General features: G+C 48.8%; 57 protein-coding genes and 2 riboswitches (2 of these 59 cut by a window edge). Of the genes, 19 read left to right on the top strand and 38 right to left on the bottom strand.

All coding sequences use genetic code 11. The features are described 5' to 3' along the window. On the top strand, window positions 1–105 hold the final stretch of the coding sequence (gene ggt / locus SB752_RS12330) for a gamma-glutamyltransferase (RefSeq protein ID WP_410715931.1). Its footprint begins 1,614 nt before the window's first position; only the last 105 of its 1,719 coding nucleotides appear in the window; its start codon lies off the left edge, out of view; the stop codon is at window positions 103–105. A 100-nt stretch (window positions 106–205) separates the two neighbouring features. After that, window positions 206–2,194 (top strand): methyl-accepting chemotaxis protein, encoded by a 1,989-nt coding sequence (locus SB752_RS12325; protein ID WP_410715930.1) that lies wholly within the window; start codon window positions 206–208, stop codon window positions 2,192–2,194. Between the two features lie 71 nt (window positions 2,195–2,265). Here SB752_RS12325 and SB752_RS12320 read toward each other — a convergent pair whose 3' ends face one another. The 14 genes from SB752_RS12320 to SB752_RS12255 form a co-directional block, all read right to left on the bottom strand. After that, entirely contained in the window at window positions 2,266–2,985 is a 720-nt protein-coding gene (locus tag SB752_RS12320) for a glycerophosphodiester phosphodiesterase (protein ID WP_410715929.1), read from the bottom strand. A gap of 31 nt (window positions 2,986–3,016) precedes the next feature. Further along, window positions 3,017–4,345, bottom strand: coding sequence for an ABC transporter substrate-binding protein (locus tag SB752_RS12315; RefSeq protein ID WP_410715928.1), 1,329 nt, complete (start codon window positions 4,343–4,345; stop codon window positions 3,017–3,019). 28 nt (window positions 4,346–4,373) lie between these two features. Next, entirely contained in the window at window positions 4,374–5,201 is an 828-nt protein-coding gene (locus SB752_RS12310; protein ID WP_103104721.1) for a carbohydrate ABC transporter permease, read from the bottom strand. 28 nt (window positions 5,202–5,229) lie between these two features. Next, complete coding sequence (locus tag SB752_RS12305; protein WP_410715927.1) at window positions 5,230–6,186, bottom strand: carbohydrate ABC transporter permease; 957 nt, start codon at window positions 6,184–6,186, stop codon at window positions 5,230–5,232. After that, window positions 6,186–7,253: an ABC transporter ATP-binding protein gene (locus SB752_RS12300; protein ID WP_410715926.1), complete on the bottom strand. Its 1,068-nt coding sequence runs from the start codon at window positions 7,251–7,253 to the stop codon at window positions 6,186–6,188. Before SB752_RS12300 ends, SB752_RS12305 begins: the two co-directional genes overlap by 1 nt. 4 nt (window positions 7,254–7,257) lie before the next feature. Continuing rightward, window positions 7,258–7,920 (bottom strand): HAD family hydrolase, encoded by a 663-nt coding sequence (locus SB752_RS12295; protein ID WP_410715925.1) that lies wholly within the window; start codon window positions 7,918–7,920, stop codon window positions 7,258–7,260. Next, entirely contained in the window at window positions 7,898–8,497 is a 600-nt protein-coding gene (locus SB752_RS12290) for a glycerol-3-phosphate responsive antiterminator (protein ID WP_410715924.1), read from the bottom strand. The genes SB752_RS12295 and SB752_RS12290 overlap by 23 nt, the downstream gene beginning before the upstream one ends. 536 nt (window positions 8,498–9,033) lie before the next feature. Then, window positions 9,034–9,756 (bottom strand): nucleoside phosphorylase, encoded by a 723-nt coding sequence (locus SB752_RS12285; protein WP_410715923.1) that lies wholly within the window; start codon window positions 9,754–9,756, stop codon window positions 9,034–9,036. 1 nt (window position 9,757) lies between these two features. After that, the gene (locus tag SB752_RS12280; protein ID WP_312109325.1) at window positions 9,758–10,420 is read right to left on the bottom strand and encodes a sulfite oxidase-like oxidoreductase; all 663 of its coding nucleotides are present in this window, start codon (window positions 10,418–10,420) and stop codon (window positions 9,758–9,760) included. Between the two features lie 43 nt (window positions 10,421–10,463). Beyond that, on the bottom strand, window positions 10,464–11,378 hold the full coding sequence (locus tag SB752_RS12275; RefSeq protein ID WP_410715922.1) for an ABC transporter permease: 915 nt from the start codon (window positions 11,376–11,378) through the stop codon (window positions 10,464–10,466). Further along, a complete protein-coding gene (locus SB752_RS12270) occupies window positions 11,365–12,435 on the bottom strand; it encodes an ABC transporter permease (RefSeq protein ID WP_410715921.1) in 1,071 nt (356 codons plus the stop codon). Before SB752_RS12270 ends, SB752_RS12275 begins: the two co-directional genes overlap by 14 nt. Then, window positions 12,410–13,939 carry an ABC transporter ATP-binding protein gene (locus tag SB752_RS12265; protein ID WP_410715920.1) on the bottom strand — a complete coding sequence of 510 codons (1,530 nt, stop codon included), beginning with the start codon at window positions 13,937–13,939 and terminating at the stop codon, window positions 12,410–12,412. Before SB752_RS12265 ends, SB752_RS12270 begins: the two co-directional genes overlap by 26 nt. A gap of 107 nt (window positions 13,940–14,046) precedes the next feature. Further along, on the bottom strand, window positions 14,047–15,075 hold the full coding sequence (locus SB752_RS12260) for a BMP family protein (protein ID WP_410715919.1): 1,029 nt from the start codon (window positions 15,073–15,075) through the stop codon (window positions 14,047–14,049). 204 nt (window positions 15,076–15,279) lie between these two features. Further along, window positions 15,280–15,395, bottom strand: a riboswitch (SAM riboswitch). 85 nt (window positions 15,396–15,480) lie between these two features. Then, entirely contained in the window at window positions 15,481–16,956 is a 1,476-nt protein-coding gene (locus SB752_RS12255; RefSeq protein WP_410715918.1) for a methyl-accepting chemotaxis protein, read from the bottom strand. A 166-nt stretch (window positions 16,957–17,122) separates the two neighbouring features. Between SB752_RS12255 and SB752_RS12250 the strand changes: the two genes are divergently transcribed. Together SB752_RS12250 and SB752_RS12245 are read left to right on the top strand one after the other, a co-directional pair. After that, window positions 17,123–17,740, top strand: coding sequence for a DUF3298 and DUF4163 domain-containing protein (locus SB752_RS12250; RefSeq protein WP_410715917.1), 618 nt, complete (start codon window positions 17,123–17,125; stop codon window positions 17,738–17,740). 249 nt (window positions 17,741–17,989) lie between these two features. Next, window positions 17,990–18,403, top strand: coding sequence for a MarR family winged helix-turn-helix transcriptional regulator (locus SB752_RS12245; RefSeq protein WP_410715916.1), 414 nt, complete (start codon window positions 17,990–17,992; stop codon window positions 18,401–18,403). An 84-nt stretch (window positions 18,404–18,487) separates the two neighbouring features. Here SB752_RS12245 and SB752_RS12240 read toward each other — a convergent pair whose 3' ends face one another. Beyond that, window positions 18,488–19,921 carry an NAD(P)/FAD-dependent oxidoreductase gene (locus SB752_RS12240; protein ID WP_410715915.1) on the bottom strand — a complete coding sequence of 478 codons (1,434 nt, stop codon included), beginning with the start codon at window positions 19,919–19,921 and terminating at the stop codon, window positions 18,488–18,490. A 56-nt stretch (window positions 19,922–19,977) separates the two neighbouring features. Beyond that, window positions 19,978–20,077, bottom strand: a riboswitch (purine riboswitch). A 277-nt stretch (window positions 20,078–20,354) separates the two neighbouring features. Here SB752_RS12240 and SB752_RS12235 point away from each other — a divergent pair. Together SB752_RS12235 and SB752_RS12230 are read left to right on the top strand one after the other, a co-directional pair. Next, window positions 20,355–21,542, top strand: coding sequence for an amino acid deaminase/aldolase (locus tag SB752_RS12235; RefSeq protein WP_410715914.1), 1,188 nt, complete (start codon window positions 20,355–20,357; stop codon window positions 21,540–21,542). Then, window positions 21,530–22,852 (top strand): D-arabinono-1,4-lactone oxidase, encoded by a 1,323-nt coding sequence (locus SB752_RS12230; RefSeq protein WP_410715913.1) that lies wholly within the window; start codon window positions 21,530–21,532, stop codon window positions 22,850–22,852. The genes SB752_RS12235 and SB752_RS12230 overlap by 13 nt, the downstream gene beginning before the upstream one ends. A gap of 61 nt (window positions 22,853–22,913) precedes the next feature. Here the strand turns inward: SB752_RS12230 and SB752_RS12225 are convergent, their stop codons facing one another. Next, window positions 22,914–24,323 carry an amino acid permease gene (locus SB752_RS12225; RefSeq protein ID WP_410715912.1) on the bottom strand — a complete coding sequence of 470 codons (1,410 nt, stop codon included), beginning with the start codon at window positions 24,321–24,323 and terminating at the stop codon, window positions 22,914–22,916. Window positions 24,324–24,514: 191 nt separating this feature from the next. Next, complete coding sequence (locus tag SB752_RS12220; RefSeq protein WP_410715911.1) at window positions 24,515–25,279, bottom strand: dimethylarginine dimethylaminohydrolase family protein; 765 nt, start codon at window positions 25,277–25,279, stop codon at window positions 24,515–24,517. 264 nt (window positions 25,280–25,543) lie between these two features. Here SB752_RS12220 and SB752_RS12215 point away from each other — a divergent pair, with 264 nt between their 5' ends. The 3 genes from SB752_RS12215 to SB752_RS12205 all read left to right on the top strand — a co-directional run bounded on the left by SB752_RS12215 (window position 25,544) and on the right by SB752_RS12205 (window position 28,508). Further along, a complete protein-coding gene (locus tag SB752_RS12215) occupies window positions 25,544–26,284 on the top strand; it encodes an IclR family transcriptional regulator (protein ID WP_410715910.1) in 741 nt (246 codons plus the stop codon). Window positions 26,285–26,343: 59 nt separating this feature from the next. Further along, on the top strand, window positions 26,344–27,978 hold the full coding sequence (locus tag SB752_RS12210; protein WP_410715909.1) for a M20/M25/M40 family metallo-hydrolase: 1,635 nt from the start codon (window positions 26,344–26,346) through the stop codon (window positions 27,976–27,978). 146 nt (window positions 27,979–28,124) lie between these two features. Next, window positions 28,125–28,508, top strand: coding sequence for an OsmC family protein (locus tag SB752_RS12205; RefSeq protein WP_410716060.1), 384 nt, complete (start codon window positions 28,125–28,127; stop codon window positions 28,506–28,508). A 67-nt stretch (window positions 28,509–28,575) separates the two neighbouring features. Here the strand turns inward: SB752_RS12205 and SB752_RS12200 are convergent, their stop codons facing one another. Continuing rightward, complete coding sequence (locus SB752_RS12200; RefSeq protein ID WP_410715908.1) at window positions 28,576–29,925, bottom strand: uracil-xanthine permease family protein; 1,350 nt, start codon at window positions 29,923–29,925, stop codon at window positions 28,576–28,578. 219 nt (window positions 29,926–30,144) lie between these two features. Here SB752_RS12200 and SB752_RS12195 point away from each other — a divergent pair, with 219 nt between their 5' ends. Further along, window positions 30,145–31,125 carry an aromatic ring-hydroxylating dioxygenase subunit alpha gene (locus tag SB752_RS12195; protein WP_410715907.1) on the top strand — a complete coding sequence of 327 codons (981 nt, stop codon included), beginning with the start codon at window positions 30,145–30,147 and terminating at the stop codon, window positions 31,123–31,125. A gap of 91 nt (window positions 31,126–31,216) precedes the next feature. On the opposite strand, the gene cls is transcribed toward SB752_RS12195, so the two are convergent. Further along, window positions 31,217–32,665 (bottom strand): cardiolipin synthase, encoded by a 1,449-nt coding sequence (gene cls, locus SB752_RS12190; protein ID WP_410716059.1) that lies wholly within the window; start codon window positions 32,663–32,665, stop codon window positions 31,217–31,219. Window positions 32,666–32,746: 81 nt separating this feature from the next. Next, complete coding sequence (locus tag SB752_RS12185) at window positions 32,747–33,691, bottom strand: aminopeptidase (protein ID WP_410715906.1); 945 nt, start codon at window positions 33,689–33,691, stop codon at window positions 32,747–32,749. A gap of 342 nt (window positions 33,692–34,033) precedes the next feature. Between SB752_RS12185 and SB752_RS12180 the strand changes: the two genes are divergently transcribed. Together SB752_RS12180 and SB752_RS12175 are read left to right on the top strand one after the other, a co-directional pair. Then, window positions 34,034–35,323, top strand: a complete 1,290-nt coding sequence (locus tag SB752_RS12180; RefSeq protein WP_410715905.1) for a haloacid dehalogenase-like hydrolase — start codon at window positions 34,034–34,036, stop codon at window positions 35,321–35,323. A gap of 138 nt (window positions 35,324–35,461) precedes the next feature. Then, window positions 35,462–36,031, top strand: coding sequence for a pyridoxamine 5'-phosphate oxidase family protein (locus SB752_RS12175; RefSeq protein ID WP_410715904.1), 570 nt, complete (start codon window positions 35,462–35,464; stop codon window positions 36,029–36,031). A gap of 50 nt (window positions 36,032–36,081) precedes the next feature. On the opposite strand, the gene mdh is transcribed toward SB752_RS12175, so the two are convergent. The 15 genes from mdh to eutL form a co-directional block, all read right to left on the bottom strand. Next, window positions 36,082–37,023 (bottom strand): malate dehydrogenase, encoded by a 942-nt coding sequence (gene mdh / locus SB752_RS12170; protein ID WP_410715903.1) that lies wholly within the window; start codon window positions 37,021–37,023, stop codon window positions 36,082–36,084. A 28-nt stretch (window positions 37,024–37,051) separates the two neighbouring features. After that, window positions 37,052–37,969 carry an ethanolamine ammonia-lyase subunit EutC gene (gene eutC / locus SB752_RS12165; protein WP_410715902.1) on the bottom strand — a complete coding sequence of 306 codons (918 nt, stop codon included), beginning with the start codon at window positions 37,967–37,969 and terminating at the stop codon, window positions 37,052–37,054. 20 nt (window positions 37,970–37,989) lie between these two features. After that, the gene (locus SB752_RS12160) at window positions 37,990–39,351 is read right to left on the bottom strand and encodes an ethanolamine ammonia-lyase subunit EutB (RefSeq protein WP_410715901.1); all 1,362 of its coding nucleotides are present in this window, start codon (window positions 39,349–39,351) and stop codon (window positions 37,990–37,992) included. Between the two features lie 20 nt (window positions 39,352–39,371). Beyond that, window positions 39,372–40,832: an ethanolamine ammonia-lyase reactivating factor EutA gene (locus SB752_RS12155; protein ID WP_410715900.1), complete on the bottom strand. Its 1,461-nt coding sequence runs from the start codon at window positions 40,830–40,832 to the stop codon at window positions 39,372–39,374. 173 nt (window positions 40,833–41,005) lie between these two features. Continuing rightward, complete coding sequence (locus SB752_RS12150; RefSeq protein WP_441299876.1) at window positions 41,006–41,596, bottom strand: ANTAR domain-containing response regulator; 591 nt, start codon at window positions 41,594–41,596, stop codon at window positions 41,006–41,008. Then, window positions 41,562–43,022 carry a sensor histidine kinase gene (locus SB752_RS12145; RefSeq protein ID WP_410715899.1) on the bottom strand — a complete coding sequence of 487 codons (1,461 nt, stop codon included), beginning with the start codon at window positions 43,020–43,022 and terminating at the stop codon, window positions 41,562–41,564. Before SB752_RS12145 ends, SB752_RS12150 begins: the two co-directional genes overlap by 35 nt. A gap of 78 nt (window positions 43,023–43,100) precedes the next feature. Next, the gene (locus SB752_RS12140; RefSeq protein ID WP_410715898.1) at window positions 43,101–43,544 is read right to left on the bottom strand and encodes a EutP/PduV family microcompartment system protein; all 444 of its coding nucleotides are present in this window, start codon (window positions 43,542–43,544) and stop codon (window positions 43,101–43,103) included. Continuing rightward, the gene (gene eutS / locus SB752_RS12135; RefSeq protein ID WP_049740732.1) at window positions 43,541–43,882 is read right to left on the bottom strand and encodes an ethanolamine utilization microcompartment protein EutS; all 342 of its coding nucleotides are present in this window, start codon (window positions 43,880–43,882) and stop codon (window positions 43,541–43,543) included. Before eutS ends, SB752_RS12140 begins: the two co-directional genes overlap by 4 nt. Before the next feature lie 2 nt (window positions 43,883–43,884). Beyond that, the gene (locus SB752_RS12130) at window positions 43,885–44,172 is read right to left on the bottom strand and encodes a EutN/CcmL family microcompartment protein (RefSeq protein WP_049740731.1); all 288 of its coding nucleotides are present in this window, start codon (window positions 44,170–44,172) and stop codon (window positions 43,885–43,887) included. 4 nt (window positions 44,173–44,176) lie between these two features. Further along, window positions 44,177–44,995, bottom strand: a complete 819-nt coding sequence (locus tag SB752_RS12125) for a hypothetical protein (protein WP_103104758.1) — start codon at window positions 44,993–44,995, stop codon at window positions 44,177–44,179. Window positions 44,996–45,010: 15 nt separating this feature from the next. Beyond that, entirely contained in the window at window positions 45,011–45,787 is a 777-nt protein-coding gene (gene pduL / locus SB752_RS12120; protein ID WP_049740729.1) for a phosphate propanoyltransferase, read from the bottom strand. Between the two features lie 6 nt (window positions 45,788–45,793). Next, window positions 45,794–46,081, bottom strand: coding sequence for an ethanolamine utilization microcompartment protein EutM (gene eutM, locus SB752_RS12115; protein ID WP_005827515.1), 288 nt, complete (start codon window positions 46,079–46,081; stop codon window positions 45,794–45,796). Between the two features lie 204 nt (window positions 46,082–46,285). Then, on the bottom strand, window positions 46,286–47,779 hold the full coding sequence (locus SB752_RS12110) for an acetaldehyde dehydrogenase (acetylating) (RefSeq protein ID WP_410715897.1): 1,494 nt from the start codon (window positions 47,777–47,779) through the stop codon (window positions 46,286–46,288). After that, the gene (locus tag SB752_RS12105) at window positions 47,779–48,264 is read right to left on the bottom strand and encodes a BMC domain-containing protein (protein WP_410715896.1); all 486 of its coding nucleotides are present in this window, start codon (window positions 48,262–48,264) and stop codon (window positions 47,779–47,781) included. The genes SB752_RS12110 and SB752_RS12105 overlap by 1 nt, the downstream gene beginning before the upstream one ends. 35 nt (window positions 48,265–48,299) lie before the next feature. Continuing rightward, window positions 48,300–48,950: an ethanolamine utilization microcompartment protein EutL gene (gene eutL, locus SB752_RS12100; protein ID WP_410715895.1), complete on the bottom strand. Its 651-nt coding sequence runs from the start codon at window positions 48,948–48,950 to the stop codon at window positions 48,300–48,302. 305 nt (window positions 48,951–49,255) lie between these two features. Between eutL and SB752_RS12095 the strand changes: the two genes are divergently transcribed. Both SB752_RS12095 and SB752_RS12090 read left to right on the top strand, forming a co-directional pair. Then, window positions 49,256–49,972, top strand: a complete 717-nt coding sequence (locus tag SB752_RS12095) for a sulfite exporter TauE/SafE family protein (protein ID WP_410715894.1) — start codon at window positions 49,256–49,258, stop codon at window positions 49,970–49,972. 150 nt (window positions 49,973–50,122) lie between these two features. Beyond that, the gene (locus SB752_RS12090; protein WP_410715893.1) at window positions 50,123–50,596 is read left to right on the top strand and encodes a hypothetical protein; all 474 of its coding nucleotides are present in this window, start codon (window positions 50,123–50,125) and stop codon (window positions 50,594–50,596) included. Between the two features lie 96 nt (window positions 50,597–50,692). Here SB752_RS12090 and SB752_RS12085 read toward each other — a convergent pair whose 3' ends face one another. Further along, window positions 50,693–51,451, bottom strand: coding sequence for an SDR family NAD(P)-dependent oxidoreductase (locus SB752_RS12085; RefSeq protein ID WP_410715892.1), 759 nt, complete (start codon window positions 51,449–51,451; stop codon window positions 50,693–50,695). Window positions 51,452–51,457: 6 nt separating this feature from the next. Further along, entirely contained in the window at window positions 51,458–51,895 is a 438-nt protein-coding gene (locus SB752_RS12080) for a MarR family winged helix-turn-helix transcriptional regulator (RefSeq protein WP_410715891.1), read from the bottom strand. Window positions 51,896–52,181: 286 nt separating this feature from the next. On the opposite strand from SB752_RS12080, the gene SB752_RS12075 reads away from it, so the two are divergent. The 5 genes from SB752_RS12075 (at window position 52,182) to SB752_RS12055 (ending at window position 56,967) form a co-directional block, all read left to right on the top strand. Then, complete coding sequence (locus tag SB752_RS12075) at window positions 52,182–52,859, top strand: response regulator transcription factor (RefSeq protein WP_410715890.1); 678 nt, start codon at window positions 52,182–52,184, stop codon at window positions 52,857–52,859. Beyond that, window positions 52,849–54,351 (top strand): sensor histidine kinase, encoded by a 1,503-nt coding sequence (locus SB752_RS12070; RefSeq protein WP_410715889.1) that lies wholly within the window; start codon window positions 52,849–52,851, stop codon window positions 54,349–54,351. Before SB752_RS12075 ends, SB752_RS12070 begins: the two co-directional genes overlap by 11 nt. Window positions 54,352–54,434: 83 nt before the next feature. Beyond that, window positions 54,435–55,001, top strand: a complete 567-nt coding sequence (locus SB752_RS12065; RefSeq protein WP_410715888.1) for an RNA polymerase sigma factor — start codon at window positions 54,435–54,437, stop codon at window positions 54,999–55,001. A gap of 3 nt (window positions 55,002–55,004) precedes the next feature. Further along, window positions 55,005–55,757: an anti-sigma factor gene (locus tag SB752_RS12060; protein ID WP_410715887.1), complete on the top strand. Its 753-nt coding sequence runs from the start codon at window positions 55,005–55,007 to the stop codon at window positions 55,755–55,757. A gap of 76 nt (window positions 55,758–55,833) precedes the next feature. Further along, entirely contained in the window at window positions 55,834–56,967 is a 1,134-nt protein-coding gene (locus SB752_RS12055) for a stalk domain-containing protein (protein ID WP_410715886.1), read from the top strand. 64 nt (window positions 56,968–57,031) lie between these two features. On the opposite strand, the gene SB752_RS12050 is transcribed toward SB752_RS12055, so the two are convergent. Beyond that, window positions 57,032–57,671, bottom strand: the 3' portion of a protein-coding gene (locus SB752_RS12050; protein ID WP_410715885.1) for a LysR family transcriptional regulator. The gene runs 257 nt beyond the window's last position; the window shows 640 of its 897 coding nt (coding positions 258–897); its start codon lies beyond the right edge, outside the window; its stop codon occupies window positions 57,032–57,034.

Raw genomic sequence — 57,671 nt, 5'->3', positions numbered from 1 at the left:
ACCGATGCGATGGGACAATCCGGCGCTATTCTCATCGACCCACAAACAAACGTGAAGTTTGGCGGTGCCGACCCACGCGGTGAAGGCGCAGCGATGGGCTATTAATTGCTAGTCAGACTGCTGAGCTGTCCTCAGCAGTCTACCTTTGTATCTTTCATACTCTTAGCAACACATACCAACTGGGGATAGAAGAGAGGAAAAACCGATGTTTTTGTTCAGCAAACTCAAAAGAAAAATGAGCTTTTGGTTTCTCCTGGTATCCATCATTCCACTCGTCGGCACGACATTTTTTATCAGCAGCAGCTTTTCAACGATCCTAATTGAAAAACAAGAGAATTCCTTTGTTGATCTGACCTCCAGTACAGCGATCGCCATGAATCAATATCTGGACCGACGTATGACGGAGATGCAAATTCTTGCACGCACCTCAGATATTGGCTCCGATGATGAGGAAGCGAAAAACACATTCATTCGCAAATTCACCCAGGAAATGAAGCTGTACGACGGAAATACTTTTATATCCAAAGATGGAAAGGTAACAGCTGACACCTTTCCTAACAGCATCGGAATCGATCTTAGTGAGCGCCAGTTTTTCAAGGACGGCATGCAGGACAAGTCCAGCTTCTCTGATGTCTTGATCGCCAAAACAACTGGAAACCGCTCGATCATCGTCGCTTCACCCGTTACGGGGCCAAATAAAGAAAAGCTCGGTGTATTGACCGGCCTCGTCAACGTCGATGAGTTTACCTCTACCTTTTTGCAAAGCCTGAGTGTGGGCGATGGTGGATACCCCATTCTTGTCGACAACAAAAATCAAATCCAGTACCACCCCAATCAGGAGTTGATCGGAAAGCCGCTTGCAGAATCCACTCTTCCCCAAGGCTTAACCGATATTTTGACAGCAGAAAAAACAGAGAAGGCCTCCTATCATTACACGGATGCCGGGATGGAATACGTAGTAACCTACTCCCCAATTCCAACTACAAACTTTGGCTTGTATTTGCACATCCCGATCGCGTCCATCACAGAAGCGGTTTCAGGTGTCAACACGCTGGCAATGGTCATCGTACTCGCAGTCGTTGTCGCCGTGAGTGCTATCGCTTACATCATCGCCCAGCAAATCACCCGTCCGATTGTAGAAGTAGCCCAGGTTGCTAACCGTATATCAGAAGGCGAATTGACTGTTCAGCCCCTGCAAATCCGAACCAAGGATGAGGTCGGCGCGCTCTCTCAATCCGTTAATACAATGGTCGAAAACCTCCGAACGATTATTCAACAAGTAAATGCTACGGCTTCGGATCTCGCTTCCTCTGCTGAACAGCTGTCTGTAAATGCAGAGCATACGAGCAAGGCTACGGAGCAAATCGCCACAACCATTCAGGAAGTGGCTTATGGTGCCGAAAAACAAGTGAAGAGCGTAGAAAATAGCGTAGCAGCCATGCAAGAAGTGTCCGGTGGTGCCAAGCAGGTATCAACGAATGCCCAGTATGCTACTGAATCTGCCGTTGAGGCGTCGCAGATTGCCATCGAAGGCAACCAGGCACTCCAGGTCGTCGTCAGTCAAATGCACTCCATCGATGATACGGTTACCAATATTGCGGAAATCGTCAAGCGCTTAGGCAACAGCTCGCAAGAAATTGGTCAAATTGTCCAAGTCATTACAGCGATCGCCGAACAAACGAATCTGTTGGCTCTCAACGCTGCGATCGAGGCGGCAAGAGCTGGAGAACAAGGGCGCGGGTTTGCCGTTGTCGCAGATGAAGTGCGTAAATTGGCTGAGCAATCAGCACAATCTGCCCAGCAAATCGAAAAGCTCATCAGTGCCATTCAGCTCGAATCGAATCAGGCCGTCCTTTCCATGGAAAAGGGCACAAAAGAAGTGGCTTTGGGCTTGGAGGTTGTAAACAACGCTGGCAAATCATTCGAGCAAATTCAGGATGCCGTTTCACAGGTAGCCAGCCAGATTCAAGAGGTAAAAACGTACTCCGTCCAAATGTCGGCTGGTACGGAGCAGGTCGTAGAACTAGTCAGCATTATCGAGGAAGTAGCGGAAAACTCGGCTGACGGCACACAAAACGTGTCAGCCGCCACTGAAGAGCAGCTCGCCGCAATGGAAGAGGTCACTTCCTCGGCAGGCAACTTGGCGAGAATCGCCGAAGAACTGCAGTCTCATGTAAGCAGGTTTAAGCTGTAAACAAAGCATTGGAAATTTGGGAAAGCCGCCGGGTTGCTCTTCCCGACGGCTTTCTTCGTGGCTTCCTACGTCTACATCAATCCCAGCATCCGATCAGGATGGTTGGTGCAAATCTGCATGTCTGCATGCCATGACATCACGGTACGTATCTCGCGTGAGTCATCCAGCGTCCAGGCAATAACCTTGTATCCTTTTTCCATAGCAGCAAGAGCCAGCTCACGAGTCAAATACGGATAGCCCATGGAGAGAATCGTAGCTCCTGCCTCTTCCATCTGTTCCAGCATCAGTACAGGACGGCCAAGTACAATCAATCCGGTCACGACCTCTTGATCCAGCTGTCTCACCTGACGAATCAAATCGTGGTCAAACGAGGTAATATACACCTCTTGCTTCATGTCGTACTTTGCTAAAAGCTCCAGCACCTTTTCTGCAATCCCGGGATACATATCGCTCGTAGCCTTCAATTCAATATTTAAGGTGAGGCGACCTTTTACCGCAAGCAGCGCTTCCTCCAGAGTGGGAATCCGCTCGCTTGAAAACTCCTCCCCAAACCAGCTCCCTGCATCCAGCCCACGCAGCTCCTCCAATGTATGGTCCATAACCAGCCCGCTGCCTGTCGTTGTGCGCTCCAGCGTGAAATCATGAATCAGCACAGGAACACCGTCACGTGAAAGCTGTACATCAATTTCCATTGCTGTAATACCGGGCTCAGATAGTGCAAGTCGAATTGCTGCGAGTGTGTTCTCTGGGGCCTTGCCTGACCAACCGCGGTGTGCCATGCAAATGTTCATGTCTAATGCTCCTCTCTTGCTCACGATTACCTTATTTTTTCAGCAGCTTGCTGCCTTTGTCCGTCGCTGTTTGCAACGCTTCATCTACGCTAGCTTGACCGAGCATCGCACGTTGCAGTTCTTTTTGGATGACATCCTGAAGTTCCTTGTAGCCAGGTGCCATTGGACGAGGGTAGCCGTATTGCAGCTGGTCAACTGCTACCTTGAAGTTTGGTTCTTTTTCATAGAATGCTTTCATTTCAGCCGAGTCTACTGCTGCTGTCGTCACAGGCATATAACCGGAAGCAATGGACCAAGGAACCGTTTGCTCTGTATCGGTCATCCATTTCATGAATTCCCACGCTGCCTTTTTCTCGGCATCAGAGGACTTGGAAAGCATCACGAGATTCGCTCCTCCTGTTGGTGTACCAAAGTTTTTGTTTGCTGGCAGGAAGGCCGCGCCCATGTCAAATTTGGCATTTTTCTTCAATTCCGTCAAGGAACCGGTTGAGGTGAAAATCATGCCTACTTTTTGGTTCAGGAAATCTTGCTCTGCTACATCCCATGCATTGTAGTTTTCGCCTGGAGGGTTTTTCATAATGCCTTCCTTCACCATTTTAGACCACAATTCCAGCGGCGCCTTGCCCGCTTCGTTGTTGATCGTCAGCTCTTTGCCATCCTCGCTCAGGATGTTGCCGCCGCCCTGAAATACAAGAGCTTCGTAGAACCAAATATCAACAGGCGTGGAGAATCCGTACCGGGTAATTTTATCCCCTTCCTTCTTGCTCAGCTTTTGCGAGAAGCTGACCAGCTCATCCCACGATTTCGGTCCGTTCGGATCAAGGCCAGCTTCCTTCAGCATGTCGCGGTTGATGTACAGAAGCGGTGTGGATCGGTTAAAAGGCACTGCGTACAACTTGTCTTTCCAGTAGGAGTTTTTCATCAGACCAGGAATGTATTTCTTTTCATCGCCTTGCGAATAAGGAGTCAGGTCTTCCAATACCTTCGCATCAGCGAATGCAGCGATAGAGGCGATCTCCACCATTGTTACATCCGGATTGTTTCCTGCTGCGACAGATGCCAAGACTTTAGAGTGGTTTTCCTGATAAGCCCCCTGATAAGCTGGCTTTACGATAATATCCTTATGAGTGTCATTGAACTTTTTGACCATGTCCTCAATTGTTTTGCCGCGAACGCCACCGAGTGCATACCAGAAGTCAATCTCAACGGGTCCGCTGCTGGCAGTTGCTGCCGCTGGCTGAGAAGTGCTGCCTGTACCAGTCGATTGTTCTTTTCCTGTTGATCCGCAGCCTGCAAGCACTCCTGACAAGCTGAGAGCCAATGCACATAGAATGGTTCCGGTCTTTTTCATAGATTTCATGATTTGGTTTCCTCCCAAAAGGTATGGTTTATTTGGATTGGTAGACAAACGCTTTGATAATATGGCGCTGGGCCACAAAGAAAATCACAAGAATCGGCAGAATGAGGATCATATTCCCAGCCATCATGACGTTCCACAAGGTTCCCCCGTCTGACATATGCAAGCTGGAGATCCCGATGGGCAGCGTGCGGACTTCGTCGCTGTTGGTCATGATCAGTGGCCAGAAGTAATCATTCCAGTGATAAATGAAGCTGAACAATCCGAATGTAACGAGCACCGGCTTTGCCATCGGCACCATGATGGTCCACATGATTTTCCACTCTGAGGCATTGTCCAGACGCGCCGCTTCGATGACTTCGTCAGGTACCTGCATGAACGCCTGACGGAGCAGGAAAATCCCGAAAGCGCTAGCTGCATAAGGCAGGATAAGCGACCATAGCGTATTCACCAGCCCCCAGCCGCTCAATTGAACATAGATCGGCAAAAAGATCACCTGTCCAGGAATCATGAGCACAATCAGAACCAGTCCGAATAACAGGTTTCGCCCGGGAAACTTGTAGCGGGCAAAGGCGTAGGCAGCAGGCACTGCGGTCAAAAATTGCAACACCAAGATTCCAACGGCAACTAGTATGCTGTTCCACGTATAGGTAAGAAACGGACCTGACTGCCACGCATGGGCAAAATTGCCCCACTCCCACGTCTCAGGCAAGAGAGTCGGCGGAAACTGCCTGACCTCTGGCATTGTTTTGAAGGCAGTCGTCGCCATCCACAAAAACGGAAATACAAACAGGATGGCCACTACCAAAAGCCCGATCCATTCCACTGTTTTGAGTGAAGCTGTACTCACTCGTTTCATGCTGCTCCTCCTTTCTTTTTTCCTGTCATCAACGGTAGTGAACACGTTTGGACATCACCAGGAAATGCACTGCCGTCAAAATGCCTACCAGAATCAAAAGAATGACAGAGGCAGCAGAAGCGAGCCCGCCGTTATAGAAATCCATCCCTTGCTGGTAAATGTAGTAGACAAGCATATTCGTACTGTTGATCGGTCCGCCCTGTGTCATGATGGCAATGGTGTCAAATGCCTGAAACGATGAGATCGTATTGATAATGAGCAAAAAGAATATGGTCGGAGACAGCATCGGCACAGTGATACGGGTGAGTGTCCGCCACCACGGCGAGCGATCGAGTGCTGCTGCTTCGTAAATGTCACCGGGAATGCTTTGCAGCCCTGCTATGAAAATCAGTGTGTTGTAGCCTACGCCTTTCCAAATACTGACAATGATAAGTGACAAGAGTGAGCTTTTCGGGTCAGTCAACCAGGTATAAGCGGGAAGTCCTACAGCTTCCAGCGCTGCGTTCAGGAGACCGAACTGCGGGTCCATGAGCCACATCCACAGCATCGAGACCGAAACCAGCGAAATGATGTGCGGGCTGAATACTGTCGCCTGAATGATGCCGTACACTGTGGCTTTGCGATTGAGCCACAACGCGAGCAAAAAGGAAATCGTCAAGCCCAGTCCTACAGTCGCGACGGTAAATATCGCGGTGTTCCCCAGCACCTGGCGGAAATCTGCGTCCACCACCAGATCACTGTAATTTTGAAAGCCTACCCACTCCATTTCTTCCAGGTTAATTAGCGACCAGTCCTGAAAGCTCAAATAGATAATGGACCCAATCGGGTAAAAAAAGAACAGAATGAAACATATCATGGCAGGTGCAAGGTAAAGATACGGGCGGAGACGCGATGCGAGATCCTGCCAAGCCAGGGGCGCCCTACGCACTTCTGCTTTCACTTGGCTGGCACCCGGCAGCTCATGGGCGGTTGCCGCTTTTCGCATCAGCTCACCCCTCCTGCACGAGTCGAAACGAACTCTCTTCCATTCAGACGCCCTAGGCGCTTGCCGCTTACCCGGTCAAAGACATACATGTGTGGCCAAGCGACAGTTACGGTTACAGACGCGCCAAGCTGTCCGGAAACTTCGGTATCCGCTTTGACAATGATCCTTCCTTTTTCCGTCTCCACATGGAACAGCGTGTCCGAGCCAAGTATTTCCCGGGAGACGATTTGGCCTCGCGCTACCCACATATCGTCTTCTGAAACAGGAGAGACTGTCTCTGGCAGTAACACTGCTTTTTCAGGGCGGAACCCCCACAAATGCTCGCTTTTGGCTTCTGCCGATACAATATTCATCGCTGGCGAACCGATAAATTGAGCAACAAAGAGATTATCCGGCTCCTGATACAAATCCATGGGAGCATCCACCTGCATGATGTTGCCGTCACTCATAACGACGATCTGATCGCCCATTGTCATGGCTTCCACCTGATCGTGCGTCACGTAGATAAAGGTACTTCCCAGCTGTTTATGTAGACTAGTCAGCTCTACTCGCATCTGGTTTCTCAGCTTGGCGTCCAGATTGGACAATGGCTCATCCATCAGAAACACCTTTGGCTTTTTCACCATAGCCCGGGCGAGTGCGACGCGCTGTCTTTGACCGCCTGAGAGCTGCGACGGCTTTCTTTTCAAATAAGAAGACAAGCCCACGATTTCTGCTATTTCTTCTACCAATACCTGACACTCTTTTTTGGATACTCCACGATTCCTGAGCCCGTAGGCGATATTGTCGTAAACGTTCATCGTCGGGTAGAGTGCGTAATTTTGAAAAACCATGGCTATGTCCCGCTTACCTGGCGGCAGTTGATTTACGGTTTGGTCACCGATCTGGATTTGCCCGCTAGATACGGTCTCCAGACCTGCGATCATGCGAAGTGTAGTTGATTTTCCACAACCTGAAGGCCCAACCAGAACGGTAAAGGAGCCGTCAGGAATGACCAGATCCAGACCTTTGACCACGCTTTGATTCTGAAACGTTTTTGTTACTTGCGTAAGCACCACTCGTGCCATCGATTCATCTCCCTCCCTCTGTTTTTACCACGAGCATTTCAGTGACGAACGCCTGAAAGTTGGGGTACGTAAAATCCGGCACCGCGTACGACCATTCTTCTTTTCCGTACCATTCCAAAACAACCGCTTGAACCCCGGCACCTACAGCAGCCAGCACATCATATCGGCTGTCACCGATCATCATGGCTTCCGTCGGCTGTTTGCCTAGCTCTGCCAATGCCTTTTGAACCGGCTCTGCAGATGGTTTTCCTCTGGACACATCATCCACAGACACAATCACATCAAACAAATGGTCAAGCTCCGCCATTTCCAATCCGGCGACAGCAAATTCACGTTGCTTGTTGGTTACAATCGCCAGTACGTATCCCGCGTCTCTCAGCTTTTCCAATCCCTCCCGAACGAATGGGAAAAGACGTACATGCTGGGCATGATTTTGGCGAACAAAAGCGAAGTATTTTTGCAGCACTTCACTTTTGTCAGGAAGACCAGCCGCCGCTGCTACCGCTGCGAGGAAATCATCAAAAGACTCGCCAAAACGCGCTACCAGCTCTTCTCTGCTGAAAAGTCCCGGTGCATATTCGTTAGCCGTAAACGCTACCGCATCAATGACAGCATCCCGGCTGTCCAGCAAGGTACCATCCAGATCAAATAACAACGCTGTAATCATTTATGAAACTCTCCTTCCACAATGAGGGACTTCCGACCGATACTGCGGTCGCTCCATGCTGTAGCACTACCTCCATCTGTTCCCGCTTGCGAAGTAAGCCTCCGGCGATAATGGGAGTGTCAATCATGCTTCTGAATTCTTCGATATACTCTGGCAACAAAGCAGGCATCAGCTCTACTGCATCCGGCTGCGTATCCTGTATGGATTGAAGCCCCGACTTCAGTGAATCGCTATCTACCAAAAACAAGCGCTGAATGGTTAATAGGCCCTGCTTTTTCGCCAGCTTCACCAGTGTGTTGCGCGTGGTCACGATGCCATCTGGCTTCACATAATGTGCGAGAAAAGCAATCCCTTCCCGGTCATAGCTGATACCGCCAATTCTTTCAAGATGTAGAAAAACAGGAATCTCTCTGCTTTTGAAAAAGTCCACGTAGCCTTTGATGACGCCAATGTTTCCGATGGAAAGCACAGCCGCGCTCAAATTGGCTTCAGCGGCTTTTTCCAGATGCTTCGCCTCCTTCACGGAAGCGATAAGCTTTGTCTGTGCTAGTCTGGCATGGAATTCTGCCTGATTCATTCGCATTCGCCTCCTTATGTCCACAACAAAAAACCCAGCGACATGGCAATGCCAAAGAACTTTCGAGGAAAGTATTTGGAAAGGCTGTCGGGGGTTTCTCCATGGCTCCAACCGAAGGATTTTTTCACTTGTTAATTAGAATGGTACTGTAGAAGCGTTAAGGGAACATAAAGCGATTGTTAAAAAAGGGCAAAGATCGTGTAAGGGGGGCGCGGGGGCGGGCTATTGTGGAGGGGAGGAAAAAGGAGAAAAAGCTCCGGCTTCTTGGGACACCTGCATGGGGTCATTCCTGTCCGGCTCCATGTAAAAAGCGAAACCGCGTCCAAAGTAGCTGTTTCGAGAGGCGTTTTCAGAGGTGGACGCTTAAAAGCGTGTTTCGCTTTTTACATTACGCCTCAGCTGGCGTCCCAAAGAGCCTCGCTTTTTCTCCTTTTTCCTCTGGCCAGCTATTTCCCTTTTGAAGGTTTATCTTAATCAAAAAGCAAAAACACCGAAGACTATGAGAGTCCTCGGTGCGGGATGATCGATTTATATAATTAGGAAACAGACACTACTGCATCCAGTGCTATCAATGCTTCGGCTTCGATCGCTTTTGCCATCGCATCTGTATGAGGGTTGTACGACTCCAACAGATCCGCGTCCGCATAGCCGTCGATTGCGAGAATCGAGCCTGCCTTCATTCCGCGTAAAGCCGCGATGACAAACAGTGCGGAGTTTTCCATTTCTACTGCCAGCACGCCTGCTTTTTGGTACAGCTTATGCGGGAATTCCACTACGCCGCTGTAGAAGACATCCAGTGTCAGGGTAATCCCCTCGGCTACTTTCAAGCCAGAAGCATCAGCTTTGGCAGCTTGGACGAGAGCATCGGCGACGCGGCGGTTGGCAACGGCCGGGAAGCCTGCGGGAACGAGCTGACTGGTCAGCCCATCCTGACGAACAGCCGCAGAGCTGATCACGAGGCTGCCTGGCTCAACCTCGCGTTGATACGATCCTGCTGTGCCTACGCGAATGATATATTCTACTCCGCCCTTAGCCAGCTCCTCGAAGCACACAGCTGCACCTGGCGAACCGACACCATGGCTAACAACTGCTACCTCTACGCCCTTCCATGTTCCTGCGTAGCTGTGGTACTCGCGATTTTCCCCAATTTGTCGCTGATTTTCCAGCTTCGAGGAAATCAGTGCCGCCCGCTTCGGATCTCCACATACGATCACACGCTTTGGCAATTCTGCCGGGTCTACCTTTAGGTTCGTCAACATGTTAATCAAACTCCTTTTTCTCCCATTCATCCTCAGGGATAGGCAAGGCTTCACCAGAGAACCGCTCTTCCCGGAACGGGTCTGCGATCAGATGAAAGCCGTTTTGCTCCCAGAAGCCGGGCTTGTTTTCTGTCATAAACTCGATGCCTCGCAGCCACTTTACGCTTTTCCAAAAGTAAAGATGGGGCACGACCAGTCTGAGCGGCCAGCCATGCTTGTCTGTCAAAGGCTCCCCGTCAAAGGAATGTGCCAGAAGCACATCATCTCGCTCCAGATCAGCCAGCGGTACATTCGCTGTATAGTCGTTGTCACCGTGCAGCATGACGTAGGAGGCTTGCGGGGTAACCCCGATGGCTTGCAGAAAATCGCGGAACCGAACTCCAGTGAATGCATTGTCAAAACGGGACCAGCGTGTGACGCAGTGAATGTCTCTCGTGACTGTCACCTGCGGCATGTCCATGATCTGTTCATAGGTGAGTGTGACTTCCTTGTCCACTTCTCCGAAAACACGCAAGGTCCATGTCTTCATGTCGTAAACCGGTACGTCTCCCTCGTGCAAAATAGGAAAGCGCTCGGTCAAAATCTGTCCTGGCGGCAGCCTTTTGGCAAGTGCCGGGTCGACAGCCGGAATCTTCATTTTTTTAATTCGATCTGCCTTGTTCATATCGCATTTCCCCCTGTCCCTGCTGTCCGTTATCGCATGCGAATTAGCGGGTGCTTTGCTGATTGTTGCTGCTGCCCTGACCTTTGTCCTTTAGGAAGAACATCGCCAAAATCGTCAGTACATAAGGCAGCATCGAAGTAATTTGAGTTGGCAACGAAAAGCCTTGAAGCCGAATACTGAGAGCATCCATCAAGCCAAACAAGAAGCTGGACGCGAGTATTCCCAGTGGATGGGATTGACCCATCATCATAGCAACGAGTGCAATAAAGCCACGGCCAGCCGTCATTCCTTCTGTAAACATGGTCACCTGTCCGAGCGAAAGCTGTGCGCCCGCTACGCCGCACAAGGCTCCACACATCACGATAGCCAGTATCTGCAAGCTCGTCACTTTCAAACCTAGGCTACGCGCTGCTACCGGGTTTAGCCCCACGGCAAGCACGCGAAAGCCTGTCACGGTACGATAAAAGAACAAGTAAAGCAAAATAGCTGCGATAAACGCCAAATATACCAGTGGTGAATGTCCTGACAAAATGTCGCCCAGGACAGGAATATCCTTGATCACAGGAATGTCCAGACGTGGCAATCCAGCCATGTCCTTGTCATAAAAAGCTCCCTTTACGCCAAAAACTGCTCGCAAGGCAAACGTCGTCAGACCGAGCGCCAAAAAGTTAATCGCCACCCCGACAACAATTTCATTGGCCCTCATGCGAATCGTCATATACGCAAACAAAAGCGAGAAGACAATACTGGCAAGAGCCGCAATCAAGATCGCGAGGAAGAGATTCCCGGTAAAATGGTTCCCGACAATCGCCGAAAATGCACCAACGAGCACCAGCCCTTCCAAGCCTACATTAAAAACACCTACGCGCGCGCATAGCGCCCCGCCCAAAGCAGCCAGCAAAATCGGTGTTACCATCCGAATGGTAGAACTGACGAGGGTCCAATCAAGCAGCTCCATGCGATTCTCCCCCTTTTGTCTTCCGCTTTTTCCACCAGTCGTAGCTGAATTTTGCCGAGATGAATAGAATAAGCACGGCTTGAATCACGCTAGCCAGCTCCAATGGCACATCTGTGTTGCGTTCTACGCCCATTGCCCCTGTTTGGAAGGCCGCAAGCAAAATCGAGGTAATAATGATCCCGATCGGATTGGAGTTCGCGAGCAAGGTAGCCATCAAGCCAGTCCAGGCAAAGTTGGGAACCGTTAAGGCACCATCGACAAAGCGGTAATGAGCGCCCAAAACTTCAACAGTTCCTGCCAGACCCGCCAAGCCACCGCTAGCAAACATGCCTGTCAGCATAACCTTGATCCGATTAATCCCCCCGTATTGAGCAAACAGCGGATTTTGACCGAGCATCTTTACTTCGTAGCCAAATGGCGTGAAACGAATAACCCAAAACAGGACGAGTGCAGCGACGATGGCAAAGATAAAGCCTGTGTGTACACTCATGCCCGCAAACAGCTTGGGCAGCCAAACACTTTTATCCAGCATCACTGTCTGTGACAAAGCTGCAGAGCCAGTCCGATCCCGAAACGGCTCGGTCACAAGATAGCTCGCGAACAATACTGCAATATAGTTGAACAAGAGCGTAGAAATGAGAAGTGGAATGCGAAATCTTGCTTCCATAAAGCCTGGGATCAGCGCCCAAAATCCGCCTACAGCCATACCTGTGAGGATAGCTGCTACGAGCTTGATCATTGCTGGTGCCGGCAAATAAACGGCAACCAGCGTGGCACTGATCGCTCCGAGCACCATCTGACCTTCTGCCCCCAGGTTGAATACCCCTGCGCGAAAGGCCAGTGAAAGACCAAGCGCAATTAACATGATTGGTGTAGCCCTTGCCAAGGTAGACGTGAAGAAGTAAAAGCTACCAAAAGCTCCTTTCCACATCTCCTGGTAGGTGCCGACAATCGATTCTCCCACTGCAGCGATAACGAGCGCCCCGGTCAACAGGCCGATCACTACCGCCAAAATAGGCTGAACCAGCGACTTACCTAGCTCTTTGACTGCTGCCATGAACGCTTCCTCCTGCCATCAACACGCTGATTTTTTCTTCCGTTGCCTCCGAACGCGCCAGCTCACCAGCAATCTTACCTTTGTACATCACTAGAATACGATCAGATAAAGCGAGAATCTCAGACAGTTCGGAGGACACGAGCAAAATCCCGTCTCCCTGATTACGTTTTTCGATCAGGGCTTGATGAATATACTCCATCGCTCCGATATCAACGCCCCGAGTAGGTTCTGCTGCAATCAAAAATGGCGTTTCCTGCCCCAGCTCCCGAGCTACAATCAATTTTTGCAGGTTCCCCCCGGACAAGTTCCCCGCGAGCTCCTGCAATTGTCTGGAGCCTGTTTTAATGGCAAACCGCTCAACCCAGTCTCGGACCACCTGACGAAATGCCTCGCGCTTCACGATTCCGCGATGGTAGTATTCCGGCTTTCGCTGATAGCCCATCAAGGCATTTTCTTCTACGCTTTCGAGCTTTGCCGTGCCCCACATGTAGCGGTCTTCGGGAATATGAGCCAAGCCTGCGCTGCGAATCGTCGCAACCGATTGATTGGTCACATCCTTGCCACCGAGCCTTATGCTTCCTTCCCCTGCCGTCCGCAGCCCGCTCAATGCTTGCAGCAGCTCCGACTGACCATTCCCGGAAACACCAGCAATTCCGACAATTTCTCCGTGATGAACGGTAAAGCTGACTTGATCCAGCAAGGTTTGCCTTTCCCGTACAGTCAGATTTTCTACCTGAAGCAATGGGCCACGCTCCAGAGCAACACGCTGGCTCAGCTCCTGTAATTCCCGCCCTACCATGAGTCGCGCCAAGTCATCTACATTCGTATCATCACGCGAGACTGTTCCCGTTACCTTGCCGCCTCGCAGTACAGTGATGCGATCGGCTACCTCCATCACTTCCTGAAGCTTGTGCGTAATCAAAATCACGCTTTTCCCGCTCTGCGCCAAATTGCGAATGGTTTGCAGCAGCTCGCGAACCTCTAGCGGTGTTAATACTGCGGTAGGCTCGTCCAAAACAATGATGTCCGCTCCCTGATACAAGACTTTCAGAATTTCTACCCGTTGCTGCTCACCGATCGAGCAGCTGGACACCTGTGCCTGTGCATCAATCGGGATACGGTATTGCTCACTTAGTGCACGAACTTTATCCACAGCTTCTTTTCTTTTGAAAAAGCCAGCCTGCTTCGGTTCATATCCGATCACGATGTTTTCAGTCACAGTGAACTCACCAAACAACATAAAGTGCTGGTGAACCATTCCGATTCCGCTCCGAATAGCATCTTCTGGGCCACGGAACGTGACTTTTTTGTCGCCTATCACGATATCTCCTGAAGTTGGCTGCTCCATGCCGTACAGCATCCGCATCAACGTCGTTTTGCCTGCTCCATTTTCACCAACGATTGCGTGTACTTCGCCAGCAGCCAGTGAGAAAGACACCTTGTCGTTGGCAATAAAATCTCCGTATTTCTTGGTCATGTCCCTCATTTCCAGACGATAGGCCATTCCCACTCCTCCTTTATCCTGTGCTGCCGCCTATAAACTTCCTCTAACACAATCGTGACCGACTACACAGCTGTAGTCGGTCACATCAATGCACTGTGTGTATTCTTTTAGAACGTGTCTGGAACTTTGCGCGTTCCAGCTACAATCTCATCGTTGATCGCTTTTACTTTGTCGATAACTTCTTGACCGATAAACGCATTCAGTGGCGTTTGGCTCTCATGTGTTACGTACGTCACGCCCACACCTTTTTCTTTCAAACCATACGTTACTACGCCTGGCTTCAGGGAGCCTTCTACAAACGCCTTCACTGTTTCATACGCTGCTGCATCCGTACCTTTCAGCTGAGACAACACGATGTGCTCAGGGTCGATTGTCGTGCGGTCAACGTCTTGTCCTGCTGTATAGAAGCCTTTTTCCTTCGCTGCTTCAAAAACGCCCAGGTCCCCTACTGCAGCTGCACCATTGATGAAGTCAGCGCCTTTGGATGCTTGCAATAGCGCCATTTCTTTTGCTTTTGCCGGGTCAGAGAAGCTGCCTACGTAGTTCACGAGGAATTCTGCGTTAGGATTTGTTGCTTTCATCCCTTCCTGGAAGCCGCCTGTCCATTTTTTCAACAGCGGAATATCCATCGCTACGACCATACCAACTTTGTTCGTCTTGGTAGCCAGACCTGCTGCCGCACCCATCAGGTATGCAGCTTCCTGCTCACGGAACGTTACGCTGCGAACGTTTGGCAAATCTACTACCGTATCGATTATCGCAAAGCTCTGATCAGGATTTTCTGCTGCTACTTTTTTCAATGCATCCTCAGCTTCAAAAGAAGAAGTGATGATCAAATCATACTTTTCTGCTACAGCTACACGCAGGTTTTCTTCAATCGCGCCATGGTCAGTGGACTCGATACTCTTCACTTCTGCGCCGAACTCTTGTCCAGCTTTTTTCGCACCCTCATCCATTTGCTGGAAGAACGGATTTACCCCGATTTTTTCTGGCAGGATCAATGCAATGCGCTTTTTCGCTGCGCCCTCTTGTCCTGTTGCTTGTCCTTCTGATTTATCTGCAGGTGCATTGCCGCCTGCCGAGCAACCTGCTGCCAATACTGCAAATGTGGTTAATGCCAATAACAACTTTTTCATGGTGTCGTCTCCTTCTCCTGTTCGTCCGTTTCGATCGTTTTTCTCTATTCCAATACGTAATGTACGTCTTTTGGACGTAAATTTCAATAGTAATTACGAATATTTCACTTCATATACACTTTATCGTTCGCAAATTCCCCCTCTTTAGCATAAAAACAAAAAAACTCTTCCCTGAGGAAGAGTTTGCGTCCGAGGCAGTCCTCTTCCTCATCTGTCAAAACCCCGGTCAGGTTTTGCAGGAATTGGCACCTTACTGTACACGTACGTACAGTGGTTGCCGGGCTTCATCGGGCCAGTCCCTCCGCCTCTCTAGATAAGGTAGGTGAATCTATCAAGTTATAATGATGATTATTCTAGCAGAACGCCTCAAAAATGCAATTGTTTTTTGGTTCCAAACTTTCGTTACTATTCTTTGTGAAACGTTTGCTGCAAACGATGGGACAGCGTATTTAACTCGCCTAGCTCTTCGGTAATTTCTCGCACCTTTTGATGCTGATTTTCTGCTGTCGCAAAAAGCTCTTCCAGATTGGCAACCGATTGCTCCGTTACAGCAGTAATGGTTGACATCTCTACTGCCACTTCACCGGAGCGCATTTTTACCCGGTCCATACTGGAGCGCACTTGATCGGCTGCCTCCAGGAATGCAACCATTCCCGTCCGCACCGCTTCAATAGAAGCAACTGTTTTTACTGCCAGCTCCTGTCCTTTGGCAACAGACGTTTCTCCACTGCTAATTTGCTGTACTGCATTTTCACTTTCCTGATGGAGCACCTTCAGAATCTCACTAATTTCCTGGGTAGCTGTGGCGCTTTGTTCAGCCAGCTTCCGAACCTCATCCGCAACGACTGCGAAGCCGCGTCCATGCTCACCCGCACGTGCCGATTCGATAGCAGCATTCAATGCCAACAGGTTGGTCTGTGTTGCAATTTGATTAATAGCACCTACAATTTCCTCCACGCGGTTCGCCTGACGATTGAGCTGATGGATCGTTGAAGCCGCTACATTTACCGACTGTACGATTTGGTCCATTTGCATAGACAGCTCATTCATCATCGTCACACTGTCAGTCAGACGACGGTTATTGTGATCCGATTCACTCTTCATCGCATTTGCCTGATTGGTTACGGCTACGATCTCGGAATCAATCGACTGCACCTCTTCTTCAATCTTCACGGTAGAGTTAGCTTGCGACTCCATACCTGTCGCTACTTCCTTGAAGGCGATCATCATCTCGTCCGTATTGCGCTTCGTACCTTCTGCGTGCTCATGCACATGCTCGGACGTACGATCCAATTGGTCCGTCATCAACTGGATTTGGCCCAGCATTTCTTCCAGACGTTTCTCTTTCTCCTCCGCTTCCTGACGAGCCGCATTCGCTTTGTTCAGAGAAGCTTGTCCAGCCAGACAGAGATAGGTCATCGCCCCCATCATCATGAGGATCGCAGAAATGCGCAGAACCATGTTCACTTCATCAAAATCACCACTGAAAATCTCATATGTACCTGTATAAAAGCCAACAACCGACAAAATAATCTGGACAACCCCTGTAAATACGACCAGCTTCCAATCCAAATACGCTGCTAAAAAACCAATTACTATAAATGCAAGAAAAGGTACTTCTTCATAGGTCGTAAAATGGTCAAAGGTTATCGCATAATACATGAAGCCCACAGCCACTAAATAACGAATGATATGGCTGTTTTTTCGAATGAAGTAAAGCGGTGACACGATCAAGGTAATCAGCAGTCCCACTGATGTAAGCTTCCAAAATTCCACGCCAGTCGAATAGGTAATAAGACCTGCCATCCAAAGATGATTCCATAAGATAAAAATCATAAAGCCTTCTTTATTTGTCAACGTATTGCGTACCAATTGAACCATAATCGCCCTCCTTTATTTCCGTTTTTATTTATATCGGCATCTTTCTCCATTATAAGCCGAACTTTATAACCAAATATGTGAAAAAAGTAAGAACAGCAAAAATAATTTGGAATAGGCTGATGTAACCAAACATTTTTTTCAATCAAGAACGAAAGGAACAACCAAAGTGGAACTCAACCAACTGCCAGCCACTGTGCTGACACGTACCATCTCCCGCCAAAACACGACCATTTACTATCCACAGCTCGCTGGACTCGCGAATCAGCAGGCAGAAAAGGATATTAACAAAGCTATTCTCCAAACCGTTCAGGGGCTGATCCATGAGCAGCAGCGTGTGCAGGTACCCGGAAATACACAGATGCAAGGTAGCTACGAGATCAAAAGCAATGAGAGAGGCATCTTCAGTGTGACATTGACTAACTATGCCTATACTCCGCAAATGGCCCATGGCATGACATTTATGGGTTCGGTTACGGCAGATATTCAGACAGGCAAGCTATTCACGCTGCGTGATCTGTTCAAGCCCGGAAGTGACTATGTCAAAGTAATCTCGGATAACATCAAGCTGCAAATCAAAGAGCGCAATATCCCTACCCTGAACGGATTTACTTCGATTAAGCCTGACCAGGATTTCTATCTCGCTGACAAAGCTCTTGTCATCTATTTTCAGTTGTACGAAATTACGCCTTACTATGTTGGTTTCCCCATGTTCCCCATCTCCGTCTACGATCTCGAGCCAATCATGAACGAAACCGGGCCACTCAGCATTATGGCTGCTGACTGATTTCAAGGTCGTTTTTCATACCATCCAGGCTGGTGCGATGATACAACGGGCATCAGCGTTTTTTTGTGCCCATTGCTGACAAGTCTTCAGTCCGTGCGTTTCCCATTTGTAAGAAAATACAATCTTGCTCCAATCGAATAAACATTTACTTATATCCTCCAAGCTGTTAGTATGATATTTGTACATATTTACTTAAGCAATCAAGCCTATCATATATATCTGACCAGCTCCCCCGGAGGTATGATATCTATGCATCATTACGGACATAAGATTAGTCAAACGGCTAGAGTTTTTAGTAAAACATTAAATGGAATTATGTCCCCGATGGGCCTTTACAGCTCACAATGGGGTATTATTTTGTGCCTGCACTATCGCAATGCACTCACACAGGTGCAACTCAGCAATTATTTAAATGTCGAAGCTCCGACAATTACACGGACATTGACCCGTTTGGAAGAAATGGGCTGGATTATTCGTTCGGAAGGCGACGATAAGCGCGAGCGCTACGTTTCGTTGTCTCCGCAAGCGATTGAGCGCTTCCCGGAATGGCTGCAGGCTGCCAGTGAGCTGGAGGCAGTCGCGCTTCGTGATTTGGATGAAGAGGAATTGGCGACTTTCAATCGCGTCCTGAAAAAGATGAATGATAATTTGAGTTCGGTTTAAAAGCATATGGAAAAGGCTTTTTCCCGGAACATTTGTGCCCCGAGAAAAAGCCTTCTTCTCTATCATGAATGCTTCCGTTGCATTCTAACCCAAGCGCTTAACTACATTTCTTGCCATCCAGACGCCTGCTGCCCCTGCTTGAGCCAATCCTCTAGTGATTCCTGCTCCGTCTCCGCCACAGAACAAGCCTTTGATTTCTGTCTCGAATTCTTCTGTCAGCTTCGGACGAGCGGAGTAGAATTTTGCTTCTACCCCATAGAATAAGGTGTGCTCGGAGGCGATTCCCGGTGTTACTTTATCCAGCGCTTCGACCATTTCGATCAAGCTTTTCATCGTATTGTACGGAAGCACAAGTCCTAGATCGCCAGGTACCGCTTCTTTCAGGGTCGGCTCCAGGAAGCCTTCCTTGATCCGAGATACGGTGGAACGACGTCCACGGAGAATATCGCCGTATTTTTGCACGATGACGCCTCCGTTGGACAAATCATTTGCCCGCTTGCAAATTTCTCTGGCGTATTCATTCGGCTTGTCGAAAGGCTCTGTAAACGTATGGGAAACCAACAATGCAAAGTTGGTGTTCGGGGAACCGAGCGCCGGGTCCTTATAGGAGTGACCATTTGCCGCCATGACACCACTATGGTTCTCTACCACAACGTGACCGGATGGATTACTGCAGAATGTGCGTACCCGCGTCCCTACCGACGTATTGAAAATAAATTTTCCTTCGTACAAGTGCTCGTTAATCTCGCGCATGACCACATCGGACGTCTCTACCCGCACACCAACATCGACCTGATTGTTGTACATCTTCAAGCGACGTTTTTTCAAAATATTCGTCAGCCATGCGGAACCGTCACGTCCAGGCCCAATCACTACATGCTCACTGTGAAATTCTTCCCCGTTCTTCAGCAAAATTCCCGTCACTTTATGACCAGTCTCTTCTTTAACCGTGATAATGTCCTCTACTTCTGTCTTGAACATCATGTCGATTCGCTCTTTTAAATGCTCAAAAATAGATTGTAAAATCTCCAGGTTTTGCTCCGTTCCCAGGTGACGCACCTGTGCGCGCAGCAATTTTAGCCCGGCTGCATATCCGCGCTGCTCAATGCTTTTGATCGTCTCGGTCGTCGGGTCGGTAATCGATTCTGTTGCTCCGTGCGCCAAGTTAATTTCATCCACATATTGAATCAGATTGAGGACAGTAGATGGGCTCAAATAATCGGTCATCCACCCGCCAAACTCAGTCGTAATGTTAAATTTTCCATCACTATATGCGCCTGCGCCCCCAAATCCACTGGTGATCGAACAGGCCGGCAGACAGCCCGCAAAATCCTTTTTCCCTGCTGCAGGTGGACAGAGCTTGATTTTCTCTTCCAAAATCGGACAGCGACGGCTATAAATATCGTGCCCTTTGTCAATGAGCAGCACCTTGGCATCCGGTGCTTTTCGCGTTACCTCATAGCATGTAAAAATCCCTGCTGGTCCAGCTCCCACAACGATCACATCATACTTTTTCATGGTCAGTTTCCCCCTTGTAAGCATGCAAAAATTCCCGGCCGACGAATAGGGTATGTCAATACACAAACCCCATTCGTAGCCGGGAATTTACGGTTCCCTGTAGAGACCCTCAAACCATATTTCTGAGGATATACGAATCGTATCATTCATCTAGCCAGTTACGTACTGCACAACAAAAATTATTGTAGCGCACAAGCTGAATCAGGTCAATATAATTTATCGATTTCGTTCGTGTTATGAGCAACAATAGACATAAATGCATCCTGAACGGGATATATTTATCGCAAAACACGAACATTATTTCCGAACGTTCGGGTTTGCAGCTTCTTCCCTTCCATTCTTTTGGCAGGAAACAAAAACAAAAGATTGAATAAATACAATTTTACAAAAATTTTTCGCTGGCGATGACTTAAAAAAAGGATGAGGCGTGTACATGCGGGATTATCGTTATTATCAGTCTGTTTTTGCTGGTATTCCAAAGCCGTTTGCCTTCGTTGATCTTGATCTGCTGGAGGAAAATGCTGAGCAAATCGTGCTGCAAAGCAATGAAAAAAAGATTCGAATCGCCAGCAAATCCCTGCGAAGCGTATCCATTCTCAAACGACTTTTGCAATTGGACGACAGCTTTTCCGGGATTATGTGCTACTCGGCGCAAGAAGCTCTGCATCTGTGCGCCGCTGGCTTCGATGACCTGCTGTTGGGCTATCCGATCTGGGAAAAGAGCTGGATTGAAGCGCTTGGCTCTGAGATAGCAAACGGCCGCTCTATCACACTGATGATCGATTCTCCCGCTCATGTACAGCATCTGGAACAAATCGCACGGGGGCACCAGGTCCGGCTTCCCGTTTGCCTGGACATCGATATGTCCTCTGATTGGCTAGGATTTCATTTTGGCGTGTGGCGCTCATCCATCCGATCCTTGGACGCTGCCCTTGCTGTCGCCGGTCAAATTGCTGCCTCCGACTATTTGTATCTGGACGGAATCATGGGCTACGAAGCGCAAATCGCTGGGGTGGGCGACCGTTACCCTCGGCAATTTTGGAAAAATACCGTGATTCGATTGCTCAAGCAACAATCGGTCCGCCAAATTGCCGAGCGACGGGCTATGATCGTGCAAGCCGTTCGCGAGCTTGGCCTCACCCCCCGTTTTGTCAACGGCGGTGGCACAGGCAGCTTGCACCTGACAGGCAAAGAGAATGCAGTAACCGAGGTGACTGCTGGATCTGGATTTTACTCGCCGGGTCTGTTCGACTATTTTCAGGATTTTCGCTTTCATCCCGCCGCCGGATTTGCCCTAGAGATCGTGCGCAAGCCAGCTTCGCACATCTACACCTGCGCTGGTGGCGGCTACATCGCTTCAGGCTCTGCCGGGAAAGATCGGCTACCCAAGCCTTATTTACCCAAAGAAGCACGCCTGCTCGTGAACGAAGGAGCTGGAGAAGTGCAGACACCGCTTTTGTACCGCGGCCAAGAGACGCTAGAGCTTGGCGATCCCGTCTTTTTTCGGCATGCAAAGGCAGGAGAGCTTTGCGAGCATTTTACACGTCTGTATTGTGTTTCAGGAGGAAAAATTGTCGAGGAAGCAACCACATATCGGGGGGATGGCCTATGCTCACTGTGAAAAAAGGAACACAGCGTTGGTCGAATTGTACAGGAAATGTATCCAGCTACCCGCAGCAGTTTGTCATGCCAAAAAGCCTGGAAAACCTCATCTCCGTCGTCAAACAGTGCCACCAGAACAATACTCGTATACGTGTCGTTGGCTCAGGCCACTCCTTTTCCCCATTAGTCCAGACAAATGACTGCCTGCTTTCTTTGGATCTTCTTCAAGGTCTTCACCATGTCGATTCCGAGCAGCATACGATTGAGGTATGGGCGGGCACCAAGCTGAAAGCACTCGGGGAGCTATTGCACCAACAAGGTTTTTCTCAGGAAAATCTGGGTGATATCAACTCCCAATCCATCGCAGGAGCCATCAGCACAGGAACTCACGGAACAGGAATCCAGTTCGGCAGCATCTCTACGCAGGTGATCGCGTTGACGGTCGTTACCGCAGCTGGTGAAGTCGTAGAATGCTCCGCAGATACCCAGCCTGAGCTTTTTAAAGCGATGCGCGTCTCACTTGGACTGCTCGGGATCATCGTACGAGTCAGACTACGTGTCCTCCCTGCCTACCGATTACGCTACCAGAGCTACCGCATGCCCCTAGATGATTGCCTGTCTTCTCTTGATACGTTCAAAACCGAGCATCGTCATTTTGAATTTTTCACCTTTCCTTACTCTCCTACCGTTCAAGTGAAATTCATGGACGAGACGAATGACCCTCCAAGTGGCAATCACCGATGGACCTATTGGAAGACGATGGTGATCGAAAACGGTCTATTTTGGTGCTTGTCGGAGAGCTGTCGCCTGATACCCTCCCTCTCCAAGCGTATTAGCCGATTATCTGCCCAAAGCGTCCCTTCTGTTACAGAAAGCGGCTTTAGTCATCAGCTTTTTGCTACCCCGCGCTTGGTCCGCTTTTATGAAATGGAGTACTCTGTCCCTGCTGCCCACATGAAGGACATCATCGCAGAGCTGCACCAAGCGATTGAGCAGGAGCAATTTGCCGTTCATTTTCCGCTTGAATGTCGGTACGTAAATAAAGACGACATCTGGCTCAGCCCCGCTTATGAACGAGAAAGCGCCTTTATCGCGGTTCATATGTACAAAGGAATGCCTTATCAAGCCTATTTCGCTCGCATGGAGGAGATTTTCGCCCGCTATGAAGGACGTCCTCACTGGGGAAAAATGCACAATATGACGACGGAAAGACTGCACCAGATTTATCCGCGATTACAGGATTTCTTGGATTTGCGTGCCCAGCTCGATCCACAAGGACTGTTCGCAAATGATTATTTAGCCCGCCTGTTTGGGATTTCCCGGCGATAACAGCAAAAAGCCTCCACCAGCTTTGACAGTGGGTAGGAGGCTTTTTGGGTTCGTGTTCCTTTTATCCTTGGGTCGGTATATTCGGGTGCTTCGAATTCTTGCGACCGTAGCGCAAGTAATAGTAGAGATAAAATACGCCCAGAGCGGCAATTCCATAGTACAGTCCAAACCGCTGCGTCGCATCAAAAATCGGGAAGAGCAAGATAAACGTACACAAAGCCAGGCACAAGATTGGCATTACGGGGTAAAACGGGGCAACAAACTGCAAGTCTTCTACTTTACCGCCTTCTCGTAAATATTGACGGCGGAAGTTGAATTGCGAGAGAGCAATCCCCATCCACGTAAAGGTAACGGCAATACCTGAGACGGACATGAGCAATACGTATACGGTATCTGCCGCAAGCACGCTAGTCAGAAGCGATAACAGCGAGAATGCCAGCGTAGCCAGCAGGGCGTTAAGCGGAACGCTGCGCTTGGTCAATTTGCCGAAAACCGGATGTGCCATCCCGCTGTGAGAGAGTGCCCACAACAAGCGTGTAGCCGCATACAAGCAAGAGTTTCCTACAGATAAAAGCGCCGTCAAAATGACGAAATTCATGATATCCGCTGCAAACGGAATTCCTACAGCATCAAAAACCGTAACAAACGGGCTTTCCAGAAGTCCAAGCTCACTGGAAGGAAAGAGAGCAGACAGAATCATGACAGAAGCAACATAAAACATGAGAATTCGGAAAACGACGTTGCGAATGGCACGGGGAATGTTTTTCTGTGGGTTTTCTGTTTCACCCGCAGCAATCCCGATCAATTCAGAGCCTTGATAAGAGAACACGACGTTCATCATCGTGACAAAAACAATCGTGATTCCAAACGGAAAGAGTCCCCCGTCCGCCGTAAAGTTCGACAAAAATGGCGTTGGCCTACCCTCCATGCTGACAAATCCAAAAATAGCCCCTATTCCGACAACGATGAAGATAAGCACGGCCAATACCTTGATTCCCGCGAACCAGTATTCAGTTTCCGCAAAGCCTTTGGTTGTCAGTGCATTAAAGACAAAGAGCAAAATAATAAACACGGCGCACCAGATCCATACCGGTGTATCCGGGAACCACCTTTGCATGACCATCCCTGCAGCGGTAAACTCTACACCCGCAGTGGTCGCTGATCCAAGCCAATACATCCAACCGAGCGTAAAGCCGCTTGCCGGGCCAATGTATTTGGTAGCGTAGGTTTGAAAGGAGCCGGTTACAGGCATTTTTACAGAAAGCTCTCCCAGACATGTCATGACGAGGTACAAGAGAATACCCCCGACAATATAGGCAACAATAGCCCCACCTGGTCCAGCTTGATTAATGGTAAATCCGGCATTCAAAAACAGTCCCGTTCCGATAACACCACCCAGCGACAACATAAATAAGTGGCGGCTTTTCATTGAACGTTGCAGCTCTTTATCTTTTTCATTTCCCGTATTCATAGGAACCCTCTCTTTCCATGGCAGGTTGACGGAAAAATGTAAGCGCAATCTTTTTTTACGTATAAGAATTCATAAACGATCACGCGCTTATGAATTCTTATACGCAGGGAAACTCACCACGAAAACGCGGCCGCTCCTCCTTGAGGTAGCCTCGATTGAAGTTTGTTTATAGAGGGGGGAACTGCCCGGCACTAGAAGCGCAGGGACAGGCAGCTCAATCCACCATCTTGTTTACGGAACTCGGACATTTCCAGCTCAATCACATTGTAGCCAGCATCCGTGATTTGTTTTTTCGTGCTCTCAAAGCCTTTTGGAATAATGACATAATCGTTGATGTGGATGCAGTTTGCGGAGTACTCGACTTCTTTTTCAACAACGATGTGCTTGTAGTTTTTGAAGGTGTCGGAATTTACAAATTCGCCAGCGAGAACCACTGTGTTATTGCCCAAATAAGCAATACCCGTTTTCAAATGGAAGAACTCTTCCAGCTGAACGATCGTAACTTCATAGCCGTACTTGGCCAAGATTTCACGGAACTGAATCGCACCCGCTTCGTTCGTACGCGTAGAAAGACCTACGTAAAAATGGTTTTCTACTTGCATAACATCGCCACCATCGAGGAAGCCAGGTGACTGGATGTATTCGATTGTATCGTAGAAACGCGGGATAACCGTTTTCATATCCTCGATCTCACCGTTGCGGCTGTCTGCTCCAGGATTAGTAATAACCGCGCATTTTTCTGTCAGAACAGCGGTGTCCTCAACAAATGTGGAATCAGGGAAACGCTCATCTGCTTCCAAAACAGTTACTTCCAAGCCTGCCTGCTTCAAAGCCTCTACATAAGCAGCATGCTGCTCAAGCGCAAGTGCAAAATCTGGCGTGCCCAGATCTGATGTAGTAAGACCGTTAACGTAGCTGGCTGCTGGTTTCTTTACGATCGCGCGTGAAAATTTCATGATAGGTAGCTCCCTTCTTCTTAGCACAAATTTGTAGTTTGAAGCGCATACATTTTTCATTTTTTCCACAATACGAAATTTATTCTGTTATTCAAAATTACACACTCCTAATGTAAAATAGTTTTAAATTTTTTGTCAACGAAATTTTATCCGCATTAAATTATGTTGATTCTGTGAAAGTATTCTGATAGATTGTTACTTGAAAAGGCCAGCGAGGCATCTCCAAGCCGTACTCTTGCAAAAGAAAGCCAGGGGGGAAATACGTTGGTACAATCTATTGACCGAGCGATGAGCATCATACAAGTGCTGGTTTCTGACGAAAGTAAGCCGCATTGGTCAATCTCAGAAATTGCTGAAGAAACGACACTGCCTCTAAGCACGGTGCATCGATTAATCAGCAGCTTGATGAAATATGGACTGATTATGCAAAACCCGGAAACCAAGCATTACAAAGTAGGCTATACGTGGATGGAAATCGGGTTGCGTCTTTTGGATAAAATTGACACCCGCGCCGTTGCACGCTCCGTCATGGAACGATTGGCGGCAGATGTAAAAGAAACCGTCTACCTCAACATTCCAAACGGCTCTGACTCGATCATCGTCGAGCGCGTGGAAAGCTCCATGACAGTTCGAATCATCGATAACCTGGGTGAGCGAATTCCTCTGCACATCGGGGCTGCAAACAAGACCATCCTTGCCAATATGGCATCAAAGGAAGCGGAGAAAATCGTTTCCGCTCTGATATCAGATCCAGACAAGCGTCGAGAACTATTGGACCGCCTGCCTGAGATCAAGCGCAATGGGTACGCCACCAGCTACGGTGAAAAAACAGAAGGAACCGCTTCTGTAGCCGCACCAATTCTCGGTTATAACCAGAAAGTGGTTGGCGCATTGAGTATCGGAGTACCTAGCTATCGAATTACCGATGAGGTTTTAGCTACGCTGATTGAGAAAGCTCAGCAAAGCGCCATGGAAATCTCACACAAAATCGGAGCGTTATCCTAAATTTTTTTACCCACGAAGCGGAAAGAGTTTTCACTATACGGAAAACGGAGGCTAACATCATGCAAAAATGGCAGACAAAAGAACAGTTAGTTGATCTTCTGTGCAATTTGGTTAACATTCCGAGCGTTACCGGGTCATCCGCAGAGAAGGATTTACCTCACTACGTAATGGAGCAGCTGCGCACCCTGCCCTACTATCAAGCAAACCCGGATCATGTTCGCGCGAACCCAACCGGAGATGATCGTCATTTTGTTACCGCCTTGGTTAAAAAAGAAGGCGTTCGTGACACAATCATTCTCGTCAGCCATTTCGATGTTGTGGATGTAGAAGACTACGGTGCTTGGCAAAAGCATTCGTTTGATCCTAAAACCTTGACTCCTCTTTTCCACCAAAACCAGGCCGATATGCCTGCCGAAGTACAACAAGACATGCGTACCGGCAACTGGATGTTTGGCCGCGGTACGATGGATATGAAATGCGGTCTGACTCTGCACATGTCGATGATCGAGCGAGCCATTGCCGGAGAATTTGACGGAAACATTCTGTTATTGACCGTTCCGGATGAGGAAGTCAACTCCGTTGGAATGCGTGCAGCTGTGCCAGCGCTGTTGAAGATCGCCGAGGAATTCGACCTGGAGTACAAGACCGTCCTCAATTCCGAGCCAATGTTTACGCGCTACCCAGGCGACCAAAATAAATACTTGTACACAGGCTCTATCGGAAAAGTATTGCCTGGTTTTCTTTGCTACGGAAAAGAAACGCACGTAGGGGAGCCGTTTGCTGGCTTGAACGGAAACTATATGGCCTCCCAAATGACTTGTGAGCTAGAGCTGAATACCTCTTTTTGCGAGGTGGTAGAGGGAGAAGCTTCTCCGCCGCCAACGAACCTCATCCAGAAGGACTTGAAAAAAGAGTATTCCGTGCAGATTCCTCATCGCGCAGTGACTCTGTTCAACCTGTTCCTGTTGGAAAAACGCATGGATGAAGTCGTAGAGCCACTTCTTGACGCAGCCAGAAATGTAGCAGATCGGATCAAGGAAAACTACACCAAGCATGCGAGCCAATTCGCGAATTTTGCACCGTTCAACCCTCGTGATCTGTCTATCTCCGTGATGACCTATGAACAGCTCTACGCCTATGCACTCAAAACTCACGGGGAAGAAAAGCTGAAGCAACTGGAAGCTGACGTCATCGCCAACCGCAATGACAAGGATGATCGTGATACCACCATTGAGCTGGTTGATCAATTGGCGATTCTCTGCAAAGAGCTGTCCCCGATGATGATTCTATTCTTTGCTCCACCGTTTTACCCGGCCGTCAGCTCCCGCAATCATCCATTGATCAAGCGGATTTCTGCGGAAATGGAAAGCTATGCACGCGACCAGCACCAAGTCACGTTGGTTAAACAAAACTACTTCGGCGGGATCTCTGATCTCAGCTACGTCGGCCTTCAATACCCGGCAGCATCCATGCAGCCACTCGTTGCAAATATGCCGCTTTGGGACAATGGATACTCCATTCCCCTGCAGGAGCTTGAAGCATTCGATGTGCCGGTGTTGAATCTGGGACCTGTCGGACGTGATGCCCATCAGTGGACAGAGCGCCTTGATGTCGATTATGCGTTTGAAACATTGATGGACATGCTGCCACGTTGTATTCAATCGCTCTTGAGCAACGAGCATGTAACGAAATAAAAGATAGCTTTCCTTCCATTAAAAAGGCTCTTACGTCGCAGCATTGCATCGTAAGAGCCTTTTTACTTCTATAAACCCGTTATTCATCCTCTTCTTCTTTTTCTATATAATGAAGAAAAGATTCAGGGAGGGATTTTTTCATGTCTATGCAGTTCGAGGCAAAGGAAAAAGGCTTTGTCACCCATCTATCCTACGGAGACTTGCATGTATCCGGAGATGAAGAATATGGTTTTCGTCCATTTCAGCTGCTCGTTTCTTCCATCGCGGTTTGCAGTGGAGGCGTTCTGCGCAAGGTTTTGGATAAAATGAGAATGCCATGCACCGATATGAAAGTAACCGCAGAAGTGGAACGCAATGAAGCGGAAGCGAACCGCGTCGAAAAAATTCACCTTCACTTCATTATTACAGGTGAAAATCTAAAAGAAGAAAAAGTACAAAAAGCGATCGAAGCAGCTAGTAAAAACTGCCCGATGGTTCAATCCGTTAAAGGAAGTATTGTCGTAACGGAATCTTTCGAGCTGGTCCCTTGAGATTGTTTCACGTTAAAAACCACAGCCTGGCAAAATACCGGACTGTGGTTTTTCTTGTCTTCTTGGATTAGTTACTAATCGGCTGATGAGAAGCGATCTGCCCCTTCTTCTTTTTACTTTCTGGAATCAACACATTCAAAAGAACAGTAGCCAGCGCGCCAACCGTAATGCCGGACGAAAGGATGTAGTTTACGAAATCAGGTACATTTGCCAATGCATCCTTTGGCAAAACAGTAACAGCCATCGTCATCAGGATCGGCAGACCAATGACCATCATTGTGCGATCATCGATGGAAATGTTTTGAATGACTTTAATTCCGTTTGCTACAATCGCCACACAAACAATCCCGAAAATACCGTTGATGACTGGCTCCGGAATACAGGTAATTGCTGCAGACAGCTTCGGAACCAAGCCCAGTGCAATCAAAATAATGCCTCCTGCCATGATCGCCATCCGGCTGCCAACACCTGTTACTGCAATCAGACCCGCATTGGAGGAATACCCGGTCGTCGGTGTACCACCGAACAAAGCCCCTACGAAGCATCCCAAGCCCTCGCCCATCGCACCACGATTCAGGCGCTTCTCTGTCAACTCACTATCTGTCACCGTCGAAACGACAAACCACGTTCCTGTTGTTTCAATCATGATGATCATGTACACAAACAGCATCGTCAAAACAGCACTGAGATCAAATACCGGAGCACCATATGGAAAGAGCTTCGGCAAAGAAAGCCACGGTGCTTGTGCTACCGCACTGAAATCTACCGTTCCGAAATAGGCAGCGGTGAGCGTCCCTACCAAAATCGCAATCAGAACGGAAACGAGTCTAAAAAATGCACCCGCTACTCTGGCTCTAGTGCCAAGCAGCATACAGATCACGAGGACACCCGCCGAAACCGCTGCGATAAAAATATTCGTCCAAATATCGCCTGGCGCACGATAAATGTTGCCCATTCCTGTAGGCATCAACGAAATTCCTACAATAATAATGACTGTACCCCCTACAAGCGGAGGTATGAACTTGCGAACGCCCTTTGCAAACCATTTGAGTGGATATCCCAAAAGCGCCATGATCAGAGCACCTGGAATCAAGCTACCCATCATCGCAGCCATACCCAACTTGCTCCCGATAGCCGCAAGAGCACCGATAGGTACGTAAGAAGGACCTTGTACGACAGGCAGGCGCAAGCCGAATCCAGTCTGGATCAACGTACCGATACCAGTCGCGAGAAAACACATTTGAATAAAAAAGGAAGTACTAGAAGAGTCCATGGTAAGTAATCCAGCAATAATAATAGGAGCAATATACAAGTCCATAGCCAGCACATGCTGCAATCCGAGCAAAAACGCCTTACCCACGCCAATTTTGTCATCGACGCCCACTACAAGCCCCGTGCTTTCGCGATGTTGTTCCACTTTCTGATGGCCTCCCAGGATTCATAATTACGAATAACGAACATTATATCGCAGATTATAAGTCATATTTCCTAAATAACGCAACTATTATCAAACAAAAACGGTAAACAATTTGTGAATGTTCGTGTTTTAGATTGACTTGTCTTCCTTCAACCCGCTACAATGAGGGTATAATCGAATGTAGAGAAACCAACATCCTCTTAAAGGAGTGTCCTATAGATGATCGTGCAAGATGCCGTACTGCGTAATGAGTGGATTGTCGCCTGTCGTTCGACGGATGTCCTAGACCGTCCGACCCAGGTCACCATTATGGGGGAGAGGATCGTACTATTCCGCAACGAAGAAGGAATTCATGCGTTTAAAGACCTCTGTATTCATAGAGGCGCCGCCCTGTCACTGGGCTGCGTCAGAGATGGCAAGCTAGTTTGTCCTTATCATGGCTGGGAATACGAATCCTCTGGTGTCTGTGTCAAAATTCCGCAGCTGCCTGAAGATCAATCGATTCCTGGTAAAGCCCGCGCGATTCCGTATGCATGCGTAGAGCGTTACGGCTTCATCTGGGTCAATCTCAGCAACCAGTCACCTGAGTTTTTTGCCTTGCCTGAGTTTGATGATGAGGGCTACCGCAATGTCATCTGGGGTCCGCAAACGGTGAACGCCAAGCCGCCGCGTGTCGTGGAAAACTTCCTGGATGTCGGTCATCTGGCCGTCGTTCACGAGGGTTACCTCGGTGTTTCTACTCACACAGAGATTGGTGATTATCGCGTTCATCGCGATGCAGACGGTGTCATTCGTACGGATGAAATCGAGGTCTTCCAGCCTGACCCAGACGGTACCGGACAAGCCAAGCATGTATATTACACCTATGAAATCATCCGTCCGCTGACAGTAAAATTCACCAAGCGTGACCAGGAAAATGGCAACAAAATGTCGATCCTGTTAACCGTAATGCCGCTAAACGAGCAAGAAACGGTTGCTTACGGTGTCCTCTCTTTCAACTATGAAACAAATCTGGCAGACGAGGAGATTACTAAATTTCAAGACCTGATTTTCGCCCAAGACAAACCGATCGTGGAAAATCAAAAGCCAGAAGATCTCCCTCTCGATCTGCAAATCGAGCTTTCACTCAAATGCGACCGCGCCAGCATCGCGTATCGCCAATACTTGACCGAGATGGGTGTCAAGCTAGGTACAGCCTAAGCACTCCTTTTCGCCCATAAAGTATAGAGGTAAGCAAAAGGACCCACGAGCCATTTTCAGGCCAGTGGGTCCCACTTCGTTTCCATAGACGTTATAAAATTGGCGACAGCAATCTCGTCAACGACTCCTGCATACGCGAGCGCATCGGTCTGTTCAAATATTCATCGGTCGTGATTTCCCTGCAATCGGCCAAATCCGCGATGAACAACTCCTCCAGTTCCTGCGCCATCTTCGTATCATACAGAAACGCATTCGTTTCAAAGTTGAGCTTGAAGCTGCGAATGTCCACATTAGCAGTACCTACAGATGATAGCTGCGTATCCACAACCAGTGTCTTGGCATGCATAAAGCCTTTTTCATACAAAAAACATCGCACCCCGCTCTTCAGCAGCTCTCCCAGATAAGAATGAGTGGCCCAGAACACCATCAAATGATCCGGACGTCCCGGAACCATCACACGCACGTCGACTCCAGACATTGCTGCCATTTTGATTGCGGTCAGCATACTGTCATCGGGGATGAAGTATGGCGTCTGCATGTAAATTTTCTTGCGTGCCTTGTAGATCATCTTTAAATAGGCGTGCTTGATTTGCTGCTTTTCCGAATTGGGACCACTCGATACGATTTGCACACCAATTTTCCCTTCCAGATCATTCATTTCCGGGAAATAAGCGAACGACTCGTGCATTCTTTTCGGCGCGGAGAGGTTCCAATCCAAAAAGAAACGAGCCTGGAGCATGTACACTGCTTTTCCTTCGAGCTGGAGGTGAGTGTCTCTCCAATAACCGAGCTTCTTGTCCTTGCCCAAGTATTCATCGCCGATGTTAAAGCCGCCGATGAAGCCTACTTTTCCATCCACGATCGTCAGTTTACGATGGTTGCGAAAGTTGACCCGGAAATTCAGAAACGGAATCGATGACGGGAAAAAGGAGACAACTTCTCCCCCTGCCTCTACTAATGGTCGGAAAAAACGGGAAGGGATGCCTGCGGAGCCAACTGCATCATAGAGCAGCCTGACTTCCACGCCTTGTTCCGCCTTTTTCACCAACAAGTCGATCAGCTTCTTGCCCAGCTCGTCATTTCGAATAATGTAATACAGCAGATGAATGTGCTCTCGCGCGCCTTCAATCTGCTTGAACATAGCATCGAAAAACCCGTGTCCCTCATAAAATACTTGAAGCGTATTATCCTGCGTATAGTAAGCACCATCGCTCACCACATTCATGTAAATCATGTCCCGATGCCTCTCCATCGCAGGATCATTTACGCTGAATTCACCTTGCTCCAGTAAATGCTTTTGTTTATCAACAGCTGCCCGGAAATGGGAGAACTCCCCCTTATTCAACCGATACAGCTTCTTTTTCGTTAAGCGCTGGCCAAATACCAGGTACAGTATAAATCCAACCCCCGGCAAAAATAGCAAAACCATCAGCCAAGCCCAGGTCGCCGCAATGTTTCGTCGCTCCATAAAAATGAGGACAGCGGCCAAAATCAGATTCCCTATGGATATGACCGCAAATATTTTCTCCAGCAACAACATCACACCACATCCGCCCTTAGGATATCCCCCATTTTACACCATCTGTTTACTGGATTCATCCTTGGCCGCCGAAGAGATGAATTACTTGTTCAAAAGCTGTCCGCTTTTCATAATCATATGGTCATCGAGATAAACATCCGGTTCCTTCACAACGAGGTCAATATGAACCCCTGCCACGATCGTGCCACCGAATGTATTATTGCTACCAAACGCCACGTGAATCGTCCCGTATACCTTTTCGTCTTCAAGCACGACTCCTGTAATGCGGGCCTTGTCGTTGGTACCGATTCCGAACTCACCGAGCATGCGTCCATCCTGGTCACCTAAAATTTGCAGAAGACGCTCACCAGAGGCTCCCTCTGCGTTTGTAATACGTCCGTTTTGCAGCGTTAACAAAAGAGGCGTATCAATTTTGCCGATGCCAGAGATCGAGCCATCTACGAGAATTTGGCCTTCAGCTGATCCCTCTACAGGTGCAATATACGCTTCTCCTGACGGCAGGTTGCCCGACTCTCCCGGGGTTACATACATCCCAGTGCTTGGTACGCCATTGCGGCTCGCAATCGAAAAGCTGAGTGATTTTCCTGCTTTTTCGATACGTACAGTGCTCGCCTTTGTCAGCATCTCGGTTACTTTCTCCGTCAAGATTTTGACCTGTGCGTAATCGGCAGAGATCGCACCCTCCAGGAACATATCCGCAGTAATTCCGGGCATCGTAGCCAGTCTTGCTCCATTAGCCGCCGCTTCCTTACGTGCCTTTGTATGGGTCAAGGAGTGCTCCGTCGCACAGATAACTACATCAGATTGCTTCATAGCCTCTGCAACAGCCACTGGAGGCTCTTGTCCCGACTTTTCACGCTCCTGCATGATCATGAGCACTGCCTCAGCACCGAGCTGCTTGCCAGCCTCCCAAAGAGCTTCGCCAAGCTCACGTTTTGGCTCGTCAGCTACAACCAGAAAAGTTTCTCCCGCTTTCAAAGCCATACAATTGGTCAAGATCCCTTTGCTTGTTTCTATCAATTTCACGATTCATCATCCTTTTTTCTTTCTGTAGAACACTAGCTGTCTATCCTTGATTATGTCCACCTTTGCTTACTCACATTTCTCTTTCTTTCGTTATTTTGCGCAACTACTCCTGCCAAAGAACTATTTAACGAAATTTTCTTGATTTTCGCTACAAAACAAGTATGATGGATATAACAAATACATACGAAGAAGACGATGGGGTCTTTTTCTGCGCAGGGGTGATTTTTTGCGTGGAATGAGCCCTTTTTTGTATTGCCGGGCTTATTTCCAAACAAAATGATAGCGTTTACAAAAAGAGAGAATCTGACAACTGATTTAAGTAGAGACGAGGGGATGACACGAATGTTACACGTTCAAGCAAAACGTCACTTTTGGTGGGTAAGCCTGCTGCTTATCGTTGCCTTGTTTGCCACACAGGCAGCAATTCCAGCAAATGCGGCTACCACTTCTGCACAGGTGCTCGACAAGGGGAAATGGGCACCGGCAACCTATCAAGCTGTACAAGAGCTCATCGATAAAAACGGGATAAACAGCCCTTCCTACAATGCTGCAAAAAAACCGTATGCCGTTTTTGACTGGGACAATACAAGCATTATGCACGACACCCAGGAAGCACTTTTTGTTTATCAAATACATCATCTCGCCTACAAGCTGACTCCAGAGGAATTCGGCAAGGCAATTCGCACGAATGTACCAGAGGGACCTTTTTCTGAAGGCTATAAAAACGCGGACGGCAAGCCCGTCACTCTGGATGCGATTGCATCTGATCTGGTAGCAGATTACACCTACCTGTATCAAAACTATAAAGGCCTTAAAGGGACAAAATCGCTGGAGGAAGTAACTGCAACGGAGCAGTTTGCCGATTTCCGCGCGAAGCTGTATTTCCTCTACGAGGCGATCAATGATACCCACAGCAACGCAGTTGGCTATCCATGGGTACTCTACCTGTTTACGAACATGACAATTGATGAAGTGCATAAGCTCGCAGAAGTCTCCAATGATGCAAGTCTTGGCAAGGCGATCCAAAAGGTAACCTGGACAAGCCCGAAAGCGCTGGCAGGAAAAGCAGGTGTCATTACGGCTTCCCATACAACCGGGCTGCGCCTGACCTCTGAGGTAGCCAACCTGATGAATACCCTTCGCGCAAATGGAATTGACGTGTATGTTGTATCTGCGTCCCTAGAGGATGTCGTACGTGTCTTTGCTACGTTGCCGAAATACGGCTACAACCTGCCTACTGAAAACATTATTGGCATGCACTTGGAAACGAAGGATGGCGTGATCCAAAACAAGTACCAGCCGAACTACCCAATCACTGTTGGTCATGGCAAAACAGAAGTGATCCAGTCTGTTCTGGAGAAAAAATATGGACATGGCCCTATCCTCATCGCTGGCGATAGCAACGGCGACTTCGAAATGATGACGGAGCTGAAAAGTGTTAAGCTCGCCCTGGTTATCAACCGTGTCAAAGGCGGCAAAATTGGACAGCAGGCGATAAAAGCTGCTGAGCAATTAGGAAAAACCAATCCTTCTGTCGTACTGCAAGGTCGCGATGAAAACACAGGAATGTGGATTCCTAACGAAACGACGATCAAGCTCGGCAAAACGGAGCCTGAGCTTTTGGCAAAATAACCTACACGACCCTAACGAAAGAACCGTCCAACTGCAATTGGGCGGTTTTCTTGTTTTCTTCCATCTGAGCACTGTGATACCATCAATGAAAAGTGTCCGATTCTTCAACCACTCCGTAAAAATTGAGAGGTGTTTGGTATGGGAAAATTATTTTCATCCATACTTCCCGAGCATGAAGCCTTTATTAAGCAGCAACACATTTTTTTCGTCGGCTCCTCCCCTTTGCAGGAAGACGGACATGTGAACATCTCACCAAAAGGCTATGATGTACTGCGTATTTTTTCTCCTACGCAAGTCGCTTATCTGGATCTCACAGGCAGCGGCAATGAGACAAGTGCGCATCTGGAAGAAAATGGACGCATCACACTTATGTTTATGGCTTTCGAAGGACCTCCGATGATTATGCGGCTCTATGGAACAGGGCGTGTGATCCTTCCGAGCATGCCTGAATGGGAAGAGCTGTTTCAACATTTCGAACCTTTGCCTGGCACCAGACAGATCATTACCGTCGATGTGCATGCTGTGAAAACGTCCTGTGGCTACAGCGTACCCTTCTATTCGTATTCAGGAGAACGGATGACCCTGCAAAAATGGGCGGCTCAAAAAGATGAGCAGCAGCTTGCCGCCTACCATCAGGAAAAGAACACCACCACTATGGATGGACTGGTAACGCCATTGGGCAAACAACTGCTGGAATCCGATAATTAATTAAAAGCCTCGCCATATATTCCTGGCGAGGCTTTCCTCTTGCTTTTAAATTATTGCATAGCCACTTTCATAACAGCGCGTACGGAATCAGCCGATTTGTCCAAAGCCGCTTTTTCCGCTGCTGTCAGATCCAGCTCAATGACCTTCTCGATTCCGTTTGCACCAAGCAGGGTAGGTACACCCAGGTAGAGGTCGTTGTAGCCGTATTCACCTTGGAGATAGGCAATAGACGGCAGGATGCGTTTCTTGTCCTTCAGAATCGCTTCTGCCATCTGTACCAGAGCAGCTGCCGGAGCGTAGTAGGCAGAGCCGTTGCCAAGCAGGCTGACGATCTCTCCCCCGCCCTTGCGTGTTCTCTCTACGATGGCATCCAGACGTTCCTGTGGGATCAGCTTATCCAGCGGGATGCCACCTGCGTAGGAATAGCGCAGAAGCGGTACCATGTCGTCACCGTGTCCGCCAAGTACAAATCCGGTTACGTCCTCAACCGATACGTTCAGCTCCATCGCCACGAAGGTACGGAAACGAGCTGTATCGAGCACACCGGACTGACCAATTACACGGTTTTTCGGGAAGCCAGATGTTTTGTAGAACGTGTACGTCATCGCATCAACCGGGTTGGAGAGAATCAGCACCGTAGACTGTGGTGCATATGTTTTTACCTGCTCCGCTACCGAACGCATGATGGCCGCGTTGGTCGCAACGAGATCGTCGCGGGACATGCCAGGCTTGCGTGCAATACCAGCCGTGATGATGACAATATCAGAGCCTTCGATATCTTTGTAATCGGAAGTTCCCGTGATAGTAGAATCAAAGCCGAGTACAGGGGCAGACTCCATCATGTCGAGAGCCTTCCCTTTGGTTGGGTTCTCCAGCTGTGGAATGTCTACGAGTACGATGTCAGCCAGTTCTTTTTCTGCCAGGATAAAAGCAGTTGTTGCTCCTGTAAAACCACTACCAATAACCGCTACTTTTTTTCTACGAAAGGTCATGATGATTCCTCCTCACGATTTTCCTATCTTACAAGACCAGCTTCACTCCACTTGCCTTTTGCTCCAGCATTTTGGAGAGAATGGTGCCGATATGGGCTCCTGCCTCAATCGGTGATGTTCCTTGGCGGTGAATATTGGAGATTACAGTACGCTCTGACTCCACCATCCCTTTACGTGGGCGATAGCACATATACGCACTCATGGAATGTGCCGTTACCAAGCCTGGTCGTTCCCCAATCAAAAGCACCAGTACCTCAGGCTGCAGCAGCTCTCCGATATGGTCCATACTCGCTACGCGTCCGCCTTTTACAAAAAATGGCGTACCGCAGCTCAATCCGTAGCTTTTGAGAGAGTCAGTCAAGGATGGAAGCACGTCACGCAGGTTTGCATCCACCGCACTGGCACTCAGTCCATCTGAGACGACGATTTGTACCTGTGGCTTCTTTTGGCAGCGCTCTTGGAGCAGACGCACACCTTCTTCGTTGAGGATGCGTCCCATGTCCGGGCGCTTCAAATAATTTTCGGTATTGTCATATTGCGTTTCTACCGTGAACATAGAGAATTCGTCGAGCAATGCCTGACTAACCTCACCATATACGGCATCGACAGCAGCCGCATGGTCACGACGCAGCTGGAGCATCGTTTTGGTCAGCGGTCTGACACCTGTACGCCATACACCGATGCGGGCAGGGGTGCTGTCGAGAAGCTCGTTTAATCCTTCCTGCCATTTCGGATTGGGTACATGCGCCGTTCTTTCCGGTTCTACTGGCAATGCCAGCTGCTCACGTACAGCAGGAGAAGTGGTTGCTTGCGCCGCCTCCATTTGTGATGCAGCAGGTGCTTCTGTCTTTTGCGTCCCGGCTGGTGCTGTCTGTCCCATTTCACCCAGCTTTTTTTGCAATTCAGCTACGACCTTGTCTACCAGAAAATCCAATTGTTGATCCATCCGTATTTCACCTCCCCTTCTTACATGAAGATTGTCGGATCGCCCGCGATTGAAGTCAGTTTGCCGTTTTCCATGATGCCCATCTTCTCCAGCCACTTTTCAAAAGCTGGTGCTGGACGCAGACCAAGCACTTCACGGAAAGCAGCGATATCATGGAAGCTTGTAGATTGATAGTTCAGCATGACGTCGTCTGCCATCGCTACACCAATCACGAAGTTAACACCTGCTGCCGAAAGCAGGATGCCGAGATTGTCCATATCGTTCTGGTCGACCTTCATGTGGTTCGTATAGCACACGTCACAGCCCATTGGCAGTCCGTGCAGCTTGCCCATGTAATGGTCTTCCAGTCCAGCACGGATAACCTGACGGCTGTCGTACAAATATTCAGGTCCGATGAAGCCAACTACCGTATTGACGATAAACGGGTTATACTTGCGAGCCAAACCGTAGCAACGCGCTTCCATGGTCAGCTGGTCAATGCCAAAATGCGCCTCGGAGGAAAGCTCGGAGCCTTGGCCCGTCTCGAAATACCAGAAGTTCGGTCCGTAGGAGGTGCCTTCCTTGCGCATCAGCTCATCCGCCTCATCCAACAGCGCGACGTCGATACCGAAAGCATTGTTCCCTTTTTCGCTACCCGCCAAGCTTTGGAAAATCAGGTCAGCTGGTGCTCCCTGACGGATCGCCCGCATTTGGGTAGATACGTGAGCCAGTACACAGTTTTGCGTCGGAATATCGAACTTGTTCATCACGTCTTTGGTCATTGTCAAAATGTCCTTGACGCTGTCCGCAGTATCGATAACCGGGTTGATTCCGATAACGGCATCGCCAATACCGTAGCTGAGTCCTTCGTACAAAGCAGCCTTGATGCCCTGAACATTGTCAGATGGATGGTTTGGCTGCACGCGTGCCGCTAGTACCCCTTGCTGACCGATCGCTGTATTGCAGTGCGTAATGTTGCGAATCTTGGCAGCAGCTGTGATCAAATCCAGATTGCTCATCAGCTTTGCAGTTGCCGCGATCATTTCACTGGACAAGCCTCTGCTGATGCGTTTGATTTCGCTGTCGCCTGCTTTGTGGCTCAAAATGTACTCGCGCAGCTCGGCAACGCTCCAGTTTTTGATCTCGTTGTAAATCTTTTCGTTAATACCTGCCTCAATTACCCGGGAAACTTCATCCTCTTCTGGAGGAAGCATCGGGTTATTGCGAATGTCTGCAAGCGTCAAGTCCGCCAATACTTGCTTGGCTGCCACGCGCTCTCTCGAATCCGCAGCGGCAATACCTGCCAGCTGGTCGCCCGATTTGTCTTCATTCGCTTTCGCAAAAATTTCCTTTAAATCACGGAATTGATAGGTCTGTCCAAGCACAGTCGTTTTCGTGTTCATCGCGTCCACCCCTTCTTACGTTACGGCCTTTCATCGAAAGCGAGCGTTTTTACCACGACCGGAATAATCGTTCCCGAAATAGGTTCTCCCAGGTCGATGTAATCGCCATATTCTACACGCACCTGATCGATGCAAATAATCTCCGGTGCTCCTTTGCATCTGAGCGCCAATGCCTGACCAAGCGCTTTTGCCATATCCGTTTCACAAATGACTACCATGGTCTTGCTCTCGGTAAAAGTCTGTCGGTATTGATCGGCCAGCTCCTGTGCGATTGTCTGAAGCAGCGCATAAGAACAGTAGCCAATACCCGAAATCGCCAAGGCAAACGGAATCCCCGCCGTCTTTTCAAACAGACGCTCCCCCATGCCATACACCGATGCTACTTCTTTGCGCAATTGCTCCGGGTCCGTCAATTGCTCCGTCGCCAGCTCCAGCTTGAGAATCGGAATGTTCTTGATCGGCAAAAGCTCTGGTTTGATATGGACTGTTGATCCACTAATTTCTGTGCTTTGCATCCCTGCACCAATTACTGTCGCTCTTACTGTCTGTTCAGGATCGAGCCATCGGACCGGATAGGCTTCCTTTTCCCGTTCCTGCTGGAGGACGTATCCGAGAAGCGGTCCAAAATCACCGTACCGGCTAACATCAGCGATACTATTCACCGGGCCAGCTGTCATAAGCTGTCCAACCCCACCGGAAACAGTGAGTTCATCGACTGGAAAAGCATCACGCAGATGCGGGCCTAGCACTAATAGTCCTGATACCTGGCGTTCTTTTCCCGTCAAATAGTCCAGCATGCTTATTGCCATATGCTCGGCAACTTCCTTGATTTGTTCAAATCCGATCGCTTGCCCCGTCTGAATCCGCAGCCCTTTTGCAGACAGCCATTGTGAAATATTCGGGGAAACGTATTGGACAACTCCCTGTGGATCGAGGCGAATCAGCCTTCCTCCAACATGAAACGTAACGGTCGCAATCGCTCTGCCTCTTGAAAAATAAGCAGCGTTTGCCGTACCGCCACCGATATCGACGTTAACGATCGTTCCTTGAAGCGTTTGGGAACGCTTTTCCGCACCCGCACCCTTACCCGCCAGCACGCCCTCCAAATCGGCACCTGCCGTCGCTACGACAAAATCACCGGATCGCTCCGCCAGCAAGTGAACAATATGCTGAGCGTTCTTTTTACTCGCTGTTTCCCCGGTAATAATAACCGCGCCTGACTTGATGGAAGAAAGGCTGATCTGTGCCGTTTCATACTCACGGCGCAGAATCTCGCCGATGCCTTCTGCGTCAATCTCGTCAAATCCAAGCAGCGGTGTAGAATGGACAGCACTTGCGTATAGCAGCTGTCGCTCTACAATTTGATAACGGGGCAGCGAGAAGGTACTGGACATCCGTCCCAGTCGCAGTCGACTCACAATCATTTTGGTGGTACTGGTTCCGACATCTATTCCAACGCTTTGGATCCATTGTTCATCCATATGAACCTCCTTGAACCATTGGCGTGCCTGACGGGGAGTACGAGAAAAAACGCTTGAACAGCCGGTTCCTCGCTTCCGGTCTGACTCAAGCGCCTTTGCTTATTCGTGCTATCCACTTGTCATGTTCGATCTAATCGTGCGTGAGCAACCTCTAAAACGGTTACCTATGCAACCTAAGGCAAAAGCTCGTGCTCGCCGGAGAGGATCTCCTCTGCCAGCTTTACAAGTGGCATGCGCCGTTGCATGCTTACTTGCTGCAACCATTTATAAGCAGCATCTTCTTCCAGGGAAAGGGCGCTCATCAGCTTGCCTTTTGCCTTTTCCACGGATTTTCGATCCTCAATTTTTTGCTTCAAATCGCTGATATCCTTCTTGAGCGATACTACTTTTTCCTTCTGGCTCAAGGCGATTTCAACTGCGGGAATCAGATCATCCTCTGATACTGGCTTTACCAGATACGCGGTCACCCCAGCCTTTCTGGCATCCTGCACCAGCTCCTTCTGACTGTATGCAGTCAAAAGCAGGATCGAGCTGTCGGAAAAGGAACGAATGATGCTGCTTGCCTTGATCCCGTTCAAGACAGGCATTTTCACATCCATGATAATGAGATCGGGTTTGTGACGATGGGCGAGAGAGACCGCCTCTTCCCCGTTCTTCGCCTCGGCAATGACCTGATATCCTTCGTTTTCAAGCATCTCGCGCAAATCCATGCGGATGATCGGCTCATCATCAACGACCATAATCTTCGGCTGCGTCATCTTCATCCCCCTTTTGGATCGGATAGAGAATGGTAACCTCTGTACCGTTTCCTGTATTGCGGAAATGCATCGTGCCTTCCAGGTCTTCCTTGACTAGCGTATCCACGATTTTCAATCCCAGATGGCCTTTTTTCAAGATTTGTTCCATGTCCTCGATGCCATTGCCATCATCAGTAACGGAGATGCTGACGAAGTCTTCCTTGGAGACGAGCGCGATGGAGATTTTGCCTTCATGCAGATTGCGAAACCCATGGATCATGCAGTTTTGAATCAATTCGGTAACGATCAGGGCAAATGAAGTCGCCTTGTTTGACGGCAAGTAAACCGATTCGCCCGATACTACTACTTGTATAGCTTGCTCAGAACGCCTCATGGAGGAGACGATAATTTTCGATATTTTAGTGAGAATCTCTTTGAAATCAATCTGTTCCAGACCATCCTGTGCCAAATACTCGTGTATGATGGCGATGCTGTTGATCCGATTGATGCTCTCTCGGTATACCTTTTCAATCTCCGTCGATTGCGAGCGCCGCATCTGCAGTCGCAGCAAGCTGGAGATGGTTTGCAAATTGTTCTTCACGCGATGATGAATCTCTTTGATAACAGCCGATTTGATCATCAGCTGCTTTTCTTTTTCCCGAATATCGGATATATCTCTCAGGAGAATGATTCCCCCGATAATGTCTGGCTTGCGTGCGGACGAAACCGCTTTCATCATGATAAAATGCTTTCCTCGTGACAGCTCATCCTGAATGTAACCCCCGTGTCTGACAAAATTCTCCGGGGAAACACGCCAGGAAAAAATCCGTTCAATGCTCTCTCCCTTTTCCGGCTTCTCAAAGCCGATCAAAGACAAAAGCTTGTGCGCACGTACATTGGCGTACGTGATCATCCCATTTTGATCAAACAAAATCATGCCTTCATGCAAAAGGGATGAAATCGGCATATCTGGAGCGGCGAACTGGATCAGTGTCTCGCTTAAATGCTCGGTGGTTTCCTTGAGCATTTCCACGTTTCTCTCCTGCTCCACCTGCTTGGAAATATCCTGCTCCGTTATCAACGTACCAATCGTTTCTCCTGCCGGGTTGGTGATAGGAACGACGCTTTGCCGCATCACGACTTGCTCCTGTGATACGCCGCGTGAACCAATAACCGGCTTTCCTGTTGTCAGACAGTACATGACCGCAGGCTCGTTGACCGCTGTCGCCAGTTGCCCCACGACCGATCCACTATACATCGAACGAGCTGTGGAAGGTGTTGCCTGCGCGATGACAAGAGCTGAGCTACGGTCAATCGTCGGGCAGTCGATAAACATATCGGCTTGCGACAGATCAGCAAAAATCTGCAATTTGGCAGCCAGATCTTCAATGATCCGAATATCGTCCTCACTCAATGTTGTGGCAGCAATACACAGTTCTCGTATAGATTGCATGCATGTGAACCTCTTTTCACCTGCTTGAAATAGGTACTGACCTCATTTTCTCACAGACTAGCCATGGCGGATAGAGGTTTATTGATTAACAATTTCTTGTAAATAGGCGCGTAATTCCGGTACCCCTTCACTCGTGAAAGAGGAAGTCCGAAAGATTTTCCCGTCGCCCAGCGATTGGCGCAAAAAGCCTTCTGCCCGCTCTACATCGGCATCGGGATGATCCATCTTGGTGATAACTCCTACACATGATTGGGGAAACCCTTGTGAAAACCCCGGAGGAAAATAGTTGCGCTCGCGTGTGGCATCCTGCACCATCACAATAAGCTCGGCCTCCAGAGAAGTCGCCATCAGCGTACGATAAAACATCGGATTTTCACTGTACTCTCCTGGAGTATCAATCACCCAATCCCGATATTCCAGCGCCTGCGTCTTTCTGGCCGGTTGTTCATCACCCACCAACGCTTTGACCAGAGAAGACTTGCCTGCTTCGATGGCTCCGATAATCATTACACGCCCGGTCATGATTTCGTCACCAAAGCTGGAGTAAAGCGCAATTTTTCACTTAAGACCGTGTTGACTGCCTCTACAGCCATCTCCACCGCGGACACATCGCCCACGACGATCAGAGATCCTGTAAACCGGTCAAGAAAGCCGAGCTCGACACCTGCTGCCTTCGTCGCGATATCAGCTGCGATAATGGCGGTCTCTGTTGGGGTCAGGGTCAAAATTCCGATCGCCCCTGCTTCCTTGATTCCGAGCTTGGTGTAGAGCATCTGGTCAGGGTTGGCAATCACATGAGCCAATGTTACCTGTTTACCCGGAACAAATTCCTGAATGACTCGTGAGCGTTCTTGTTCCATCTTTATCCCTCTCCTCCTGCAGCTCCCGGCACCTCGAACGAATCCACAATTCCTACGATGATCGCGTCAATTGGTACGCTATTTCCGGTGAAAAGGATACGGGCAGGTGTTCCTCGGGAGACAATAACCTGCTCGCCAATTCCTGCCCCAATCCGGTCTGCTGCGATAACAGTTTGTCCGCCTTCCTCACCACGCCAGTCAATCGGCTGGACAACCATCAATTTCAGATTTTCCATACCTGTTTCCTTTTGTGTAGCCCACACGCTGCCGATCACTTTTCCCAAAAACATGCGATCACCCTTTTCCCAAATAGCTGACGGTAATGCCGCGTTCTCTCATGCTGTCAAAGGCCAGTGGAGAGACGATCGCTCCTTTTTTCACGTGCAGGATCGTATCTTTAAGCTCTGGCTGCGATTTAATCCAGTCTGCTGTCAGCAGCTTTCCGGAAAAGACAGCTTCCGCCTCATCGAGAGCGGTCAGAGCTGGCTGCTCTGGCTTGGTCTCATCCTTTTGCAGCTGTGCTTTTAGCTTGGAAACAACGCGATCTGCCAGACGTCTTTGTTCTGCGAACTCCACGCCCAGCTCTTTCATCGCTTCGACATGACGTTGGAACAGCTTTTCGTAAGCTGGTGGCAGAGTCAATGTTTGCAGCGTGCGTCGGTCTGCACGCTTGATTCCCGGAACATCGGAGCCTGCGATGACGAATTTGCCTGTCACCAGTGCAGCAAAAACGATCTCCGCTTTGATTGTTCCCTTTAGCCCAGCAGCGATACGCCCTGCATTGTCCAGATCAATCTCTGGAATGACGATACCGGCATAATCTTTCGGCACTTCGAGCGGAGCCGGAGCGTATTCATCGGCAGTAATGATCTTGCCTGCTCCTCCGCATTCGATCTTGTGCATCCCCAGCCAGGAAGAGGTTTCCCCGTCCAAAAAGAGGATGTCATGGCAAATGCCGTGATTTTTCAGCTGGATGAAATGATCGGTATACGCCTCATGCGCCTGGCTGTCGCAAAAGACATACAGGACACGAGGCGCTTCTTTTTTCTTCTCTGTATTCATCGATAGCAGAATCTCTTTTGTAATAGATGCCACCATTTCTCTGATGTCCATCAAGCTCTACCTCCGTTAGCCGGAGTAAAACTGGCCGTTTTTGCCGATCACTTTTACCCGGTCGCCCGTTTTCAAATTAGCGGCATTCCCTTCATCCAAATCCACATGGAAATCGAGCGCAAATCGCGGATGAACGCGAACGACTACATCCGGATAGATAATAGGGCGGTCGCTCTGAGTCGCGAGGATCAGCGTATCGCCATCATTTACTTGAAAGCTCTGTGCTTCCTCTGGCGACATATGAACGTGCCGCTTGGCTACAATGACGCCTTTGTCCAGCATGACTGTGCCTTTTGCCGTGACGAGTACCAGACCCGGTGTACCTTCGATATCTCCAGACATCCGTACAGGTGCATGAACACCCAGTGCAAAGCCGTCTGTGCGGGAGATTTCTACTTGTGTCGCTCCGCGCGCCGGACCGAGGATACGTACCCCGTGAATGCTGCCTTTTGGCCCTACGATGGTAACGGTCTCCTGGCAAGCAAACTGACCTGGTTGGGACAGATCGCGCATAGGCGTCAGCTCATGTCCTGCTCCAAACAGTTTTTCCACATCTTCCGGTGACAAATGGACGTGACGATTGGATACACCCAGGGGAATTTCACGTACTGCCTCGGCAGCTTGATTGGTGGAAGGCTGCTGATGTTCCTCAAACGATTTCACTTCAATCCCTCTTCCTTTCAAGAAATCTGCCGCTGCGGGTGTTATTTTATCCCCTTTCTCTAGGAGAAAGGGGTTAGGTATGCCTGTTTTGTGCATCGCTCGGAGGGATGCTTCTGTAATGACTGCCATCGGGGATTACCCTTCGAGCTTAGGCAGGATCAGTTCAATGTCGCCATGAGGGCGTGGGATGACGTGTACAGATACGAGTTCGCCCACTTTTTCGGCAGCAGCGGCACCTGCGTCCGTGGAAGCTTTTACTGCACCTACATCACCGCGAACCATTACTGTGACGAGACCGCCACCTACGTGTACTTTACCAATCAGTTTTACGTTTGCTGCTTTTACCATTGCGTCAGCAGCTTCTACCGCTCCTACCAAACCTTTTGTTTCTACCATTCCCAATGCGGACATTTCTCCAGCCATGATTCATTTCCTCCTTAAATGTATGGACATTTTTTTAGTAGTTAATGCTGCTATTAAGAAAACCTCTATCGCCGCCTCCTCAAAGAGGAGCGACCGCGTTTAGCGGAAAGTTTCCATGCGCTCCGGAATTCATAAGCTTCACGCTTATAAATTCCTATACGTTCAGAGGTCCGCCATATTTCACGGGCTTTTTGAAATCTTTTTTTAAGTCGTCATTTCAGTCAAAACCGATTTGATAATATTTTTGATTTCATCACGGCTCAGGCCGACATTCATCGAAGAGACAGCCTGCAGAACCGCTTCTTCCGCTGGGGAAGTTGCTTGTGTCTGTGCTGGCTTGGATTCTGGCATCTCTCTAACGCCAAACGCAATGCGCTTGATGTTGAACAGATGCTTAGGTCCGATGTTGTCTGAAGTGATGTTGCCACCAAATGAACCGCAACCAAGTGTAAAGGATGGCTGAATGCCAGTAGTGGCGCCAATTCCACCGAAGGTCGTACCGGTATTGACCGGAACCCGGGATGCTGGCATCGCTTGGCCATAGGACGCGATAATATTCTCGTCTGTAGCGTGGATACCTGCTGTATGTCCCAGACCACCATGCTCCAACAGCTCGCGGCAACGTGCAAACGCTTCTGTCGCATCCTGAACGGTATACAAAGCAAGGATCGGAGCCAGCTTTTCGACGGACAGCGGATATGCTTTTCCGACGCAGCTTTCCTCGGCGATCAGTACACGTGTATCAGCCGGGATGGAAATGCCAGCCATCTGCGCAATCACATGCGGGGAGCGACCTACTATCTTGGCATTGAGCGAGCCATTGACCATGATGATAGCGGCTACGCGCTCTTTTTCATGCTCATCGAGGAAGTATGCTCCTTCTCGCTTTAGTGCTGCGATCATTTGGTGCTTGATGGTTTCTTCAATCACCAGTGCCTGCTCGGAAGCGCAAATCGTACCGTAGTCAAACGTTTTGCTTTGTACGATCCGTTTGGCTGCTGCCGTCAGATCTGCACTGTGGTGGATATATACCGGTACGTTGCCCGGTCCCACGCCATAAGCTGGTTTACCGGAGCTGTAAGCAGCGCGTACCATTGCCGATCCACCTGTAGCCAGGATGACATTGGTCAGCTTGTGCTTGATCAGCTCGTTGGTAGCTGGGAGCGTTGGTTTGCTGACACAATGGATCAAGCCTTCTGGTGCTCCAGCCTGCACAGCGGCTTTCGCCATCAGCTGCGCTGCTTCCAGCGTACATTTGGCTGCGGACGGGTGAGGACTGAAAACGATCGCATTGCGTGCCTTGAGGGCAATCATCGATTTGAAAATAACGGTGGACGTAGGGTTGGTGGATGGTACGATACCCGCGACAACGCCGAACGGCTGTGCCACTTCCCACACCTTGTTTTCTTCGTCCTTGCCTATGATGCCGACCGTCTTTTGGTCTTTGATCCACGCGTAAACGTCCTGGGAAGCAAACAGGTTTTTCATCCGTTTATCAGGGATGTTACCAAAGCCCGTCTCTTCCACTGCCATTGCGGCCAATCGTTCTGCTGCCTCGACGCCCGCTTTGGACATCGCTGCAATGATCGCATCGATTTGTTCCTGCGTGTAGGAAGCGAGCTTGGCTTGTGCCTCCTTGGCCTGAGCCAGATAGGTGCGCACTTCCTGAATCGAGTATAAATCAGCATCGAGTGTCATTAAGCTTGTTCACCTCCGCCTTGTTGCTTTTCCTCTAGCAGGCGAATGAGATCTTCTTTTTTCGCTGTATTGATTTCATTTGTGGAAAGAGGGAAATCAGCGTACGAACGCGCCAGCTTGCGCAAATCGTTGATCGATTGTTCAGCAAGAGCAGATGCAGGTTGTGCCTGTGCCGGCTTTACCTCTTCCGGTACGGGTGGTTTCAACAGGTTCTTGATCATTTTCGGTACACTTTCATCTGGGCGCGGGATGACGTGAGAGTGGAGCAATCGTCCAACACGTCTCGCTGCGTCCGCTCCGGCATCGACAGCTGCCTGTACAGAGGATACATCACCGATTACATACACGGTGACGATTCCGCCATCCGCTCCTTCATAAGAAACTACCTTGACATCAGCGGCCTTGGCGGCAGCATCTGCGGCAGCGATAAGAGCGGGCAAGCCCAATGTTTCAATCATGCCGAGTGAGTATGCATGAGCGCGCATTTACATGTCCTCCCCTTCAAGAGGGAAAATCCCTTTTATCGTTTTACAGGTTGCTCGGCAACACTTCTAACTGCAGTGGCAAATGCTTCTGCTGCTGCTGTGCAAGCAGACTGGCTACCCGTCAAAAGCGCTCCCCCGAAGTTTGTTTCTGTAGGCGGTCCAAAAAACTGCATCATTTGTACGTCTGCTGCCTTGAGAGCTGCATCGATACCGTACATGGCTTCCAGTGGTGGAGCGATCAAATAGGCGAGCGGCTCCCCTTCTGGAACTCCCGCCAGCTGGGATAAATAGCTTCCAGTCCGCGACACGACATGGGCGTAATACGCATGCGTTCCCTCTTCATTTAGAGAGTAAAAGCATGCTCCGCTTTCCATGAATGCAACGGCTGCATCCAGACCGCTCTGTACCTCCGATGGCGTCGCTCCTCCAATCATCCCGATGAACTCGCCGGATAACGGACCAGAAGCGTGACCGGAGCCCGCATAAAACGACTTGGCATAAACTACTTCTACAGCTGCCTTTTTCGTCGCCTCATCGATCGCCGTATATCCCACATCATCAATCGTGGAAGTCAAAAGACCCAGACTTCGAATATGCGAAGGCAGGTTCAACTTCTCCGCGAATTGAGGATCGACATTGGGAATCAGCCGGATCGCAAGCGGCGTCGCTCGAATTGGTTTTTCCATGCGTGTCACTCCTTTCAAACAACTACTACCCTTTTCAAAACGCAAAAAAAGGTGTCCAGAACACAGGAAACAATCCTCATGTTCATGGCACCTTTGCCTTTTGTTTGTTCACTTGTTAAATAAGAAACAAAACAAAATTTTGTATTCTTATCCGTGTCTCTAATGTATGACAAGGGCGGGAAAATTGCAAGCGTTTTCGCTTACCTGTCACTTTCCAAATTCCTGCATCTTTTGATTTTACCAAACAGATCGACAACGATAAAATGGACTAATCTCAGGAAAAACAAGATGGAGGGATGTTCAAGGTGGATCACTGGATGATACTCGTGTCGATCGTCCTGTTTGCGGCGTTACTACAAACAAGTACAGGCTATGGCTTTTCCATTATCGGAACGCCTTTTTTGTTTCTGCTCTACCCGGCTCACAGCGCGATTCAAATCAATATTATCCTTTCCCTATGTATCTCCGTTTTCATGATTTACAAGATCAGGCATGAAGTAGACACACTTCTGCTCGGCAGATTGATTCGTGGTAGCCTGATCGGGCTGATTCCCGGGATCTTGATTTATCTGTATGTCGATGTCACTTTACTCAAATTGGTTGTCGGTGCCCTTATTTGCATATCGACGATTCTTTTGATCCTAAAGCTGACGATCAGTCAAACAAAAAAGAAGGATTACGCTACAGGCGCAATCTCGGGTCTACTCACAACTAGCATCGGGATACCTGGACCACCGCTGCTGCTTTATTTTGCAGGAGTGGGCACGAAAAAGGAAACGCTTCGCAGCACGACACTCGCCTACTATTTGTTTATTTATTTGGTCAGCCTGATCATGCAAGTAGGTTTTGCCGGGACGAATAAAGAAGTTTGGCTTTCTTCCCTCATCGCACTGCCTGCGCTTTTTGCCGGAATTCTCCTTGGACAGCTTCTATTTAAAATGATCAGCCAGCGCGTATTCCAAATCCTCACCTACGTTATCCTGCTGTTTACAGGCTTGTATTTGGTGACTACGAGTCTGTAATTTTGGGGACTCGAATTGGTTCCATCACTTTTTCTAAATTCGGCCATTTAACAGACACACGCACGGATTATCTTTGTTGTGTAGCCAAAATGGGTAAGCCCGAAAGCTGGCTCAACACAATAAAAGATGAATCCCGAGGAGGAATTTCACATGAAAAAGAAAATCGCAATGTCTGTAATGGCTCTCGCTGTATCCGCAATGGCAGGTTCCGCATTCGCAGCTGAAAAGGCACCTGCCGCCAAAATGGAAGGTCCTGCCCAAGTGAAAATGGCAACCCTCACAGCAGTACCAGCTATCAACCTGGAGCAAATGGCAAAAGAAAAAGGCATTACTGTAGAAGAGCTGATCGCGCAGCTCGAAAAAGAAGGAAAAATTACTAAAGGTGTAGCTCTGGTTGATGCAAAAATCGATCCGGCTAATGGTGACAGCAACCTACCGATGACGGCAATCTTCCATATAAACGATGCTGAGCAAGGAATTGTGTCCTTCTCCCTCACAAAAGCGATTAGTTTGGAAGAAATGGCAAAAGAAAAAGGTATCACTGTGGAAGAGCTGATCGCGCAGCTCGAAAAAGAAGGAAAAATTTCCAAAGCCGTACCAACAACTCCTGCAGCAAAAAAATAAACAACACTAACTCTGGTGATACGGGCTACGTATAAATAGCAAAAATGCCTTTGACGAAAGAACTTGTCAAAGGCATTTTGCTTGCAAGCGGTGGAATTACAGTGTAAGACCGCCGTCAATTGTCACGATGGAACCAGTCATGTAGCTGGACCCAGGCGAAGCCAGGAACGCTACCACGTTTGCCACTTCATCCGCGTCCGCCATACGACCGATGCGCGGGAATTGAATGTCAGGCACATTGCCTGTTTCTTTGATCGTTTGTTCCATGCCTGCTACGAGGCTAGTTGTCACGCCACCTGGGCAAACCGCATTGATGCGCACACCCGTTTTCGCATACTCCAAAGCAGCACCCTTGGTAATACCGACAACCGCATGCTTGCTAGCGGAATAAACGGACAAGCTGTGCTCGCTTTTCAAGCCTGCTGTAGAAGCAGTGTTGATAATCGAACCAGAGCCTTGCTTCACCATTACCGGTATGACGTATTTCAAGCCCATGAACACACCTTTAAGGTTCACAGCCAGGATGCGGTCAAACTCAGATTCAGGAATGTCTGCAAGCAGATACGGCTTTTGAATAATCCCAGCATTGTTGAAGAATACGTCGATGCGGCCGTATGCTTCCATCGCTTTGTTTACATAGTTTTGTACGTCAGCGGATTCTGCTACGTTTGCTTGAACAAAAATGCCTTCTCCGCCTTTTTCTTTGATCAGACCCAGTGTTTCCTCACCTGTTTGCTGATTGAAATCGACCAGCACCAGCTTCATGCCCATTTCAGCCAGCTTCAGACTTGTAGCACGTCCCATTCCGCTTCCAGCACCTGTTACTAAAGCAACTTGTCCTTGTTGATTGGTCATGTCATGTCACTCCTTATGTTTTTGATGTTCCTCGAGGTTCGCTACCATCTTCTTATAAGACTGGAGCAGCTCACCTAGCTCTTCATCAGAAAAATTGGTCCATAGCGCATCTGTCAAAGTAGCATAACGATTGTTGATCCTATCGAGAATTTCTTGGCCCAAAGCAGTTATGGCAAGCAGAGTAACACGTCGATCTGTTTCGGGAATTTGTCGTTCGATATATCCTTTTTTCACTAGTTTATTGGCTAGATTTGTGACGGCAGGCAAGCTGATGAACAGTCTCTCAGCGAGCTCCGAGCTTTTCACAGCACCTTCCTCTGCCAAAATTTCTAGGATGTACACCTGAGAACCCGACATGTCACTGTCCAGAATCTTTCCATACGAAATGATAAACTTGTGGACCATGCTCGACAGTAATTTGGATAGTTCGTCCCGCTCTCTCATCTTGGCTGGGTCGTCACCTCTTCAATTAAAAGTTAAGACTACTAATAGTTAAAAGTATTAACTATTATCACTTAGAGTCTACCTCGTCCTTCTTACTTTTGTCAACCAGCCACACCGCAGGACGGCTTCGCCATATTTCAGACACACAGATCTCGTACAATAGAAAATCCATGTTTATCGTAGATAGATGCGCTGCTTAACAAATGATGGCAGACCAAATACCCCATTGCCTTGCTATGATGATAGCAATCCAATATGGACCGGTTAGAAAAGAGGTCGTAAACACGTGAAACGAATTTATATCATTGAAGATGAAATGCCGATTGCTCGCCTGATGCAGGTCTATCTGCAACGAGCCGGCTATGAAGTCAATTGGAATGACGGAAATCAGGATTCTCTCCAGACCTTTCTCTCCTGGAGGCCCGATCTGGTTTTGCTTGATCTCATGCTCCCGAACCACGACGGACTGGAAATACTCGATCAAATTCGTCAGTACAACAGCTGCCCCGTGATCATCATAACTGCCCGCGGTACGGTACCTGACAAGCTTCAGGGCTTGTCCCAAGGCGCGGATGACTATATTGCCAAGCCTTTTGATCCCGAAGAGGTTCTTGCCAGAGTACAAGCTGTGCTGCGCCGTTCCTCCTATCTCGCTGAAGCAGATATCGTCAGACTCGGAATGCTGTCGATTGACTTTTCGGCACAAAACGTACTCCTCGGAAAAGAACCTGTTTCGTTGATGCCGCGCGACTGGCAGCTGCTTGCTTTTATGGCGCGTCACCCCAATCAGTGCTTCAGTCGCGATCAGCTTTTGGACCAGGTATGGGGAATGGATTTTGACGGGGGAGATCGCGCTGTGGATACTGCTGTCAAACGTTTGCGCAAGAGCTTGCTGCAATGGCCGAGCAGCGAGGGTGAAATCACTACAATCAGAGGAATGGGGTACAGTCTGCGTGTTTATTAAACGAAGCTCTAAGCCCAAGTCGCCAGTGCCTCTCTTGCGCTACTGGACCTGGCGCTATGCGATGATATTGTCGATCATGCTACTCGGGATTGGCTTTTTCGGCATTTACTGGATTAATAAAAATGCCACCGAGCAGCAGTTTGCTGTATTGGAAGCAAGAACGCAGCTGTTGGCTGATTCGTATTCCAAGGTAGCTTTTGCAAAAACCTTTACGATTTCACCTATAGAAACACTTCAGCCCTCGATCCCGCTGGTCCAATCGGCTCAAGCAGTTCCCACGACATCAGCTGCTTTTGCTGCGACAGCCATGCCCGACATTCCAATGGATCATGTGGTTCAAATCTCTAATCTGTCCAACTTGCAGCTCAAGAACTTGACTGCCGTGACTCCTGCAACAAAGGTTGTGCTGCCAACTCCGATTACACCTGCCAATAAAAAAATGGAAACACGCGAAATCATCGCTACAAATGACGCTACCTGGCTGCGTGTAGGTATACCTTACTATCTGCAAAATGAAGTAGCCGGTACGTATTATGTGAGCACGCGGCTTAATAATGATCTCGTCCATACGTATATCACCATCATGGTATCTATCGGGATCATTACCTTGTGTGGCTGGGGCATTGTTTATGTCTTGTCACGCTCCCTGACCCAGCCGCTGCGACAGCTGGCACTGGCTGCCGAGCAAATTTCTGCTGGCAACTATGAACCCGCTTTGCCTGATGCTTCGCGAATCAAGGAGTCAGAAATCAGTCAGTTGATCGTATCTTTCGATGAGATGGCGAATCGCCTGGGTCAGCTGGAACGAATGCGTACGGATTTGCTCGCTGGCGTCTCTCATGAGCTGCGTACTCCAGTCACATCGATTCGCGGCATGATACAGGCAGTAAAGGACGGGGTCGTAAGCGGAACTGATGCAGATGAATTCATGCAAATCAGCATGGATGAAGCCAAGCGCTTGCAAACGATGGTCAATGACCTGCTTGATTTTTCCTCTATGGAGGCAGGGGCCGTTCACGCGGAAAACAAGGAAATAAACGTATCGGAACTTTTCGATCAATTGATTTCGCAGGTGAACACACTGTCTTCCTTTGCAGATATTGAAGTAAGCGCCTCTCTCCAACCTACTGATCTCGTCTGGACCGGAGATGAATCACATATCAAGCAAATCTTGCTCAATCTGCTTGGAAACAGCGCTGCCGCCAAAGCGACACAAATTCAGATCATTGCGGAAAAACTGGGTGATCAATTCATCATCGACGTTATTGACAACGGCAGGGGCATCCCGGAATCAGAAGCACCGTTCATTTTCGAGCGATATTATCGCGGAGATAGCAAGCGAAAGAAAAAGCATGGACTCGGCTTGGGACTGACGATTTCCAGGCTGCTTGCCAAAGCTCATCAAGGCAACGTGGAATTGGTCCGAAGCAGCGAGGCAGGTACAGTTTTTCGCCTCACTCTTAGCATCTCACCCGCACCCAAAAACTTTTAGGGAGAATCGAACCGATCGCACAACAAAATCGTTTCCTAGAGAAAGAAGTAGAGATCAGGGGGGAAAAGAGGTGTGCCTGTCTCATGCAAAACTGGAGTGACGCGGACTTAATGCAACTCGTCATGCAAAAACACCGTCCAGCACTAGAGGAACTATATGACCGCTACATTAAGCTAGTCTACTCTTTTGCTTTGAAAAGCACGCAAGACGAGCAGCATGCCAGAATTATTGTTCAGGCAGTATTTACTCGTCTGTGGACATCGGAGTCGGGCTACAGCGCTGAAAAGGGGCAGTTTGTAAACTGGCTGATTACGATTACCCGAAACATTACGATCGACCATCTTCGCCGTGAAAAGCGGAATCAGCGTTTCGTTCCCGTCTCCCCCGACAAATGGGAGCATATCCCGGACCATCCGGCCAACAATCCAGCCGACGTCCTCTCCCGCAAGCTGATTCGTGAACAGATGGAACAGGCATACAAATATCTCTCTCAAAGCCAGATTGAACTGATTCAGTCGCTGTATTGGGAGGGCTATTCGCTTAGTGAAATTGCACAGATGCGGAATGAACCGCTCGGCACTATCAAAAGCCGCCTACACCAAACGTTGAAAATCTTGCGGAACCACCTGATACCAGAGATGGAGGGGTAAAACGTGGATAACCGTAACCGCTGTTCTTTTTCAGACGATCTGATTTCGTATGCAATTGGGGAATGCACAGATAATCAGAAGCACATCCTTGAGGAGCATATCGCGACTTGTCCGCTTTGCCGACAAGAAGTGATTGAATTGCGGGAGGCTTGGGAATTGATACCTTACCAAATACCGTATCAGCCACAAAACGTGGATGTGCCTGCTGATCTGAAAGATCAAGTAATGGCTGCGATTTTTGCACCAAACGAAAAGACCCATAAAACCTGGAAGCAGCGCGCGGACACCTTTACAGCCAAATGGAGACCTGCTGCCACGCGATTTGTCGTAATCGGCTTGGCGCTCGCTTTAATCGGAGTGATCTGGAATAACCTGTCGCTACGTCAACAATTGCTCGCCTCGAGGGAATTCTCACAGCCTACCCAGGTGGTACAATCGTATTCCCTGCAAGCGACTGCGGACGCCACTGCTTCATCTAGGGGAATTGCCTGGATGTATGACCAGAGCGAGAAAAGAATACTCGTTTTTCATCTCCAGGGGCTTGCTGCCACGCAAGGAACAGAAGCATATCAGGTCTGGTTGATTCACGATGGCAAAAGGCACAGTGCGGGTGTCTTTCGTGTAGACAATCAAGGGACGGGCCTACTCGCCTACGAAATGCACGATCCGTCTCTGCCGTTTGAAGCAATCGGCATCACGCTAGAGCCAGATGAAACCGGAAGCCAGCCTCGCGGAAAAAAAGTGTTGGGCACATAAGCAAAGCAGCAAACCGCTATCCCCTCCTCAACGTTACCTAAGTCGAAATCATTTAGAAGAGACTTGGAGGGGATTTATGATGAAAAAATCGGTCATTCTTTTACTTATTGGCATACTGCTGACAGGCGCTCTTGGGATTGGCTGGGCAAGTGCAGCTACACTCGTGCCTTCTGCTGCTATGACTATCAAGGTAGACGGAAAAACAATCCTTGGAAACGAAGCATTGTTCATATCTAACAGCCATGCGCTGGTTCCGGCAAACGACATCGCCCAAGCTGTCGGAGCTAGTGCTGCCTATGATCAAGCAGCAAAAACGATCACCATTAAAAAAGATACAAATACGTATCTATTTACTGTAAATAGCCAAGCAGTCAAGATCAACGGTGGTTCCATTACAGCAGACACACCCGCTTCGCTTGTTCATGGTGTGCCTTATGTACCAGTCCGTTTTCTTGCAGATCAACTCGGGATGGAGGTAGCATTTGACAAAGCCTCCAACTCGATTTCTCTGACTTCTCCTCAAAAGCCCTCTTTCCTCATCATTTCCCCTGCAAATGGTGACATCTTGTACTCCGACCAGGTAAAAGTAGCCGTCACCGCTTTTCACCATCAGTTAGCAGATTTCCGCCAACATGCGCAAACTATGGCAGGACAGGGACACATCCATGTTTGGCTCGATACCGATCCATCAGATCCCAAGCTCGCTTATAAGATGATCAATGGTGAGCCTGCCGTCTTTGATAACGTCCCTCCTGGGTCTCACAAATTGACCGTACAGCTGGTTGGCAATGACCACAAGCCTATTTCACCTGAGATAAAACAAGTGATCCATTTTAAAACAGCGACAAAATCAGTCCATGAAACGACATCCCACAGCACGGTACAGGAAACGGCTACTGCGCCATCATCAGATTCTACAGCTCCATCGTCTCACGCATCGGCAGCTCCTGCTCCAGTTGCTAAAAGTTATCAGGTAAACATTCAATCATTTTCCTTCTCCCCCGGCTCGATCACTGTCGAAAAAGGAGCAACAGTTACCTTTACCAACCTCGATGATGTAGTCCATACCGTCACTGCGACAGACGGCTCATTTGATAGTGGTCCCATCAAACAAAATGCAACTTACACCATAACCTTTTCAAAATCAGGCGTGTATTCCATCTACTGCAAGCCGCATACCTTCATGACAGGAACTATCACCGTGAAATAAGTCTGTTATAAGCGTTCAAAAAAGGGGAAGCAGCACGTGTAATCACGCGTGCTGCTTCCTTGATTTAAGTATATGCACCTTCTGGCAAATGCGTGCGTATGAGATCCATAAAAATATCTAATGCTTTTGTATGAAACTCGTTTGTTTTTGTCACTAGAGAAAAATCTCGTGTCACTGGTGTACCCGCTACCTTCAGCGTGCAAAGAGTACCTAGCTTGCGTTCTTTACGAATCGCCCAGTATGAAAGCAGACTGATGCCCAGACCAGCCTCCACCGATTCCTTGATGACTTGGGTGCTCCCGAATTCCATCCGTTTTTTAGGTTGAATCTGCAGCATGCGAAACATTTTTTCTGCGGCTTCTCTTGTACCCGAGCCTTCTTCTCGAATAATCCAGGTTTCGTCAAAGAGCTCAGCGACGCTTACCTCTTCTTTATTTGCCAAGTGGTGCGCTGGAGACACAATCAGAAACATGCGGTCATCAGCAAATGGCTCGACACACATCTTTTCATGCACAAGCTCTCCTTCCACTATTCCGACATCCAATTGCCGATTCGCTACAAGCTCGGTGATCACAGTGGAATTGTGGATCGTTATCGTCGGAGTAATCAACGGATAGTGCTCCTGCATGCGCGCGATGACATGAGGCAGCACGTATTCACCGTAGGTGTAGCTGGCACCAATGGTCAAATGACCACTTGGCGTA

It is taken from the genome of Brevibacillus sp. SIMBA_040, assembly GCF_046535075.1.
In the GTDB taxonomy this organism is placed as follows: domain Bacteria; phylum Bacillota; class Bacilli; order Brevibacillales; family Brevibacillaceae; genus Brevibacillus.
This window is presented reverse-complemented; position numbering and strand designations above follow the sequence as displayed.

Bases quoted from the DNA above. Each gene is read 5' to 3' on its own strand.
- SB752_RS12325 (WP_410715930.1), top strand. From the start codon at position 206: ATGTTTTTGTTCAGCAAACTCAAAAGAAAAATGAGCTTTTGGTTTCTC.
- SB752_RS12320 (WP_410715929.1), bottom strand. From the start codon at position 2,985: ATGAACATTTGCATGGCACACCGCGGTTGGTCAGGCAAGGCCCCAGAG.
- SB752_RS12315 (WP_410715928.1), bottom strand. From the start codon at position 4,345: ATGAAATCTATGAAAAAGACCGGAACCATTCTATGTGCATTGGCTCTC.
- SB752_RS12310 (WP_103104721.1), bottom strand. From the start codon at position 5,201: ATGAAACGAGTGAGTACAGCTTCACTCAAAACAGTGGAATGGATCGGG.
- SB752_RS12305 (WP_410715927.1), bottom strand. From the start codon at position 6,186: ATGCGAAAAGCGGCAACCGCCCATGAGCTGCCGGGTGCCAGCCAAGTG.
- SB752_RS12300 (WP_410715926.1), bottom strand. From the start codon at position 7,253: ATGGCACGAGTGGTGCTTACGCAAGTAACAAAAACGTTTCAGAATCAA.
- SB752_RS12295 (WP_410715925.1), bottom strand. From the start codon at position 7,920: ATGATTACAGCGTTGTTATTTGATCTGGATGGTACCTTGCTGGACAGC.
- SB752_RS12290 (WP_410715924.1), bottom strand. From the start codon at position 8,497: ATGAATCAGGCAGAATTCCATGCCAGACTAGCACAGACAAAGCTTATC.
- SB752_RS12285 (WP_410715923.1), bottom strand. From the start codon at position 9,756: ATGTTGACGAACCTAAAGGTAGACCCGGCAGAATTGCCAAAGCGTGTG.
- SB752_RS12280 (WP_312109325.1), bottom strand. From the start codon at position 10,420: ATGAACAAGGCAGATCGAATTAAAAAAATGAAGATTCCGGCTGTCGAC.
- SB752_RS12275 (WP_410715922.1), bottom strand. From the start codon at position 11,378: ATGGAGCTGCTTGATTGGACCCTCGTCAGTTCTACCATTCGGATGGTA.
- SB752_RS12270 (WP_410715921.1), bottom strand. From the start codon at position 12,435: ATGGCAGCAGTCAAAGAGCTAGGTAAGTCGCTGGTTCAGCCTATTTTG.
- SB752_RS12265 (WP_410715920.1), bottom strand. From the start codon at position 13,939: ATGGCCTATCGTCTGGAAATGAGGGACATGACCAAGAAATACGGAGAT.
- SB752_RS12260 (WP_410715919.1), bottom strand. From the start codon at position 15,075: ATGAAAAAGTTGTTATTGGCATTAACCACATTTGCAGTATTGGCAGCA.
- SB752_RS12255 (WP_410715918.1), bottom strand. From the start codon at position 16,956: ATGGTTCAATTGGTACGCAATACGTTGACAAATAAAGAAGGCTTTATG.
- SB752_RS12245 (WP_410715916.1), top strand. From the start codon at position 17,990: ATGCATCATTACGGACATAAGATTAGTCAAACGGCTAGAGTTTTTAGT.
- SB752_RS12240 (WP_410715915.1), bottom strand. From the start codon at position 19,921: ATGAAAAAGTATGATGTGATCGTTGTGGGAGCTGGACCAGCAGGGATT.
- SB752_RS12235 (WP_410715914.1), top strand. From the start codon at position 20,355: ATGCGGGATTATCGTTATTATCAGTCTGTTTTTGCTGGTATTCCAAAG.
- SB752_RS12230 (WP_410715913.1), top strand. From the start codon at position 21,530: ATGCTCACTGTGAAAAAAGGAACACAGCGTTGGTCGAATTGTACAGGA.
- SB752_RS12225 (WP_410715912.1), bottom strand. From the start codon at position 24,323: ATGAATACGGGAAATGAAAAAGATAAAGAGCTGCAACGTTCAATGAAA.
- SB752_RS12220 (WP_410715911.1), bottom strand. From the start codon at position 25,279: ATGAAATTTTCACGCGCGATCGTAAAGAAACCAGCAGCCAGCTACGTT.
- SB752_RS12210 (WP_410715909.1), top strand. From the start codon at position 26,344: ATGCAAAAATGGCAGACAAAAGAACAGTTAGTTGATCTTCTGTGCAAT.
- SB752_RS12205 (WP_410716060.1), top strand. From the start codon at position 28,125: ATGCAGTTCGAGGCAAAGGAAAAAGGCTTTGTCACCCATCTATCCTAC.
- SB752_RS12195 (WP_410715907.1), top strand. From the start codon at position 30,145: ATGATCGTGCAAGATGCCGTACTGCGTAATGAGTGGATTGTCGCCTGT.
- cls (WP_410716059.1), bottom strand. From the start codon at position 32,665: ATGTTGTTGCTGGAGAAAATATTTGCGGTCATATCCATAGGGAATCTG.
- SB752_RS12180 (WP_410715905.1), top strand. From the start codon at position 34,034: ATGTTACACGTTCAAGCAAAACGTCACTTTTGGTGGGTAAGCCTGCTG.
- SB752_RS12175 (WP_410715904.1), top strand. From the start codon at position 35,462: ATGGGAAAATTATTTTCATCCATACTTCCCGAGCATGAAGCCTTTATT.
- mdh (WP_410715903.1), bottom strand. From the start codon at position 37,023: ATGACCTTTCGTAGAAAAAAAGTAGCGGTTATTGGTAGTGGTTTTACA.
- eutC (WP_410715902.1), bottom strand. From the start codon at position 37,969: ATGGATCAACAATTGGATTTTCTGGTAGACAAGGTCGTAGCTGAATTG.
- SB752_RS12160 (WP_410715901.1), bottom strand. From the start codon at position 39,351: ATGAACACGAAAACGACTGTGCTTGGACAGACCTATCAATTCCGTGAT.
- SB752_RS12155 (WP_410715900.1), bottom strand. From the start codon at position 40,832: ATGGATGAACAATGGATCCAAAGCGTTGGAATAGATGTCGGAACCAGT.
- SB752_RS12150 (WP_441299876.1), bottom strand. From the start codon at position 41,596: ATGAAGATGACGCAGCCGAAGATTATGGTCGTTGATGATGAGCCGATC.
- SB752_RS12145 (WP_410715899.1), bottom strand. From the start codon at position 43,022: ATGCAATCTATACGAGAACTGTGTATTGCTGCCACAACATTGAGTGAG.
- SB752_RS12140 (WP_410715898.1), bottom strand. From the start codon at position 43,544: ATGACCGGGCGTGTAATGATTATCGGAGCCATCGAAGCAGGCAAGTCT.
- eutS (WP_049740732.1), bottom strand. From the start codon at position 43,882: ATGGAACAAGAACGCTCACGAGTCATTCAGGAATTTGTTCCGGGTAAA.
- SB752_RS12130 (WP_049740731.1), bottom strand. From the start codon at position 44,172: ATGTTTTTGGGAAAAGTGATCGGCAGCGTGTGGGCTACACAAAAGGAA.
- SB752_RS12125 (WP_103104758.1), bottom strand. From the start codon at position 44,995: ATGGACATCAGAGAAATGGTGGCATCTATTACAAAAGAGATTCTGCTA.
- pduL (WP_049740729.1), bottom strand. From the start codon at position 45,787: ATGGCAGTCATTACAGAAGCATCCCTCCGAGCGATGCACAAAACAGGC.
- eutM (WP_005827515.1), bottom strand. From the start codon at position 46,081: ATGGCTGGAGAAATGTCCGCATTGGGAATGGTAGAAACAAAAGGTTTG.
- SB752_RS12110 (WP_410715897.1), bottom strand. From the start codon at position 47,779: ATGACACTCGATGCTGATTTATACTCGATTCAGGAAGTGCGCACCTAT.
- SB752_RS12105 (WP_410715896.1), bottom strand. From the start codon at position 48,264: ATGCGCGCTCATGCATACTCACTCGGCATGATTGAAACATTGGGCTTG.
- eutL (WP_410715895.1), bottom strand. From the start codon at position 48,950: ATGGAAAAACCAATTCGAGCGACGCCGCTTGCGATCCGGCTGATTCCC.
- SB752_RS12090 (WP_410715893.1), top strand. From the start codon at position 50,123: ATGAAAAAGAAAATCGCAATGTCTGTAATGGCTCTCGCTGTATCCGCA.
- SB752_RS12085 (WP_410715892.1), bottom strand. From the start codon at position 51,451: ATGACCAATCAACAAGGACAAGTTGCTTTAGTAACAGGTGCTGGAAGC.
- SB752_RS12080 (WP_410715891.1), bottom strand. From the start codon at position 51,895: ATGAGAGAGCGGGACGAACTATCCAAATTACTGTCGAGCATGGTCCAC.
- SB752_RS12065 (WP_410715888.1), top strand. From the start codon at position 54,435: ATGCAAAACTGGAGTGACGCGGACTTAATGCAACTCGTCATGCAAAAA.
- SB752_RS12055 (WP_410715886.1), top strand. From the start codon at position 55,834: ATGATGAAAAAATCGGTCATTCTTTTACTTATTGGCATACTGCTGACA.